Origin of the sequence: Aurantibacter sp. (genome assembly GCF_039941195.1) — a bacterium.
Taxonomy (GTDB): domain Bacteria; phylum Bacteroidota; class Bacteroidia; order Flavobacteriales; family Flavobacteriaceae; genus Aurantibacter_A.
The window spans coordinates 1-57,671 of sequence record NZ_JBDVFA010000093.1 but is presented as its reverse complement, the minus strand read 5'-3'; the positions used below and the strand labels follow the sequence as shown (position 1 = coordinate 57,671).

The 57,671-nt window shown below is 35.0% G+C and carries 56 protein-coding genes (1 of these 56 running past the window's edge); 28 read left to right on the top strand and 28 right to left on the bottom strand.

Translation table 11 applies throughout. From position 1 onward, the window contains the following. From ABJF52_RS15665 to nhaC, 9 genes are all read right to left on the bottom strand, one after another. Positions 1-486 carry the 5' portion of an outer membrane lipoprotein carrier protein LolA gene (locus tag ABJF52_RS15665; protein ID WP_348152318.1) on the bottom strand. 156 nt of this gene lie to the left of the window's left edge, so 486 of the gene's 642 nt are visible here — the first part of the coding sequence; it begins with the start codon at positions 484-486; its stop codon lies off the left edge, out of view. Between the two features lie 10 nt (positions 487-496). Continuing rightward, positions 497-2,881: a DNA translocase FtsK gene (locus ABJF52_RS15660; RefSeq protein WP_348152315.1), complete on the bottom strand. Its 2,385-nt coding sequence runs from the start codon at positions 2,879-2,881 to the stop codon at positions 497-499. Positions 2,882-2,993: 112 nt separating this feature from the next. Further along, entirely contained in the window at positions 2,994-4,916 is a 1,923-nt protein-coding gene (locus ABJF52_RS15655; RefSeq protein ID WP_348152312.1) for a sulfatase-like hydrolase/transferase, read from the bottom strand. Between the two features lie 37 nt (positions 4,917-4,953). Next, on the bottom strand, positions 4,954-5,319 hold the full coding sequence (locus tag ABJF52_RS15650) for a diacylglycerol kinase family protein (RefSeq protein WP_348152309.1): 366 nt from the start codon (positions 5,317-5,319) through the stop codon (positions 4,954-4,956). After that, positions 5,312-5,818 (bottom strand): thiol peroxidase, encoded by a 507-nt coding sequence (tpx, locus tag ABJF52_RS15645; protein WP_348152306.1) that lies wholly within the window; start codon positions 5,816-5,818, stop codon positions 5,312-5,314. Before tpx ends, ABJF52_RS15650 begins: the two co-directional genes overlap by 8 nt. A gap of 118 nt (positions 5,819-5,936) precedes the next feature. Then, complete coding sequence (locus ABJF52_RS15640; protein ID WP_348152304.1) at positions 5,937-6,194, bottom strand: hypothetical protein; 258 nt, start codon at positions 6,192-6,194, stop codon at positions 5,937-5,939. Next, positions 6,175-6,489: a thioredoxin family protein gene (locus ABJF52_RS15635; protein WP_348152406.1), complete on the bottom strand. Its 315-nt coding sequence runs from the start codon at positions 6,487-6,489 to the stop codon at positions 6,175-6,177. Before ABJF52_RS15635 ends, ABJF52_RS15640 begins: the two co-directional genes overlap by 20 nt. A gap of 60 nt (positions 6,490-6,549) precedes the next feature. After that, positions 6,550-7,194 (bottom strand): peroxiredoxin, encoded by a 645-nt coding sequence (locus ABJF52_RS15630; protein WP_348152301.1) that lies wholly within the window; start codon positions 7,192-7,194, stop codon positions 6,550-6,552. Positions 7,195-7,431: 237 nt separating this feature from the next. Beyond that, positions 7,432-8,895: a Na+/H+ antiporter NhaC gene (nhaC, locus tag ABJF52_RS15625; RefSeq protein WP_348152298.1), complete on the bottom strand. Its 1,464-nt coding sequence runs from the start codon at positions 8,893-8,895 to the stop codon at positions 7,432-7,434. 131 nt (positions 8,896-9,026) lie between these two features. Here nhaC and lpdA point away from each other — a divergent pair, with 131 nt between their 5' ends. Further along, entirely contained in the window at positions 9,027-10,427 is a 1,401-nt protein-coding gene (lpdA, locus tag ABJF52_RS15620) for a dihydrolipoyl dehydrogenase (protein ID WP_348152295.1), read from the top strand. Positions 10,428-10,478: 51 nt separating this feature from the next. Here the strand turns inward: lpdA and ABJF52_RS15615 are convergent, their stop codons facing one another. Together ABJF52_RS15615 and ABJF52_RS15610 are read right to left on the bottom strand one after the other, a co-directional pair. Next, positions 10,479-10,709, bottom strand: a complete 231-nt coding sequence (locus ABJF52_RS15615; RefSeq protein ID WP_348152292.1) for a CDGSH iron-sulfur domain-containing protein — start codon at positions 10,707-10,709, stop codon at positions 10,479-10,481. Between the two features lie 98 nt (positions 10,710-10,807). Beyond that, positions 10,808-11,764, bottom strand: a complete 957-nt coding sequence (locus tag ABJF52_RS15610; RefSeq protein WP_348152289.1) for a YHYH protein — start codon at positions 11,762-11,764, stop codon at positions 10,808-10,810. Between the two features lie 224 nt (positions 11,765-11,988). Here ABJF52_RS15610 and ABJF52_RS15605 point away from each other — a divergent pair, with 224 nt between their 5' ends. Then, positions 11,989-12,702, top strand: coding sequence for a helix-hairpin-helix domain-containing protein (locus ABJF52_RS15605; protein ID WP_348152287.1), 714 nt, complete (start codon positions 11,989-11,991; stop codon positions 12,700-12,702). Positions 12,703-12,746: 44 nt separating this feature from the next. Here ABJF52_RS15605 and ABJF52_RS15600 read toward each other — a convergent pair whose 3' ends face one another. The 11 genes from ABJF52_RS15600 to ABJF52_RS15550 all read right to left on the bottom strand — a co-directional run bounded on the left by ABJF52_RS15600 (position 12,747) and on the right by ABJF52_RS15550 (position 20,367). Beyond that, positions 12,747-13,091, bottom strand: coding sequence for a hypothetical protein (locus tag ABJF52_RS15600; protein ID WP_348152285.1), 345 nt, complete (start codon positions 13,089-13,091; stop codon positions 12,747-12,749). Positions 13,092-13,128: 37 nt separating this feature from the next. Further along, the gene (locus tag ABJF52_RS15595) at positions 13,129-13,644 is read right to left on the bottom strand and encodes a GNAT family N-acetyltransferase (RefSeq protein WP_348152282.1); all 516 of its coding nucleotides are present in this window, start codon (positions 13,642-13,644) and stop codon (positions 13,129-13,131) included. Between the two features lie 74 nt (positions 13,645-13,718). Then, positions 13,719-14,243, bottom strand: coding sequence for a DinB family protein (locus ABJF52_RS15590; protein WP_348152279.1), 525 nt, complete (start codon positions 14,241-14,243; stop codon positions 13,719-13,721). A gap of 143 nt (positions 14,244-14,386) precedes the next feature. After that, positions 14,387-15,058 carry a hypothetical protein gene (locus ABJF52_RS15585; RefSeq protein ID WP_348152276.1) on the bottom strand — a complete coding sequence of 224 codons (672 nt, stop codon included), beginning with the start codon at positions 15,056-15,058 and terminating at the stop codon, positions 14,387-14,389. 61 nt (positions 15,059-15,119) lie between these two features. After that, on the bottom strand, positions 15,120-15,980 hold the full coding sequence (locus ABJF52_RS15580; protein ID WP_348152273.1) for a polysaccharide deacetylase family protein: 861 nt from the start codon (positions 15,978-15,980) through the stop codon (positions 15,120-15,122). A gap of 35 nt (positions 15,981-16,015) precedes the next feature. Next, on the bottom strand, positions 16,016-16,195 hold the full coding sequence (locus ABJF52_RS15575; RefSeq protein ID WP_348152271.1) for a hypothetical protein: 180 nt from the start codon (positions 16,193-16,195) through the stop codon (positions 16,016-16,018). Positions 16,196-16,205: 10 nt separating this feature from the next. Further along, positions 16,206-16,778, bottom strand: a complete 573-nt coding sequence (locus ABJF52_RS15570) for a DinB family protein (protein ID WP_348152268.1) — start codon at positions 16,776-16,778, stop codon at positions 16,206-16,208. Between the two features lie 53 nt (positions 16,779-16,831). Further along, entirely contained in the window at positions 16,832-17,368 is a 537-nt protein-coding gene (locus tag ABJF52_RS15565) for a Crp/Fnr family transcriptional regulator (RefSeq protein ID WP_348152265.1), read from the bottom strand. A 114-nt stretch (positions 17,369-17,482) separates the two neighbouring features. Then, on the bottom strand, positions 17,483-17,914 hold the full coding sequence (locus ABJF52_RS15560; protein ID WP_348152262.1) for a DUF4274 domain-containing protein: 432 nt from the start codon (positions 17,912-17,914) through the stop codon (positions 17,483-17,485). 153 nt (positions 17,915-18,067) lie between these two features. Then, entirely contained in the window at positions 18,068-18,682 is a 615-nt protein-coding gene (locus ABJF52_RS15555) for an abortive infection family protein (RefSeq protein WP_348152261.1), read from the bottom strand. Positions 18,683-19,182: 500 nt separating this feature from the next. Next, a complete protein-coding gene (locus ABJF52_RS15550) occupies positions 19,183-20,367 on the bottom strand; it encodes an acyltransferase family protein (protein WP_348152259.1) in 1,185 nt (394 codons plus the stop codon). A gap of 159 nt (positions 20,368-20,526) precedes the next feature. On the opposite strand from ABJF52_RS15550, the gene ABJF52_RS15545 reads away from it, so the two are divergent. From ABJF52_RS15545 to ABJF52_RS15520, 6 genes are all read left to right on the top strand, one after another. Continuing rightward, a complete protein-coding gene (locus tag ABJF52_RS15545) occupies positions 20,527-21,060 on the top strand; it encodes an NAD(P)H-dependent oxidoreductase (protein WP_348152257.1) in 534 nt (177 codons plus the stop codon). Positions 21,061-21,099: 39 nt separating this feature from the next. Continuing rightward, entirely contained in the window at positions 21,100-22,407 is a 1,308-nt protein-coding gene (tilS, locus tag ABJF52_RS15540) for a tRNA lysidine(34) synthetase TilS (protein WP_348152255.1), read from the top strand. Continuing rightward, positions 22,407-24,377: a cytochrome c biogenesis protein CcdA gene (locus tag ABJF52_RS15535; RefSeq protein ID WP_348152254.1), complete on the top strand. Its 1,971-nt coding sequence runs from the start codon at positions 22,407-22,409 to the stop codon at positions 24,375-24,377. The genes tilS and ABJF52_RS15535 overlap by 1 nt, the downstream gene beginning before the upstream one ends. Before the next feature lie 69 nt (positions 24,378-24,446). Then, positions 24,447-26,840 (top strand): penicillin acylase family protein, encoded by a 2,394-nt coding sequence (locus tag ABJF52_RS15530; protein ID WP_348152252.1) that lies wholly within the window; start codon positions 24,447-24,449, stop codon positions 26,838-26,840. 8 nt (positions 26,841-26,848) lie between these two features. Beyond that, a complete protein-coding gene (locus ABJF52_RS15525; RefSeq protein ID WP_348152251.1) occupies positions 26,849-28,384 on the top strand; it encodes a YifB family Mg chelatase-like AAA ATPase in 1,536 nt (511 codons plus the stop codon). Between the two features lie 186 nt (positions 28,385-28,570). Further along, positions 28,571-29,002, top strand: a complete 432-nt coding sequence (locus ABJF52_RS15520; protein ID WP_348152249.1) for a hypothetical protein — start codon at positions 28,571-28,573, stop codon at positions 29,000-29,002. Between the two features lie 75 nt (positions 29,003-29,077). Here ABJF52_RS15520 and ABJF52_RS15515 read toward each other — a convergent pair whose 3' ends face one another. Further along, complete coding sequence (locus ABJF52_RS15515; protein WP_348152246.1) at positions 29,078-30,046, bottom strand: nucleoside hydrolase; 969 nt, start codon at positions 30,044-30,046, stop codon at positions 29,078-29,080. Positions 30,047-30,237: 191 nt separating this feature from the next. On the opposite strand from ABJF52_RS15515, the gene ABJF52_RS15510 reads away from it, so the two are divergent. From ABJF52_RS15510 to ABJF52_RS15500, 3 genes are read left to right on the top strand one after another with little or no spacing between them, the layout of a single operon-like run. Further along, complete coding sequence (locus ABJF52_RS15510; protein ID WP_348152244.1) at positions 30,238-32,019, top strand: TIR domain-containing protein; 1,782 nt, start codon at positions 30,238-30,240, stop codon at positions 32,017-32,019. Positions 32,020-32,069: 50 nt separating this feature from the next. Beyond that, entirely contained in the window at positions 32,070-33,215 is a 1,146-nt protein-coding gene (locus ABJF52_RS15505; RefSeq protein ID WP_348152241.1) for a lactonase family protein, read from the top strand. 34 nt (positions 33,216-33,249) lie between these two features. After that, entirely contained in the window at positions 33,250-33,702 is a 453-nt protein-coding gene (locus tag ABJF52_RS15500) for a GNAT family N-acetyltransferase (protein WP_348152238.1), read from the top strand. Positions 33,703-33,706: 4 nt separating this feature from the next. Here ABJF52_RS15500 and araD1 read toward each other — a convergent pair whose 3' ends face one another. From araD1 to ABJF52_RS15475, 5 genes are all read right to left on the bottom strand, one after another. Further along, complete coding sequence (gene araD1 / locus ABJF52_RS15495) at positions 33,707-34,711, bottom strand: AraD1 family protein (RefSeq protein WP_348152236.1); 1,005 nt, start codon at positions 34,709-34,711, stop codon at positions 33,707-33,709. A gap of 26 nt (positions 34,712-34,737) precedes the next feature. Next, positions 34,738-35,826 carry a Gfo/Idh/MocA family oxidoreductase gene (locus ABJF52_RS15490; protein WP_348152234.1) on the bottom strand — a complete coding sequence of 363 codons (1,089 nt, stop codon included), beginning with the start codon at positions 35,824-35,826 and terminating at the stop codon, positions 34,738-34,740. A gap of 84 nt (positions 35,827-35,910) precedes the next feature. Beyond that, positions 35,911-36,732: a hypothetical protein gene (locus ABJF52_RS15485; protein ID WP_348152231.1), complete on the bottom strand. Its 822-nt coding sequence runs from the start codon at positions 36,730-36,732 to the stop codon at positions 35,911-35,913. Positions 36,733-37,635: 903 nt separating this feature from the next. Continuing rightward, positions 37,636-38,199 (bottom strand): hypothetical protein, encoded by a 564-nt coding sequence (locus ABJF52_RS15480; protein WP_348152228.1) that lies wholly within the window; start codon positions 38,197-38,199, stop codon positions 37,636-37,638. A gap of 11 nt (positions 38,200-38,210) precedes the next feature. Next, complete coding sequence (locus tag ABJF52_RS15475; protein WP_348152226.1) at positions 38,211-38,654, bottom strand: hypothetical protein; 444 nt, start codon at positions 38,652-38,654, stop codon at positions 38,211-38,213. 373 nt (positions 38,655-39,027) lie between these two features. Here ABJF52_RS15475 and pxpA point away from each other — a divergent pair, with 373 nt between their 5' ends. The 17 genes from pxpA to ABJF52_RS15390 all read left to right on the top strand — a co-directional run. Further along, a complete protein-coding gene (pxpA, locus tag ABJF52_RS15470) occupies positions 39,028-39,774 on the top strand; it encodes a 5-oxoprolinase subunit PxpA (protein WP_348152223.1) in 747 nt (248 codons plus the stop codon). Further along, entirely contained in the window at positions 39,774-40,511 is a 738-nt protein-coding gene (gene pxpB / locus ABJF52_RS15465; RefSeq protein ID WP_348152220.1) for a 5-oxoprolinase subunit PxpB, read from the top strand. Before pxpA ends, pxpB begins: the two co-directional genes overlap by 1 nt. After that, positions 40,504-41,343 carry a biotin-dependent carboxyltransferase family protein gene (locus tag ABJF52_RS15460; protein ID WP_348152217.1) on the top strand — a complete coding sequence of 280 codons (840 nt, stop codon included), beginning with the start codon at positions 40,504-40,506 and terminating at the stop codon, positions 41,341-41,343. The genes pxpB and ABJF52_RS15460 overlap by 8 nt, the downstream gene beginning before the upstream one ends. A gap of 356 nt (positions 41,344-41,699) precedes the next feature. Beyond that, positions 41,700-43,376: a dihydroxy-acid dehydratase gene (gene ilvD, locus ABJF52_RS15455; RefSeq protein ID WP_348152215.1), complete on the top strand. Its 1,677-nt coding sequence runs from the start codon at positions 41,700-41,702 to the stop codon at positions 43,374-43,376. Between the two features lie 82 nt (positions 43,377-43,458). Next, entirely contained in the window at positions 43,459-45,192 is a 1,734-nt protein-coding gene (ilvB, locus tag ABJF52_RS15450) for a biosynthetic-type acetolactate synthase large subunit (protein ID WP_348152212.1), read from the top strand. 18 nt (positions 45,193-45,210) lie between these two features. Further along, the gene (locus tag ABJF52_RS15445; protein ID WP_348152209.1) at positions 45,211-45,792 is read left to right on the top strand and encodes a class I SAM-dependent methyltransferase; all 582 of its coding nucleotides are present in this window, start codon (positions 45,211-45,213) and stop codon (positions 45,790-45,792) included. A 51-nt stretch (positions 45,793-45,843) separates the two neighbouring features. Then, positions 45,844-46,377, top strand: coding sequence for an acetolactate synthase small subunit (ilvN, locus tag ABJF52_RS15440; RefSeq protein ID WP_348152207.1), 534 nt, complete (start codon positions 45,844-45,846; stop codon positions 46,375-46,377). A gap of 56 nt (positions 46,378-46,433) precedes the next feature. After that, entirely contained in the window at positions 46,434-47,909 is a 1,476-nt protein-coding gene (gene ilvC, locus ABJF52_RS15435; protein WP_348152205.1) for a ketol-acid reductoisomerase, read from the top strand. Positions 47,910-47,952: 43 nt separating this feature from the next. After that, positions 47,953-49,203, top strand: a complete 1,251-nt coding sequence (ilvA, locus tag ABJF52_RS15430; RefSeq protein WP_348152202.1) for a threonine ammonia-lyase IlvA — start codon at positions 47,953-47,955, stop codon at positions 49,201-49,203. A 52-nt stretch (positions 49,204-49,255) separates the two neighbouring features. After that, a complete protein-coding gene (locus ABJF52_RS15425; RefSeq protein WP_348152199.1) occupies positions 49,256-50,839 on the top strand; it encodes an NADP-dependent glyceraldehyde-3-phosphate dehydrogenase in 1,584 nt (527 codons plus the stop codon). A gap of 353 nt (positions 50,840-51,192) precedes the next feature. After that, a complete protein-coding gene (locus ABJF52_RS15420; protein ID WP_348152197.1) occupies positions 51,193-52,395 on the top strand; it encodes an MFS transporter in 1,203 nt (400 codons plus the stop codon). A gap of 144 nt (positions 52,396-52,539) precedes the next feature. Then, positions 52,540-52,848, top strand: coding sequence for a hypothetical protein (locus tag ABJF52_RS15415; protein WP_348152194.1), 309 nt, complete (start codon positions 52,540-52,542; stop codon positions 52,846-52,848). A gap of 281 nt (positions 52,849-53,129) precedes the next feature. Further along, positions 53,130-54,329, top strand: coding sequence for a GTP-binding protein (locus ABJF52_RS15410; protein ID WP_348152192.1), 1,200 nt, complete (start codon positions 53,130-53,132; stop codon positions 54,327-54,329). A 23-nt stretch (positions 54,330-54,352) separates the two neighbouring features. Continuing rightward, a complete protein-coding gene (locus ABJF52_RS15405) occupies positions 54,353-54,982 on the top strand; it encodes an ATP-binding cassette domain-containing protein (protein ID WP_348152189.1) in 630 nt (209 codons plus the stop codon). Then, entirely contained in the window at positions 54,979-56,316 is a 1,338-nt protein-coding gene (locus ABJF52_RS15400; protein WP_348152187.1) for an ABC transporter permease, read from the top strand. The genes ABJF52_RS15405 and ABJF52_RS15400 overlap by 4 nt, the downstream gene beginning before the upstream one ends. Then, on the top strand, positions 56,306-56,743 hold the full coding sequence (locus ABJF52_RS15395; protein WP_348152184.1) for a hypothetical protein: 438 nt from the start codon (positions 56,306-56,308) through the stop codon (positions 56,741-56,743). The genes ABJF52_RS15400 and ABJF52_RS15395 overlap by 11 nt, the downstream gene beginning before the upstream one ends. 30 nt (positions 56,744-56,773) lie before the next feature. Next, on the top strand, positions 56,774-57,671 hold an 898-nt coding region (locus ABJF52_RS15390), incomplete at its 3' end, for an alkaline phosphatase (RefSeq protein ID WP_348152181.1).

The following is a 57,671-nucleotide window of genomic DNA, read 5'->3' as shown; positions in this document are numbered from 1 at the left end:
TGTTTCTATATCTATTCCTAATAACTGCGATGCAATTTCAGAATCCGTATCAATTGGGGTAAGTTTAACAAATTGAATTTTTCTTCCCTGAACATTTTGCTCTATATCCCAAGAATACGTCTGTCCCTGCTTATAAAATGTTAGTAACTCGGAAGGGGAGAAGGCGTTTGGATCATCTGATTTATCTTCAATGGAAACTTCTTCATTTTCTGGAGTTATGGTATATACTTTCTTACCATCATACATTTGAGTTGCTCCAAAGAAATTAGCAATATATTTATCACCTTTCATCGTAACATCGCCTCTTGTCTCCTGATTTATATCAGCTTCTGCATTGTGCAGACTATATTTGAAATCTACAGCAATATTGTCATAACTCTTAACTTTGTTATACACTTCATCAAGCAGATTTTTAGCCTTATCAGCGCTTTGTGCTGAAGCTACAGTGGTAATTGTTACTAGTATTAAAAATAAAAACTTTTTCATTTTTATTGATTTATTCGTTTTTTAATAATTCATCTAAAGCAATTAAATCGGGTACATACACCTGTCTTGCTTTGCTTCCTTCAAAGGGACCTACGATTCCCGCAGCTTCCAATTGGTCGATAATTCTACCTGCTCGGTTATAGCCTAGTTTTAGTTTACGCTGTATTAAAGATGCTGAACCTTGTTGCGCCGTTACAATTACAACTGCCGCATCCTTAAACATTGCATCGCGATCGGCTTTATCTAACTCAAGAGTTGTGCCAGAGTCTTCACCAACATACTCTGGAAGTTCATGCGCATTAGGATAGGCTCTCTGAGCCCCTATAAATTCAGTGATTTTGGCAACTTCTGGTGTGTCTACAAAAGCACATTGTAAACGCGTAACATCATTCCCTTGCGTGAATAACATATCTCCTCTACCAATTAATTGATCCGCACCTTGTGCATCTAAAATGGTTCTCGAATCTATTTTTGAAGCCACTCTAAAAGCAATACGAGCAGGAAAGTTTGCTTTGATAATACCAGTAATTACGTTTACGGAAGGCCTTTGGGTAGCAATAATCAGGTGAATACCAATGGCTCTTGCCAATTGTGCTAAACGGGCTACCGGTGTTTCCACCTCTTTACCAGCGGTCATAATTAAATCGGCAAACTCATCGATTACCACAACAATGTAGGGTAGGAATTTGTGCCCATCATTCGGATTCAACTTCCTAGACTTGAACTTTACGTTATATTCTTTAATGTTACGCACCATTGCTGCTTTCAACAATTCGTAGCGATTGTCCATTTCAATACAAAGTGAATTTAAGGTATGTATAACCTTAGTATTATCTGTAATTATCGCTTCGTCAGAATCAGGTAATTTTGCCAAAAAATGGCGTTCAATTTTGTTGTACAGTGTTAATTCAACCTTTTTAGGATCTACAAGAATAAATTTAACCTCCGCAGGGTGCTTTTTGTATAATAAAGATGTTAATACAGCATTTAAGCCAACAGATTTACCTTGCCCTGTTGCACCTGCCATAAGCATGTGTGGCATTTTCGCTAAATCAACAACAAAAGTTTCGTTACTTATGGTCTTACCAAAAGCAATTGGTAATTCCATTTCAGCCTTTTGAAATTTGCTTGCAGCAATAACCGAACGCATAGAAACTACGGTTGCATTTTTATTCGGTACTTCAATACCAATAGTGCCTTTTCCTGGAATAGGAGCAATAATTCTAATACCTAAGGCTGCTAAAGAAAGCGCAATATCGTCTTCTAAATTTTTAATTTTTGAAATACGGACTCCAGCTTCTGGTACAATTTCATAGAGGGTAACGGTTGGACCGATGGTTGCTTTTATCTGGGCAATTCCAATTTTATAGTTTCGAAGCGTTTCAACAATCTTCGTCTTGTTTTCCTCTAATTCTTCCTGATTTATGGTTATGCTTCCCGTAACACCATGTTGTTCTAATAAGTCTATGGTTGGGAATTTGTAATTGCCTAATTCTAAGGTTGGGTCAAATTCTCCAAAATCTTCAACAAGTTTATCTGCAATGTTGTCAGTTTCTTCCGGTTCAACTGTTACTTGTGCAACTTCCATATCTAGTACTTCTTCTTCAACGGGTGCTACAACTGGCATTTCTAAGTCAACGTCTTTTTCAATTTTTGGAATATCCTTTTTATGAGTATAGGTATCCACTATAATCGGTTCTTCTTTTTCAGGAGAAAGTAATATTTCTTCGTTCTTTTCGGCTGTTTCTGAATCAGATTCGGCTTTAGGAACTTTCTTAAATTCGGAGGCTATTGATTTACTTTTACTGTTTACAAAATTACCAATGCCTTCTGGAGAGAATTTAAAAAGGCGAACCATAATAAACACCAATCCGAAAAGCAATAATAGAATGACACCAATTTTACCAGTGTAATCTTGGAGGAAATCATTCATTTCATAACCTACCATGCCACCTAATAGTGGACGTTCGATAGCAAAGAAACCTAAGGCGATGGAAATCCAAATCATAAAAATTAGACCCCAAATCCACTTTTTCCAAAGACCTTTCTTTTCTAGACTTAAAAAAAGATACAGTCCTGTAATGCACAATAATCCGATTAGAATAAACGAGGCTAAACCAAAACCGCGGTACATAACTATATGACTTATGCTAGCACCAAATTTTCGAAGTAAATTCTCCGCTTCAGCATTCCGGTCGCTGAACTGATTCAGTAGGCTTTGGTCGAACTGCCAAGTGAAATAAAAAGATGCGAAACTAAAAAACAAGGCAATGCTAAGTAATATTAATAAACTACCTAGAATTATCTTATTCTGTTTCGAAGGCTTAAATGAAACGCTTTTTTTAGGTGCAGGAGTTTTCTTAGTTTTTCTTCTGACCGTTTTCTTTTTTGCCATTAACTTGGGTTGTATTCGGCACAAAAATACAAATAACCTTTGTTTTAAAAAGTTTTATATGCTGTGCTTCTTTTGCAATTTTTAAAAGCGCAATTTATTACACATTCAATTATTACTGAGCGCTTAATTCTCCATCAATAATTCGGTTCATGTAATCTTGTTCAAATCCGCGTGCCTTTTGTTGTATTTCTGACATCGCTTTTGTTTGTTCAGATTTTAAGTTTTTCGTTAAACCTTTATCAGCAATGTTATAAAAACCTAAGGTGTCATCTTTAGAAAATACACCAATAAGACTGTCTTGCATGAACATCATATTAGAACCATTGTGCGCAATAGCATATGGTTCTTGAATGCTGTCGCTTACCAAACTTCTTCCCCAACTCCTAAATGGTTTATTGTAGCCTGTTAAATCCATTAAGGTGGGATAAATATCTATTTGCATGGTTAGGTTTTTGTCAACGCCAAGTAAACTTTCATTGGGAGAATAAAACAAAATAGGCACGGCAAAGCGATTAACCATTTTTAAATATTCATCATAATATATCTGATTGGTATGATCTGCAGTCATCACAAATATTGTGTTTTCGAACCAAGGTTCCTTTGCAGCGGCTTCAAAAAAAGTTTTTAGTGCATAGTCCGTATAACCAACACATTTATGCATCGCAAGATCACCTTCAGGAAATTTACCTTCATATTTCTCTGGAATAATATACGGAGTATGAGAAGTTACAGTGAAAATCGTTCCCATAAACGGTTCTTGTTTTTTTGATAATTCTTCATTCACATAACCGAGAAAAGGCTCATCCCAAATCCCCCAAATACCATCATAATCTTCATCGTTATTATATTCTGTTTTGCCGTAATAATGATCAAATCCTAGAATATTTGCATAGCCAGAAAATCCCATAGAGCCATTTGGCGCTCCGTGAAAAAACGAGGTGTCATAGCCCATTTCATTTAATCCTGAAATTAAGGATTGTGTTTTTTGTGTAGCGAACGGGGAGGAGGTATAGGCGGTTTTAAATGATGGGATACCAGCTAAAATCGAGGACATAGCATGAATCGATTTTCTACCATTGGTATACGCATTCGGAAATATTAAACTATGAGCTGCTAAAGAATCAATAAATGGAGTGTAACCTACATAATCCTTAATACCCATATCCGTATTGAAACTCCCAATATATTCTCGGCTAAGACTTTCTAATATGATTAATACGATATTTGGTTTTTTGTCAACCTCGCGCTTATATTCCTTTATAGGATGGAAAGCTTGTTCGATTACGGCTTCAGGAATTCCGCTTTTTTTCTCAAAATTGTTATTGCCATAGGTTCTTATAATGCTAAAAGGTGTGTTGAGCACAATGTTGGCGTACTCTGGCATATCTACATGTCTACTGGCATCAATTAGCGTAATAGGGCGGGTACTGTGTTTAAAGTCACCTCGAATTCCACCTACAATTAATACACCAATTACTATAAAGGCAACTATTGAAAAAGAAAAATATTTTATAAAATTATAACCCTGAATGGGAGCCAAACTCTTTCGCTTATATAATTTAATCCAGAAATAGGCGCAAATTGCAAACAGTAGAAATATATGCCAATAATCCCCTACAAAGGAAAATAATAAGCCCGATTTATTAGGTTCATTATTTATGGATTCCAATGATGCCATAGAAGCTCTAGCAAAAGTAAACCGATAGTACGCAAAGTCAATAAAGTTAGTGGCAAAAGCAATAAGGTTTGGAATTATATAAATCCAAAAAAGGACTTTTTGATAACTTCTAGAAGTGTTGATTAACAACGGTATTACACTAAGAAATATAAATAGAAGGTTGGTATACAGTATAGCTGTTGTGTCGAAAGTTAAACCCAAAAAGCACAGTTTTAAAAAACCACCAATCGAATCGATTGCTATTAAATCTTGATTGTATATGTAAAAAATTACACGTGCAACAAAATAGAAGAAATAGGCCAATAATAGGCGATAGGCTAAAATCTTATATTCCTGTATACGGAAGGATTTATCCATAATTGTTTACAATCAATAGGGATTATTAAAAATAGTCTTACACTATCTTTGGAAGGTAAATAATGAAACCAATAATAGTTGCACCAATAGATACTAGCATAACTGCACCTGCAGAAACATCTTTAATGAATCCAATTTTAGAGTTAAAATCGGGGTGAATAAAATCACAGATTTTTTCAATTGCTGTATTTGCGCCTTCAACACCCATAACTAACGAAATAGCCAAGATTTGAAGTATCCATTCCGTATTTGAGATTTCAAAATAGAAACCAAGTCCAGTCATTACAATCGCAATAAACAATTGAATTTTAATACTTGCTTCAGTTCGAATCAAAAGTATAGCGCCCTTCATTGCGAAACCTACACTTTTGATTCGGTTTACTAAAAAAGATTCTTTAGGCATTCTTCAATGCGTTGATTGCTGCCTCATAATTCGGTTCATCAACAATTTCACCCACTTGTTCCGAATAAATAACTTTTCCTTCAGCATCAAGTGCTACAACTGCTCTTGAGTGCAAAGGTGTTAAAGGTCCAGAATCAAAAGATACATTGTATGCTTCACCAAAATTACCATCTCTAAAATCAGAAAGCATTTCAACATTTTCTATGCCTTCAGCACCACAAAAACGCGCTTGCGCAAAAGGTAAATCTTTAGATATACAAAGTACAACGGTATTATCTAAACCAGAGGCTTCTTTGTTAAATTGACGAACAGATTGAGCACAAGTACCCGTGTCAACACTTGGAAAAATATTTAATACAACTTTTTTTCCTTTAAAGTCAGCTAATGTAGCTGCAGATAAATCGCCTTTCGTTAAATTAAATTCTGGGGCAGTACTGCCAACTGCTGGCAATGTACCAATAGAAGTTATCGCATTGCCATGTAAAGTTAATGATGCCATATTGAGGTTTTAATTTTTTGTGAAATTAAAAAATAATAATAGATTTTAAGAACTTCTTAAAATAAAATGCCTACCATAAAATGGTAGGCATGATTATTTGTAAAATTATTGGATTGCTTTAATTATCAATAGCACCCATTACACGTTGCATAAACTCGTTTAAAGCTTCCTTTTTAGGTTTGCCTTCTTTTATCGACTTGTTTACTTCAAGTGCGCCATACATATTAGAGATAAGTTCTCCAATTACATCAAGCTCTTCATCTTTTAAAGAACTCAATTCTGTAAGATCTTCTAAGGTCTCTATTGTTTCAACCAAATAATCTTCATCGTTATTTTCGATGAAATTAGTTAAATGCTTAATTACTGGTAACTTCATGTATCAGTTCTTTTAAAACGTCGTATTTATTAGTTTGTACCTGATTCTTAAACGTTCCTTTCGTAAAAGAAGCAAAAGTAGGCAGGTTATCAACATTCGCCATTTTTCTAGATTCTGGAAATTTTTCAGCGTCCACAAGAACAAAAGTTACAGCTTCGTTTAACGTTGCTTCCTTTTTAAACTTTGGTTTCATGATGCGACAATTGCCACACCAACCAGCTGAATATTGAACAACTACATTGTCATTCTTAGCTACGATTTCTTGTAAATTATCTTGTTCTAATTCTAGTACCATAATTTTGCTATTTAAAATAGGGTCACCAGCAGAAATTACTGGTGACCTAATCAATTAAACTTAATTTTGTTGAACAGCTAAATAAGAAGCTACTCCATTTCGGTCAGCAGTCATTGCCTCTTTACCTTCTTCCCAGTTTGCAGGACATACTTCACCTTTTTCTTGAACATGAGTATACGCATCAACCAAACGAATAAATTCATTTACGTTTCTACCTAATGGCATGTGGTTTACACCTTCATGAAAAACAGTACCTTCTTCGTCAATTAAGTACGTAGCTCTGTATGTAACATTATCTCCTTCAACTTCAACTACACCAGTTTCCTCATTGTATTGTTCATCAGCAATATCTAAAATGCCTAAAGTATTGGCAAGGTTTCTATTGCTATCTGCTAAAATTGGATACGTAACACCTTCGATACCACCGTTATCTTTAGCTGTATTCAACCATGCAAAGTGTACTTCTGCAGTGTCACATGATGCACCGATAACCACGGTATTTCTTTTTTCGAATTCGCCTAAAGCTGCTTGAAAAGCATGTAACTCAGTTGGACATACAAATGTGAAATCTTTTGGGTACCAAAAAAGCAATACTTTTTTATTGTTTTTTTGAGCTTCTTCTAAAACATTTAATTTAAATGTGTCGCCCAAATCGTTCATTGCGTTTACTGCTAAATTTGGAAATTTTTTACCTACAATACTCATATGATATATTTTAATTGTTGTTATTTTCTAGTAACAAAATTATTAGATTACAGACTTTAAAAACAGTAATAGTATTCAAAAAATCGATGGGTCAATAAGGTTTATATATGCTGTTAAAAAGAAAGATGAAAAGTGTTAAATCGACAAAATTTAACCTTCAAATATAGCATATAGACAAAAAAACCTCTGAAATTTTTGGAGGTTGAAAATTGAGATTTTTAAGGGGGAAAATTATTTTCAAACTTTTGTGGCCAGCATGCGAATTTTAATGCTAAAAGCGGCAAAAAGAAGGGTTGTAATCGGACTTAACCAATTAAAAATAGCATAGACAAAGTATTCGCCAACTCCAACACCAAGAACACCTGATTGATATGCTCCACAAGTATTCCATGGAATTAATACCGAGGTAACCGTACCCGAATCTTCTAATGTTCTACTTAAATTCTCTGGAGCCAGGCCTTTGTCTTCATAAGCCTTTTTAAACATTTTACCCGGAATCACTAATGCTAAATATTGGTCACTGGCGATAATATTTAATCCCAAACAGCTGATTACTGTACTAGCAAAAAGTCCGAATATGGTCGTAGCTACAGAAAGTAGGGCGTTGGTAATTCTTGATAATGCTCCAATACCATCCATAACGCCACCAAAAACCATGGCACAACAGATTAAATATATAGTCCATAGCATTCCTTGCATACCGCCGGCACTAAAGAGCTCGTTTAATTTCTCGTTTTCAGTAACGATTTGTGTATCGGTAAAAATAGCTTGAAATAAAGAAGTTGTTTCAAATTCAGAAATCTGTAATAATATGTCTGTTTGAAATATCATTGCAAAAATTGCCGCTGCACCAACACCTACACCTAAAGCAATTAAAGGCTTCGTTTTAAATAAAATTAAAATAATCACCAATACTGGTACTATAAATAGATAGGGTGTTATATTAAAAGTAGTAGCTATGGTCGTAAGTAGGTTGTCAACATTTGCCGAACCAGTCGTTGCAATATTCATACTTAAGATACTAAAAACGGCTAGCGTAACTACAATTGAAGGAACTGTAGTAAACGACATATAGCGAATATGTGTAAACAAATCGGTGCCAGCCATCGCAGGTGCTAAATTGGTAGTGTCACTTAAGGGAGACATTTTATCACCAAAATAGGCGCCAGAAATTACCGCTCCAGCAATCATTCCAGTGGGAATACCCAATGCGGTTCCAATACCCACTAAAGCAATACCTACTGTAGCCGATGTCGTCCAAGAACTACCTGTTGCAATAGATATCAATGCTGCAATTATGACAGATGCTGGTAAAAATATTTCGGGACTCAATACCTTTAAACCGTAATAGACCATTGCTGGAATAATTCCACTTACAAGCCATGTACCTGCTAATGCCCCAACCAAAAACAAAATCATAATAGGAACAAAAACACTTCTTAGGTTTTCCCAAATTTCAGCAAGCATCGATTTGATAGATACTTTGTTGAATAAACCTACTATCGCAGCGATACCGCCTCCAATTAAAAGTATAAATTGATTTGAATATGCACCTAAAGCTTCACCATCAGCAAAAAAGATATTGTAGGCTAGCATTAACATTAATAGAATAACAGGAATAAAGGCTTCCCAAATGCTTAGTTCTTTGTTTTCAACGATATGTTCATCTTCTCGATGTTCTGCAAATTCTTTTTCACTCATACTTAGAAATGGTCTCTTGCTGTAATATTACGATTTTGGCTTGTGGCGTGCAAACTTGCAATAGAATTGCGTTAAACTTTAATACTATAGTAAATAGTAGTAATTTTGAAATATAATTAAAACACCAAATTATGAGTCAATACGATGTGGCCATTATCGGTTCAGGCCCCGGAGGTTATGTAGCAGCAATACGTTGTGCGCAATTAGGAATGAAAACAGCAATTATAGAAAAATATTCCACATTAGGTGGCACTTGCCTTAATGTAGGTTGTATTCCTTCAAAAGCAATGCTCGATTCATCGCATCATTACGAGTCAGCTATAAAACATTTTGATGATCACGGAATTGAAATACCTGGCGATATAAAGATAAATTTAGAGAAAATGATTAGCCGCAAGCAGGCAGTTGTTGATCAAACTTGTGCGGGTGTAAAATTCTTGATGGATAAAAACAAGATTGATATCTATGAGGGTGTTGGTAGTTTTAAAAATGCTACGCATATTGAAATAAAAGGAGAGAAGACGGAAACTATTGAAGCTAAAAATACCATTATAGCTACAGGTAGTAAGCCTTCAACTTTGCCATTTATCAAATTGGATAAAGAACGTATCATAACTTCTACGGAAGCTTTGGAGCTTAAAGAGATACCAGAACATATGATTGTTATTGGTGGTGGAGTTATTGGTTTAGAATTGGGTCAGGTTTATAAAAGACTTGGTGCAGAAGTTACCGTTGTGGAATATATGGATCGCATTATTCCAACTATGGACGCTTCACTTTCTAAGGAATTGATGAAAGTATTGAAAAAGCAAAAAGTAAAATTTGCACTTTCACACAAGGTAAAATCTGTTGAAAGAAAAGGCAACGAGGTTATCGTTAAGGCCGATGATAAAAAAGGTCAAGAAGTGGAATTTAAAGGAGACTACTGTTTGGTTTCTGTTGGAAGAAAACCATACACTGATGGATTGAATGCTGAAGCTGCCGGTGTAAAACTTGATGAAAGAGGTAAAATAGAAGTGAATGAATATTTGCAAACTTCTGCTTCAAATATATATGCTATTGGCGATGTAATTAAAGGTGCCATGTTAGCACACAAAGCTGAAGAAGAAGGAACTTTTGTTGCAGAAACATTAGCGGGACAAAAACCACATATCGATTATAATTTAATTCCAGGTGTTGTGTACACATGGCCAGAAGTTGCCGCTGTTGGTAAAACAGAAGAGCAATTGAAAGAGGCTGGGGTCGCATATAAAACGGGACAGTTTCCAATGCGTGCTTTGGGTCGTTCTCGTGCTAGCATGGATTTAGATGGATTTGTAAAAATATTGGCTGATAAAAATACCGATGAAATTTTAGGCTTTCATATGGTAGGGGCAAGAGCTGCAGATTTAGTTGCAGAGGCTGTAGTAGCGATGGAATATCGTGCTAGTGCTGAAGATATCTCTCGTATGTCTCATGCGCATCCAACATTTGCAGAAGCTATTAAGGAAGCAGCGTTAGCAGCAACTGACGATAGAGCGTTACACGTATAATATTACACTATTTAATTTATAAAAATAGGCTGTCAGTGAAGACAGCCTTTTTTAGTTTTTATGTGTTCCGTCGCAATAGGGGGGATTGCTGGTAAGTTTGCAAGTACACAAATGTGCTTTTTTGTCTTCAACGATTTCAAATTTTAAAGGCGGTGTTGCTTTTGCTTCGCGATGTGCACCATTACAAAAAGGTTGTGTTTCACTATGGCCACAAGTGCACCAAGCATATTTTTTTCCTGCTTCTAATTCGCAAGCTATGGGAGTAAATTTAATTTCGCTCATTTTTCAATTTCTAGTTTAAAAACTAAAAATAGTGCAATCTAATTCAGAAAATGGTCACTCGGATTAATTTGAATTGAGTTTAAATAATTATTGTAGCGTTATTCTTGTATGCTTGTCTCTCCTGGTATGCCGTGTAGACATTTTATTATTTGATTGCCGCCTGGAGCACCTGCATGGTAATGATATCCACGTTGATTGTCTGAATGTCCACCACAATCATCCAAATCGGAAGACATGTGATTTTCTTTATCTGCCAAACCATAAATTCCAAAGCCATCAATAGCATAACCGATTATTGGAGAATGCACATCGGGTTGTTCAACTTCTTTGGTAGATCCAGTTACAGCATGATAGTGATAACCACCATGCGGATTTACATGACCACCATGGTCGTCTAAAGGTGCAATGGTATGTGCAGCCAATATGGCATGTGTTGGTGCTGGTGGGTCAAATTTCACCCCATTAAAAGCGACTCCAATACCACCACGTCCAAAACGTTGCGAAGCTTCTTGGTAGGTAGGTGTTACTGGTATCTTATAGGTTGTTATTTGATTTTTAAAATATTCTGGTAAACATTCTACACAATGGTTTCGGTACGCTTCTTCAACATCCGGTTTTGCAGCTCCCTCACATTCTTCTTGGGTTTCAGTAACTTTTATGGAACCATCATCACGAAATAACTCCCATGCTTCATCTTCATAAAACTCATCGAGGTTGGCAATAAAATGTCCGGTGACATCATACACTTTTCCGTCCTTAAACCAAATGCCTGCTTTCTCTTTACCATCATCAATATGTCGTGGACACCAAGGTCCCATTTGGTGTTCTGTAGCTTGTGAGTTCGTCTGAAATACATAACACAGTGTTTCGACTCCATTTAGGTTTACCATTTCTTCTTTTATCTCCCCAATAATATTTTCCGTAATAAAATAATCTTTGTTTACAGTAACCGTTTTAATTTCATTTTCGGTAGCTGTTTCATCCTTCTTTTTTTGATTCGATTTACAGGAAAAAAATAGGGTTATGCTTAGCAATAAAAGTGCGGAATTTTTCATTTTTAGGGGTTTAGAATTTCTTGCAACAAAAGTGCCTAATTTATAAGCACTTATCAATGCGAGATTATAAATATACTCAAACATTCGATGCTAAATTCTGATAATAAAAGCGATTATATTAAGAACTTCACTATAATGCGAAAAATGGTCATTTTGTTTTGGTAAGGTATTGACATCGAAGGTTTTCTATATTAATTTTGTGGCGTACATAAACAATAATTAAAATGGCATTAGTTAAAAAATCAAAAAGTAAAGGTTCAAAATCTTTAGTGACTTTTACAGTTGCTGAAAATGAAGCTCCAAGTTCAGCTAACGTTTTATTGTTAGGGGATTTTAATAATTGGCAAACAAATGACAGTTCTTGCCAAATGGAAAAAAAAGGTTCTTCTTACGTTAAAAGTATCGAACTAGAGAATGGTAAAAGTTACGAGTTTCGTTATTTAAGTGAAGATAAAGGTTGGTTTAATGACCATGCTGCTGATGCTTATGTACCATCTCCTTATGAAGGTATTGACAATAGCGTTGTTGATTTAAGCGCATTGCCAGAAAAAAAGACGCCAGCAAAAAAAGTTGCTAAAAAGCCAGCTGCAAAAAAACCGGCAGCTAAGAAACCAGCAGCTAAAAAAGTAGTTGCAAAAAAGCCAGCTGCTAAGAAACCTGCTGCTAAGAAAGTGGTTGCTAAAGCTAAAAAAGACGACTTAAAAAAGATAGAAGGTATTGGTCCAAAAATTGCTTCAATTTTAACTGAAAAAGGTATTGGAACTTTTGCTCTTTTAAGTAAGGCTTCTGTAAAATCTTTGGAAGCTATTCTTAAAGAAGCTGGTCCACGTTATACTATGCATAAGCCAGGTTCTTGGCCAAAACAAGCGAAGCTTGCCAATGCTGGTAAATGGGACGAATTAAAAAAATTACAAGATAAACTTGACGGTGGTAAGTAATTCCCTCAAATAATTAGTGTAAAAAAAGTCCTAGGATTTTCATCTTAGGACTTCTTTGTATTTTGTAATTTGTACGCCACTTTTTTTGCTTTTTCGAAGTCAGCTTTATACAACCAGATTTTTAGTTGTCGATTTTCAAGCGCTATATATAAGTTCGCTTTATCCTTATATTTTCCACTATTTCCACTGCTAGTAAATAAGTCAATCAGGACGGTTAAAGCAGAAAACCACCAGTTTGTTTTTTCTGAATTTAAGACTACCGAGTTAACTTGTTGATACAAATAGCTTCCATTATTCGTTGGTTCTGCTGCATCAACAATTTCAAATGCCTTTTCATTTAAATTTATTTTTAAATATGGCTTAGCTCGTAATTCGAAGGTTTCTGTCATAGTTTTTGTTATAATTTAAGAAGGTTTCTAGCCATTTCTATTTCTCAATGGTATACAGTAATAATTCTGTATTATCATTTGGGAGTGTAATAGTTCCCGATAATTCAAGCCCTAATTTTTTCAATAGTTTATGAGAACCACTATTCCCTTTTTTTGTAATCGCCAAAATACGTTCAATGTCAAATTCCGTGAATGCTGCATTCTTTAATCTATTTGCTGCTTCAAATGCAAATCCTTTGTTTTCATATTCCGGTAAAAAAGCAAAGCCAATATCAATTCCATCTAATCCATTTCTGTTATACAAACCACAGGTGCCTATTTTTTGCTGGTCCTTTTTACGTATAATCGTATAGCTTGAGTATCCTAGTTTTTGAAGTTGAGGCATCATATTATCATTTATATATTGTTTTGCGTTTTCGACAGATTTAATATTTCTATCCCCAATATATTTGAGCCACTTCGGAGAGTTGAAAAGTTGAAATATAAATTCCGAATCCTTTGTTGAAGTGGGTTGTAAAATGAGTCTCTCCGTTTCAAAGCTTTTATATTTCATTTGTTAATTGAATTGACTTGCATTTATTTATGTAGTAATGATATTTCTAAAAGTTCAGTTTTTCCCATATTACTTTAGGTTTTTTTCATTTCAAATTTGTAGGTATATCCTAAGGTTCTTTTTATCGTAGCTAATTGTCCGCAGTGCCACATGGTATGCTTTATATTCCAATCGATGGCTTCAAACTTATTCTTAGCAACAGGGTGTTCAACTTTTCCGGGAATTAATTCTTTATCTAGCTCTTCTGGGGTTAACGAATTTATAATTTCAATTGATTTTTTTTCCATCAATATTAGGTGTTCTCTCAAGGTTGCAGCAGCCATTTTTCCAGCAGATTTTTTTGGTGAAGAATTGAACGAAAACAATTCAGCGTATTCTTTTAGCGGAACTTTTTCTAAAATATCTTTTTGATGTCCCCGAATAACTAGAATAGAATGATAATACATACTAAGTACTACATGCCCAATTTGCCACGATACATTCGATGCTAAAATTTCAGGTGTATCATTCCACTTTTCATCAGGAATCGAATCCATCAATTTATAAATCCACGCATAAGCATCTTTAGTTTGCTTGCTTAAAATTTCGATTGCTGTCATTTTGCTTCCTTTAACGTTATCAATTTGTATTCTAAAAGTAGCAAACGATATAGATTCCCAACATCTAAAAGCGTAACACCATTCTTTTCCGCGATGTCTATAAAATCTTGTATTGCTATTTTTATTTGATGCTAAGCGCAGTTTTAATCTTTAAATGTTATCGACCCACTTGGTACAAACTTATCCTTCTGGGAATTTAAACCCTCTAACTTATAAAAAAGATCTTGTCCATCTAAAAAAAGTCCTGTTCGTATTACGCCTCTATCTGTTGGCGCTAAATGACTCAGTAAAATAACATAGAACATGGCATCTTCATTCGGTTTAATGGTTTTTTGTAAATAACTCGGTTTATAGAAGTTTTCAGCTACAAAATCTTCAATATAATCTAGTCCAAAACCAAATGTGCTTACTTTGTCGGGGGTCATTTTATCGGGTGGAACCAAAAGTTTAAAGTACGTATGGGTTGCGGGATCAATCACAATAGAATCAGCAGGAAAATGTAAGTTCAATGCTATAGGTGTATCGGCTTTGTTGATAACACGCGACCAGAATAACGCATGGCCATATTTTCCATCAGGTGTATTAATAGGTCCACCTCTTGGATAGCTGTTTTGAATAATAATTCCTTTTCCAGTTGTATCCAAATAAGAGGCTTCGGTATGCAAATAGCTGTCTCTGCTAAACCCCTCGGTTTTAATTTCACTTTTGTATTTCGTTTTGCTGGCTGCTGTTTTTGCGGTGGCGTTATTAGTACCTTGCCCACAAGCATAAAATGAAGGTATCGCTAATAAGAGTAGGAGTATATATTTTTTCATTTTTTATTGACGCTTTTGCTCTTTAAAAGTAGTCTTAAAACGGCAAGTTTTCCAACTACACTTAAATCCTGTTATTTATATCCTTCCAGGTAATTAATTCAATATTATTTTCTTCAAGAATTAATTGGTTCTCTTTATTCGTAAAAAAGTCAAAATCGATTTGCCTCCACGCAGCACCAAAATTGGGATGATTTACAGTAACGCCTTGCATCTCGTTATCATCGAATGCCGGATGGATTAAAAGTAGGTTTAAACCGCTTTGCAAATCGTTTAATACTGCACTGTAGAAATCACTTAACTTACCAGCTTCAAAATATTTAAACTCGCCCACATAGGTTTTGTCAATGATAAAATCTTCGGCATCAATATTCTCTGCAGGAGGTAAGCCTACCAATTCCATTAATTGCTTGTTTAGTAATACTGGTAAATCGTATTCTTTGCCCAATTCTTTATAGATTTTAAAAAATTGAGTGTCCGAACCCACACTATACATATGCGAATCGATGTGTGTTGGTTTTAGTCCGAATTGTAAGGCTTTATCAATTTGTGCTTTCAACTCTTTTTGTACATGTTCTGGGGAAGCGTTTTCGCGCAACTGCTCTCTTTTCTTATAAAAATGTCCATTACTGTCCACCAAACTTGGGACTTCAGAAATTGGTAAAACGGGTCCGAATTTATAATTCTCCCATTCGCAGGTGAGTGTTAAGTGAATGCCGCAATCGTGGCGGGGATTATTTTTGGCATATTGCGCCATTTCATAAAACCACGGACAGGGAACCATAATACTATAGGAATTTACAAATCCATTCTCTAGCACTTGCATGGTAGCCCTATTTTCGGAATGGGAAAGTCCGGCATCGTCAGCATGTATAATTAATAATTTGCTGTTTGCTGAAAAGCCTAATTTTTGTGCTGCGTTCATATTTTTCTGAGGTGTACTGCCCAAGGTAGTTGTTTCTAATCAGTTTGATTTTCCTTTTTATTGCCCTTATAAAAGATTGCAAATGCTAGTGGTATTCCAATAACTGTTCCCCAACTAATGTCTTTAAAAGTAAAGGCATCATTAAAAATAAAAGAGATGCATTCCAAAATAAAAATTACAATAACACCTGATAAAAAATACTGGACTTTTTTCATGATTTTGACTTTAGTTTAATTGTTTGGGCGCAGGCATTTTACTATTCAATACATTGTTCGCTTGTAATATATGGCGTTCGTTATGATATACTACTACTCGAAATGTATCTCCGATTCTTAATTTAATTAATTTTGAAATACTTATTGCTGTTTTAATTTTGTTTAAATCTACGGCTCTCGATTTGTCCAAAAGATTCAGGATTTTTTCTTGCTGAGCAATAAAGCGGTTCATGGTAGTTTTGTCTAAAGTGCTGCCTATTGGGTTTTTATCTTTAAAGGTTTTCATCTTGTTCAACTTTTCTTTGGGGAGCATACTTTTTGCAAAATAGTTCCCTAAAACACCGGATTTAAAATTTTCTTTGGGTTGCGTTTTTGAACTTTCCATGCGCTTCTTGAGTTCAGGAATATAGAAATCTCCGTATAAGTTTAAATGCTCAAAACATTCTAAAATGCTCCAACTGTCATTGGCAACTCGCCAATTCAATGTTTCGGTAGGGAGTGATTTAAATTTTTCGGCTTCATTAATATGTTTGCGCGTGCGCTCAATTAAATCTTGTAGTAATGTTTCTGCATGTAGTACCATTATTTTTTTAGCTCAAAATTCGATGTTCTGTTGTTCAAAAACATTGATTTAAATTAAGACTTTTTAATTCGTGATAAGGTTTCTGGTGTCATTCGTAAGTAAGAGGCAATATATTTATTGGGAATTTCTTGAAACAATTGCGGACTTCTGGCTAAAACTCTTTTGTAGCGTTCTAAAGGTGAGGAAGTCAAAATATCGCGTTCTCTTTCCATTTGCTGGAAAATTAAATTCTCCAGCAATGTATTCCATATTTTGGTGTTTGCGGGTGAGCTTTCAACAAATGCAATAAAAGTGGTTTTATTAATGACTCTTACTACTGTTTTTTTGATGGCCTGAATGTATAAATCAGATGGTTTTTCACTGATAAAAGAGTCCAACGCAGCAATAAAATTATTTTTATATCCAAAGCGAATTATACTTTCTTCATAGTCATCTAACGCATAGATTCGTAAACTTCCGCTAACCACAAAATAAAGGTTGGTATCAACACTACCCTTAACTTTTAGGAATTCTTTTCGGTTGACTACAAGTTGTTTTTCCCATAAATTTTGCTGGTCAATTTTTGCTATGAAGTTGGTGATTGGGTTCATTGTTTGTATTTCAAAGGTCTCAGACCTGTATTTAAGTCTTAGTTTGTTAATAGCATTTTAAAAATACCCTAATGGCTTTTTACCATGTACTCCATTTTTCAATTCAGCAGGAATTTACCAAATATCCAGTTTAGTATTCCAATCCGTTTTATAACCTTCCTCTTTTGGTATAAACTTAAATCGACTTTTTGCAAAATCATCTGCCCTATACCTCTTTAAGATGCTTTGCAGTAAATTCCATATATCTTTTTCATATTCGTTTATTGTTTCGGCTGTAAAATCGAAATAATAGTCTGGTTCTGAATTCCAAAAAATTTTACAAGCTGTTCCTTTGTCACATTTTGGACTATCGATTATCCATTGTAAAACAATTGGACCGTCATCCCAATTACATATGTCTGCTAAATAATATTGCTCAGCTGAATTTAATGATTTAAACTTCTGGTAATCAGGAATGTAATCCTCATTATTTTCAATATCATCATTGGATGTAAATTGGAAAAAGTTTCTTTTAATCAATACTATTTTATGTGGACGAACAATCATTTAGATTTATCTTATTTTATAGTTATTGTTCTTTTCTTATGTTTAGAAGAAAATAATCCTAGTTATAGTTAATAGCGGTAATAATGTTTTTTTTTAAACGCGCAGAACGTGTTTTTAATTTTATAATTATGCTTGCATAGGTTCTTAAAAATTTTAAAACGGTAGATCTTGCCAATCAGCCGTTTCTACTTCGATTTTTATGTTTTCTTGTTCAATTGTTTTTTCAATAGTCTCAATAAATTTTATCGAGTTTGTGATATTATTGAAAATAAGAACACTTTCAGAATAATTTAAAATTTTATTATCGTGAGCGAAACTTCTATTGTTTCTAATATCATTAAATGCTTCTATGACGTGGATAGAATATTTTAAAATCCTTTCAGTCATTTTAGATTCTATTTTTTCATTAGCTACAATGTACTTTACATATTTACCAAATATTGCATTAAGAGATTCATCTTTTTTAATTTCAATATTATGATTCTCACATAGTTGCCTGATAAATTTCATAACGTATGTATGTAACCTGTCTAAAGCAACTTCAGGCTCATTTTTATCTATGCTTTCTCGTATAGATTTTGCAAGCAGATTGAAATCTCTATCATCTTCAATTTCATTTATTACATCAATTTCCTCAACAATTGTTTCTTCTTTTAATCTACTTGCAATTTTTAAACACTCGTTATAAATGTTTTTATCTTTCTCAAAATCGAATCCGTCTTCTTTTGCAATTGCCTTAGTGTACCAATAATCTATAAGTGCGGTCAAAAGTTCTCCTACTTTATAGCTCGGTTCTTCACTAAAAAATCCTCTAAGTCTATTTGCCTTAGAACCACTCGCATAAAAGTATTTGTCGTCATAAATATTGATACGGATACTATCGTAAATAAATTCCTAAAAGGTTCTATTGGAGAAATCCAGTACGTAACCCGATGGCATATTAAATAATTTTTCAATTAAAAATTTCTCTTTATATTGTAATTCAGCCAATTTTAGGTTCTTTTTTTAATTCTACTTAGCGTACAGATAAACAAACATGTTTATTTATCCCCAGTCTCTAAATTTCTTACAAATCGGCAACTAAACCAACTACATTTTAAGTAAACGATTACAAAGTTTTTAACATAAGGTGTTGAAATGTAGTCGCATAGCAATCGTGTCGGAGGACTACAAAAAATTTAAAATGTGAATTCTGAAGTCACTTCGAGTGTCTGCTTTTTTCAGTGGAGGTATGGAGAAGGAGTACTAGTTAAAAAAAGAAGAGAATCTTAATTCTTAGCAAAACCCAACACTTGCAGTGTTTTGGTAACTACTGCTTTTAAAACACGTTGCACGTGTATTGCAACAGTTTCTACAAAACGCCACAATTGCTTTTGTACCACCGCTAATTTCGATTTTAGGGCAACTTCATGTTTATCGTAAAGCAATGCCATATAGGAACAAGTAATCATGAAGGCTATAGCGCCTACAATCACCACCACCGGATTCAACGCATGATTGAAAAAGCGATACAAGCCTAAACCGGTAAAACTTCCGTAAAGAATAATAAAATGAATGACATAAATGGATAAGGTGTTCTGCCCAATGCGCAAAAAAGTTGCATTTAATACATACTTCCGCGCCAACATAAATAAGGCAAAGGCTACCAAAACATCACCCAAACGAATAAACAGATAATTATTAAGCGCTATGGCATTAAACAATTGAATGTCTGTTGCAACATACAACCAATCCAATAATGGCGACGAGGTGAATATAAGTAGCAGACCTGCAACTGCTGCAATGGGAATGGCATAGGTATACAACTTTGCACTTTCGCGATACCGATAAAAAAGCACCGATAAAAAAGCGCCAAAACTGGCATAGCCAAACCATGGAATAATGGTAAATACCGACCCATTGGCTTTGCTAAAATAGTTGGCAATAGCATTGGGTAAGGCAGCGAAATTGGCTGATTTATACAGTGGTTCAAATGCAAAAAGCAATAGCGTAGTGGCTAGCAAAACAATCGATAAAAGCCATTTTTTACTTTTTGAAGTTAGTAGGTAGATTGCAATAATCCCCAGAATAGAAAGGCCGATACAATGCAAAACATCTACCAATAAAAACCCATGGTAAATTTTGCCTTGCAGCAGTCCAAAAATATTAGAACGCAGTAAATAGCCAATAAAAATAAGTTGTACGCCGCGGCGTATTCCTTTTTTAATCCGTGGGTTATCGAATCCTTTTTGTGGTACTTTTATTAACAGGTAGGTGAAAATAAATCCAGATACTGTAAAGAATATAGGAGCGGTAATGCCTCTAAAGTATTTCCAAATGCTGTAAACGATATTGGAATTATCCCGAAAAGCATCTGCCAGAAGTCCGTCTATAAAATGACCTTGCAGCATCATCAGAATAGCCCATGCGCGCATGGCATCAATAAAATACAGTCTGTTTTTATTCCTTTCCACAGAATAGTTTTACTTGCTCAGCATCTGTTTTTTAAACGCTGGTCTGTTTTTAGTACGCAGTCCACTGGTTTAAAGCAGATTTGCGCCGCAAAATTATACAAAATTTGCTCATAATACTTTGTAATGCGCTATTTTTGTAACAACCTTTAAAACGAGATTATGTCAACTATATTGGCCTTCGCAGGCAGTAATTCAAGTACTTCAGTAAATTTTAAATTAGTAAAATACACGGCTTCGCTATTAGCAGGGCATAAAGTGGAATTGTTGAACTTAGCGAATTACCCTTTTCCAATGTATAGCGAAGATGTTGAAAAGGAAAGTGGATTTTCAAATTCTCTGGTTGAATTTAGAGGATATATTTCCAATGCAGATGGCGTAATCATTTCTGTTAACGAGCATAATGGCAATGTTTCGGCATATTTTAAAAATCTTACCGATTGGTTATCGCGACTAGATTTAAATTTCTTAAAAGATAAAAAGGTATTATTAATGAGCGCCTCACCAGGCAAAAGAGGTGCTATTGGTGCATTAAAAGCTACCGAGCAAATTTTACCACGTTTTGGTGCGGCCTCGGTTACTACTTTTTCACTGCCTTCTTTTTTTCAAAATTTTGATGAAGCAAAGGGTATTGTTGATGCTGATTTAGCCGAAGCTCATGCAGCTGTTGTAAAACAATTTGTGGAGAGCCTTTAAGAATAGGATCACTAAACTACATTGTGTAACTTTGGGCTTATGTTGGCCGAATTTAAAACCCATTTTCAAAATAATTTTGAAAGTTTAAAAGACGACACTTTTTTACTTGCCATTAGTGGTGGTATCGATAGTGTGGTTTTGGCGCATTTATTATTTAAGTGCAATATTAAATTTGCCTTGGCGCACTGCAATTTTCAATTGCGGGGCGAAGAAAGTGATAAAGACGAGTTGCTGATTCATGATTTATCGGAACAATATAATTGTAAATTACATGTAACTACTTTTAATACAGATGGTTATGCTGATGCGCATAAAGTTTCCATACAAATGGCAGCGCGGGAATTACGCTACCCTTGGTTTGCTGAAATAGTACGTGATTTTGGGTATAAAACGGTACTTACAGCGCATCATGCTGATGATAACTTAGAGACTTTTTTAATTAATTTATCGCGTGGTACGGGTATTGAAGGATTAACAGGAATGCCCGAAAAAACAGAAGCTTTAGCACGCCCATTACTTATATTTTCCAGAGCTCAAATTGCAGCATATGCAGAGGCTGAAAACCTTACTTGGCGCGAAGATGCTAGTAATGCAGATACCAAATACCTTCGGAATAAGATTCGACATGATATTTTACCTACCTTAAAAACGTTGCATCCTACTTTTGAGGCAAATTTCGAGCATACCTTAGCACACTTACAGGGCAGTGCGGCCTTACTAAAAAATTATATTGGTGAAGTAAAAAAGAGATTGTTTGTGGCCAAAGAAGGGGTGGATTACATTTCAATTCAAGAATTACAGCAATTAGAACCCTTGGATGCCTATTTGTATGAACTTTTTAATCCATACGGATTTACATCCTATACTGATATTCGAAATTTACTGACTGCTTTGAGCGGAAAAGAAGTGTTTTCGAAAACCCATCGTTTATTAAAAGATCGTGAGCATTTGCTATTACAAGAAATTGAAACTAGTGATGATCAGAATTATTTTTTGGAAGATGGAGTCACCGAAATTAATCATCCTATAAAATTATCGGTGTCAGCAGCTGAAAACATTGTATTTAGTGATGATGCCAACATACTTTTTGTAGATAAAAAAACGTTAAAGTATCCGTTGGTAGTAAGAAAGCGACAAGAAGGCGACTACTTTTATCCTTTGGGAATGAAAGGGAAGAAAAAAGTATCTAAATTTTTCAAGGATGAGAAAATGGATATGATTGCCAAAGAGCAACAATGGCTGCTTTTTTCGGACAACAAATTAGTATGGATTATAGGAAAACGAGCGGATGAACGCTTTAAAGTTACCGATAGTTCAACCAGCATATTAAAATTTACTTTGCACTAATGCGACACAAATTATTTTACGTATTATTTTTTCTCATCGGATTTAGTTCGTTTGCTCAAGACGATGAAAATCCTGTTTTGTGGTCACAAGAATTGAATAAAATATCGGATACGGAATATGAATTAATTATCTCAGGAAAAATACATGAAGGTTGGCATGTGTATTCACAATTTACTGCCGATGGCGGGTCGATGCCTTCCGAATTTACATTTCATAATGTGGATGAGCATTTTGAATTGGTGGGGAATACTAGCGAAAGTGAAACCCTAACGGAATACAGTGAAATCTTTGAAGTCGACGAAACCTTTTTTAAGAAAGATGCGGTTTTTAAACAGCATATTAAATTATTAAATCCTGATGTGCGCCAAATTGATGTAAACCTTTGGTACCAGGTATGTAAAGAAGTTTGTATTCCAGCTGAAGCCGATTTTAGTTTTGTACTCGACGGTGGGGCTGTTGTAAAAACTGAGAAAACAGTGGATGAAAAAAGTCTGGCTATGGGCGAAAACCTAAAACTCGATTTAAAAAATAAAGAACGTTTGGTGTCCACTGAAGATACTGTGGCAGGAGGGTCTAGCAAATGGATGATTTTTGGTTTGGGCTTTTTAGGCGGATTAATTGCTTTATTGACCCCGTGCGTATTTCCAATGATTCCGTTAACCGTTTCGTTTTTTACAAAGCATTCAGGCAACAAGAAAAAGGGCATTGCCAATGCTATTTTATATGGCTTTTTTATTGTGGTGATATACTTTTTACTAAGTCTGCCTTTTCATTTATTCGATTCGGTAGATTCTCAAATATTAAATACCATAGCGACTAACATTTGGCTAAACTTGGCCTTCTTTTTAATCTTTGTATTCTTTGCTTTTTCATTTTTTGGTTATTACGAATTAACCTTACCAAGTTCTTGGGCGAATAAAATGGATTCCGCCTCTTCTAAAGTAGGTGGCGTTTTAGGCATATTTTTTATGGCAGTTACCTTAGCCATTGTTTCGTTCTCTTGTACAGGTCCTATTTTAGGTGGATTGTTAGGCGGAACAGTATTGGGCGAGGGTGATGTTGCTGCTAATCTTTCTGCCGGGATGACAGGCTTTGGCGTTGCCTTGGCATTTCCATTTGCGTTGTTTGCTTTGTTTCCGGCATGGTTAAATTCATTGCCGAAATCTGGTGGTTGGATGACTACTGTAAAAGTTGTACTAGGATTTTTAGAATTGGCGCTGGCATTTAAGTTCTTATCCAATGCTGATTTAGTAGGTGGATGGGACTTTTTAAAGCGTGAAGTTTTTATTGCTATTTGGATTGTTCTTTTCGTGTTACTTGCTTTATATCTTTTCGGAATATTTCGTTTTCCTCATGATGGTCCAAAACAAAAATTATCTACGCCACGTAAAGCTACTGGGGTATTAAGCGTACTTTTTGTCTTGTATTTATCACTCGGTTTAATGAATACCGTACAGCTAAAGTTATTCGGATTTTTACCTCCTGATTTTTATACGCTCGCAGAAAAAGAAACGGATTGTCCGTTAGGATTAAATTGCTTTAAAGATTTTGAGGAAGGAGTTGCTTTTGCTAAAAAAGAGAACAAACCAATTTTATTAGATTTTACAGGCTGGGCATGTGTCAATTGCCGTAAAATGGAAGAAAATGTTTGGAGTGAACCTGATATTTTTTCGATTATAAACGAAGATTATGTTTTAATATCGCTCTATGTAGATGACCGAAAAGAACTCAACGAAGCCCAGAAATTCAATTTTCAATACGATTCAGGTAGAGTGAAATCTATTGAAACAATAGGGCAGAAGTGGGGTACTTTTCAAACCATTAATTTTAATGCAGCTTCGCAACCTTATTATGTTTTACTTTCTCCTGATTTTGAAGTCTTAAATTCAGCGGTACAATATACCGATGCAGCGGAATATAAATTGTGGCTCGAAAATGGATTGAAAACATTTCTATCTGCTGAGAAATAAGAAATTCTGACACATTTTTCTCTTTTATTTTCATAGAATAGTTTTACCTTAGGGTGTAAACTACCTCCAATGCGAATACTAAAAATAATAGGATGGCTGCTTTTAGCGCTAATCGCCATTCTAGCTGTACTTACAATCTATTTTAAGGTTTCACTTTCCCCTGATTATGAAGGTTCTAAAGATTTAATCGGACTTACTAATGCCGTAAATGTACATTACGACACCTACGGTATCCCTCATATTTATGCTGAAGATGAAGTTGATGCGATGCGTACTTTAGGGTATGTGCATGCTCAAGATCGCCTATGGCAAATGGAATTGTTGCGACGTATAGGCAGTGGTGGCTTATCAGAAGTATTTGGAGCTGATTTAATTCCCACGGATAAAATGTTTCTTTCCTTAGGTATTGATGATAATACCGATGAACTTATTTCTAAGTTAGATATGCATAGTCCGCCAGTGATTATGGCAAACGCATATTTAGATGGAATTAATCAATTTATAGCAGAAGGGCCAACTCCTGTTGAATATTACCTTACGGGTTTAGATAAAACCGAATTCCAGTTAAAAGATGTTTACAATACCATTGGCTATATGGCTTTTAGTTTTGCGATGGCTCAGAAAACGGATCCATTATTGACCAACATTAAGGATAAATTAGGCGTAGCCTATTTACAAGATTTAGCTATCGATGCAGATACCACAACTGTGTTGCTTAAAAACCATCCGGGTACACCGTACACTACTATTTCCAATTCCATAACTGCTATGGCTACAAAGGCCTTGGATAAATTGCCCGTTCCTCAATTGGAAGGCAGTAATAGTTGGGTGATAGGACCAGAGAAAACTAAAAACGGGAAAGTGATTTTTGCGAATGATCCCCATATCGGATTTGCACAGCCTTCGGTATGGTACGAAGTTCATGTGGTGGCTTCAAATTTTGAAATTTACGGATACCATATAGCAGGGATGCCTTTTCCGCTGTTAGGTCATAATCGAGATATCGCTTATGGTTTAACCATGTTCGAAAATGATGATATCGATTTTTATTACGAAGAGCTCAATCCAGAAAAAACCAAATACAAAACTGAAAACGGTTGGGATGACCTTCAGAAAGTATCTAAAATTATAAAAGTAAAAGATGCTGATGATGTGCTTTTTGAATTTCATAAAACGAGACATGGTGCGCTAGTAAATGAGGTCTACAATACAATAGACACTGAACGACCGGTTAGCATGTCATGGGTATATACCCAGGCAGAGGGTAAGGTTTTAGATGCTTTGTATGGTATTTCTCGAGCAACCGATTTAAACACTTTTAAGACCGCTTTGCCCAATATTCATGCACCGGGACTCAATATTATGTATGGAGATGCCAAGGGAAATGTAGGGTGGTTTGCAACAGCGAAATTGTATAATATGCCCGATAGTACAAGTACCAAGTTTATTTTAGATGGTACAACAGGAAAAGATGAACACTTGAACTTTTACGACTTTTCACAGAATCCGCAAGCTGTAAATCCTGAAACTAATTATGTATATTCGGCTAATAATCAACCGGATTCTATAAACGGTAAATATTATCCCGGATATTATCTGCCGGAAAATAGAGCCAAACGAATTACAGAATTATTGGATGCTAAAAGCGATTGGGATATACAAACGGCTAGCGAGATGTTGAACGATGTAACCTCTGCTGTAAATCCGTCTATAATTAAAAACCTAGAAACCGCTGTTGATGCAAAACAATTGAGCGAAGCTGAAACTGTTGTTTTGGATAAACTAAGCAATTGGGATGCAAATTATACTTTAAAAAATACAGATGGGGCATTATTTCATCGTTGGTTGTTCTTAGTTATGAAAAAATCGTTGTTTGATGAATTGGGGGAAGCGCAGTTTTCGCAACTAATTCTAACGCATTTCTTTAAACGTATGATTGCACCGTATATCGCAAATGATACTTCTGTATGGTGGGATGATATTAATACTTCGGATATAAAAGAATCTAGAGAAACGATTGTTACAACAGCTTTTAAGGAAGCTTATGCATCGTTGGTGAAAGATTTTGGTGACGATGCTTCACAGTGGACCTGGGATAAAGTACATACCATAGAACACGGACATCCCTTAGGGCAAGTTGAAGCCTTGCAGGAATATTTTAATGTGGGGCCTTTTCCAATTAATGGAACTAGAGAAGTGATAAATAACCTGGGTTTTAATTATTCCAACGAAGGATTTTTTAAAGTGAAATCCGGACCTTCTACACGGCGACTCATCGATTTTTCTGATGTTGAAAATAGCTTGAGTATCCTTCCTACAGGGCAATCTGGTAATTTGTTAAGTCCTCATTATCAAGACCAAGCGGAGATGTATACCAAGGGAGAATTCAGAAAAATGATGCTGAATAAAGCCGAAATTCAATCAACTTCAAAATCTTTACTTACATTTAAGCCTACAGAATAGTTACGTGTATGCTTACAAAAGTTTACGGAAGTGCCGTCTTTGGGGTTGAGGCTACAACGATTACCGTTGAAGTCAATATCGATATTGGAGTAGGTTACCATCTGGTTGGTCTGCCCGATAATGCTATTAAGGAAAGTAATTATAGAATAGCGGCTGCATTACTAAATAACGGCTATAAAATTCCGGGTAAGAAAATCACGATAAACATGGCTCCGGCCGATATGCGAAAAGAAGGTTCTGCCTATGACCTTACTTTGGCCTTGGGAATTTTAACGGCGTCAAATCAAATTCAGTCTGAAAATTTAGAGCAATATTTAATTATGGGTGAGCTTTCTTTAGATGGAAGTTTGCAACCTATAAAAGGAGCTTTGCCGATTGCGGTAAAAGCAAAGGAAGAAGGATTTAAAGGATTTATTTTACCAAGTGAAAATGCAAAAGAGGCCGCAATAGTTTCCGATTTAAAAGTATATGGTGTAGACAATATAAAACAGGTGATTGACTTTTTTGACACTGGCGCCCCATTAGAACAAACGATTGTTGATACCCGAGCAGAGTTTTATAAAAGTCTAGATTTTCCTGAATTCGATTTCTCTGATGTAAAGGGACAAGAAAGTATAAAACGCTGTATGGAGATTGCCGCAGCGGGTGGTCATAATATCATACTTATTGGCCCACCGGGATCTGGAAAGACCATGTTGGCCAAACGCTTACCTTCTATTTTACCACCGATGACACTACATGAAGCTTTAGAAACAACTAAAATTCATAGCGTTGTGGGTAAGGTGAAGAATACAGGATTAATGAGTCAGCGTCCGTTCAGAAGTCCCCATCATACTATTTCGGATGTTGCCCTCGTCGGCGGCGGTGCCTATCCGCAACCGGGAGAAATTTCGCTTTCACATAATGGAGTTTTGTTCTTAGATGAATTGCCAGAATTTAAAAGAGGCGTATTGGAAGTAATGCGACAACCGCTAGAAGATCGGGAGGTAACGATATCGCGAGCACGTTTTACCGTAACCTATCCGAGTAGCTTTATGTTGGTGGCTAGTATGAATCCGAGTCCCGGTGGTTATTTTAATGACCCCGATGCACCGGTAACCTCATCACCAGCAGAAATGCAACGGTATCTGGGAAAGATATCAGGACCTTTATTGGATCGTATTGATATTCATATTGAAGTAACACCAGTGCCTTTTGAAAAGCTCTCTGAAGAACGAAAAGGAGAGGGGAGTGTAGATATTCGAAAACGAGTAACTGCAGCACGTGAATTACAAACCGTTCGCTTTGCAGTTTTAGAAAATGTGCATTATAACGCCCAGATGAATACCAAACAGATTCGTGAATATTGTAAGTTGGATGAGGCTTCTAAATTGCTATTGAAAAATGCTATGGAACGCTTGAATCTTTCTGCACGCGCCTATGACCGAATTTTAAAAGTTGCCCGAACTATTGCGGATTTAGAAAATAGCAAAGAAGTTTCGGGCAATCATATTGCGGAAGCCATCCAGTATCGTAGTCTAGATAGAGAAGGCTGGTTGGGGTAGAATTATTTTATTTATTTGGTCTCAAACTTCTTTTAGTCAATTCGAATTTTTCGCGAAATTGAATGTTGATTAATTGGGATGGTTTGTTAATAATTTAAAATACCTATTTTTTATTGCTCTAGAATGCCCTTATATATTATAGTCTTTAATTTTTTGTATTTTATAAAGAGCAAAATTTTTTATAGCATGAGTATCAAGTCATATTTCATTTATTTATGGATTGTATTAATTCTTAGCTGTTCTAATTCAGATGAATCTCCTTCAACAGGAACGCATTTCGAACCACCCTCATGGATTATTGGTATTTGGGAAGAAACCATGCCAATATTTTCGAATAATCCTCGAATCTATGAATTTACTTCCAACAATTTTATACATAGATCATGGCCCGGATCCACTGAGGGTTTAGATTATAATAAATCAATAAATAACATGTTTACACATAAAATTGTGGAGCGAAATCACGATACGACATATGAAATTGATTTGTATATAAGCGGAGATGAACCTACAACTTTTTGGAAGTTTATTAAGATTTCAAATTTAGAAATTAATTGCTGGTTAAAAGATGGACTTTTAAATGCTCCACAAGAATTTAATCTAATAAAACTTAATTAAACGATTGTGCAATTATATATCCAAGTAGTTTTACGTTTATCGTAGTCTGGATAGAGAGGGTTGCTTGGGGTAGATTTATTTTATTTCAAGAATTAAATTATCCATAGCTCTTGCAATAGCATCCGGGTTTACACTTTCTTTTATGGACACAATGGTATGCTTTTTGGTTGGCAGTTGTTCGCCAGCATTCCATTTATTGCTACCATCGTCTGCTACAGATACATATCCATTCGAATTGAAGTCAAAATAGTTCGATGAAGTTTCATCATCTAAAAGCATAACTGCCACTTGATCCCAAGCGGGTCTCCCTGCGAAATTATTGTACAATTCATACCCTAAATAAACGGGGTTATTTTTGTTTAATTTGGATTTTAAATAGGCTCCTCCAGTTCGAATTTTATTGCCTACTTCCCAACCGCAAAATACAACTTCTTTTTCCCAATTGGCTATACAATATACTGTAGAAGTAGGGTCAGGTCGATAAAAATTAGCTTCTTTGCCTTCGGGATACGTACCTCCCATACAGAGCCATTTTTTAACCTTTTTTGTGGCTAACTCTTTACCTGATAATGTTGAGATATCATCAGCTTTAGATTGTAATAAATTCTGAAAACTCGTTAAATGACCTACAGTAATAATTACGACGGAGTTATCTTCACTTTCCGCTAAGAGCTTTCGGTATAATCGTGCTGATTCTGTTGTCTGGCTCAATGCATGTATATCCTTTGGAAAAGAATTGCTTACTTGTTTGGTGTATTTTGAAAAATTTTCAAGGTTCTTCTGTTCTTTTAAAAATCCTATAGGAATATCTGGTTGATTGTAGAAAGTATTTATAGCATCAACACCTTGATACGAATAGGAATCGTTACTTGTGACAACAACACCCAGTAATTCTATTTTTCCTAATTGTTGATAGGCATGTAGCATGGCTAAAGCTTGTACATCGTCTACATCAGAATCAATGTCGGTATCGAAGATGACCTTGGTTTGAGCCGAACAAGTTATTGTGAGAAATAGTAATAGGGCTGGGAAAATAAATTTCATTAAAATAATAGCTTAAAATAGAAAAATATAAATTTTTGTTGGCTCTGAATGATATGCTAAATAGTGCATGGTTAAAGTTATAAAGGTCGACTGTTGAAAACAATGTTTTTCAAACAATTGTAAAGCGCAAAGCATGCTTATATTTGTTTAACAAGTAATCTGTTGAATTCTACTACAAATTTGTTTGAGAAATGAGTCGGAAGACCAATATTTTTGCGATTTACGCTTGGGAAGATAAAAATGCTTTATTGCAAATAAGACAATCTTTGAGTGCATTAGAAGCGAATGAAACCATAAATATATGGGCCGATGACCCTATTTTACCGGGGCAAGAATGGAAGCCTAAGGTAGCTTCTCATATGGATTTTGCTGATGTTTTTCTGCTTTTTGTGAGTACAGATTTTATGAAATCGAAGTTTGTTCAGCAATTAGAATTTAAAAATGTAATTGATAAATATAAAGCGAATGATGCGGTAGTGATACCCATATTAGTAGATGATTGTCAATGGCAAATAGATTTTAAATCAGACGAATATGATTTTAATCTGAATGAATTACAAGTTTTGCCGAATCCAAAAAAGCCCATTGAAAACTGGACCTTACCGGAAGATGCTTTTAATGCTATTGAGACAGATTTAAAAAAGGTAATTGCTTCGGTTCGTGGTGAAAGTGTTGAAGAGGCACCTGAAGTAGAAGAAGTAGTTTCTGAAGTAGCAGAAATAATTCCTACTAAAATAGTTGAGGATCAATTAGAACTTAGTTTTTTTGATGAAGTTGATACAAATGAAGATAGTATAGCTGCTCAAAATCGCGATGCTGAGGCTGAACGATTACTTGAAGAGGCAGCAGCTAAAAAGCGAGCAGCAGCTGAACAAGAAAAGGCAGCAGCAATAGCAGCTGAAAAGCAGACTATTGCTCTTGAGCAACAACGAATAGCAGCTGAGAAAGAAGTACAGCGAAAGGCCGAAGAAGAAAAGAGAATTTTAGCGGAACAAGAAGCACAAAAAAAACTTGAACGCGAGCAGCAAGTGCAAGCTGAAGCTGAAAAGGCAGCACAATTAAAAGCTGAGCAAGATAAATTAAAACAAGAAGAACAAGAAGCGCAACAAAAAGCGGCTGCAGAAAAGCAAAAGGCTGAGGAAGCTGAGAGAATTGCTACAATAAAGGCAGCTGAAGAAGAGCGTCTATTTTTAGAAGAAGAAGCGCAAAGAGAAGCAGAGGAGGAGCGAAGGATTATTGAACAGGCTGAAGCAAATGCTGCTTATCAGGAGCATGAAGAGGACAATGAAGAAAGTATTGAGGAGTACGAACAAGAAGAAGATTCGACTTCGAGTAAAAAAAGTCTCTTAGTATTGGCAGGCGTGCTACTATTGGGAGTAGCGTTTTATGTTTTTTATGATTCCGATGGCGATACGAAAGAAACAGCGCCAGTACCACCAGAAACTAATACAGAGGTGGTAGAAGATGCCATGAGCACAGAAGATGCAGAAGTTAGTGCTGAAGCTGATGAAGAAACGAATGATGAAACTATTCAAGAAGAATCGGTAGCTGAAACGCCTGATGAAACAAATGTTACAGTAGACAATTCAAATTTTATGGATTTAGAAGTTGGCGATTCTTATGCAGGTGGAATTGTTTTTGAAATTGATAAGTCCAATAAAACAGCTTTAGTTGCACAAGCCAAAGATGCTGGTCCAATGTCATGGAAAAGTGCCATGAAAATTAATGAGCAATTGGGTGAGGATTGGCGATTACCCACGCAAGATGAATTAAAAACTATGTATAACACTATTGGTAAAGGAGGCGATAATAGTGGTGGTTTTACTGAAGAATTGTACTGGAGTTCAACCTTATACCAGAAAATACAATCCCGCATGGTTCGCTTTAGTGATGGTAATATGTCGTTTCATTATAGCAATGTGCGCGAATCGCGAAAATTTCTTGTTCGAGCAATCAAAAAAATTAGTGCATAATTTTAGAATTTAAAGTAACTTGACATTCTCATTTATAAAAAGCTCAATTTATGAAAATGAATATTCAAAGGATTCTAAAAAGCCTTCTACTCATTTCTGTTATTATGATTTCACAAGTTAATTTAGCTCAGGATACTAAAACATTACTATTTGCTGGTTCATATACCGGTAACGTTCCCGGTGAAGCGATTCATGTATTTGAATTTGATGCTACTAATGGCAGCTTAACAGAAATAAATAAAGTTACAGATGTTGTTAATGCTTCTTATTTAGCCGTTTCGCACAGTGGTGATTATTTATATGCTGTTACAGAGTCTAAATTAGAAACGAGCGGTAATGTCTCAGCTTTTACTATTGATAGCAATACGGGAGCGCTTAAGTTCATAAATAAGCAAACTACGGATGGTAGAAACCCTGCACATTTAAATATTTATAAAGACGATAATTATATCGTAAGTGCCAATTATACCGATGCGGTTGTTAATCTCTATGAAATTAATGCAGATGGGAGTTTAAAACCATCGGATCAGTTTATTAAATTGACAGGTAGTAGCACCGTATTACCGAATCAGGAAATGGCTCATGCGCATTCCAGTAATTTCTCACCAGATAGTAAGTTTTTATATGTAATGGATTTAGGGGCGGATAAGATAATAGCCTATAAATTTGATGCTGCCAAAACTCCGAAACTTGAAGAGCTTAAAGACAAAACATTTTCGGCTATCCCTGGTAGTGGTCCTAGACACTATACTTTTCACCCAAATGGCAAGTTTGGCTATTGTATAAACGAGTTAAGTGGCATGGTTTCTTCTTTTTCTTATAAAGATGGGAAATTAACACCATTAGAAAGTTATTCATCGGTAGTAGAGAAGCATGAAAAATATGCGGGTGCCGATATTCATATTTCTAAGGATGGTAAATTTCTATACGCCTCAAACCGAAGAGAAAATAGTATTTCTATCTTTAAAATTGATACTACAGACGGTAGTTTGAGTATAGTGGGACATGAATCTACTTACGGAGATCATCCAAGAAGTTTTGTTATTGATGCTACGAATAACTATTTGTTGGTAGCGAACCAGAATTCTGGCAACATTGTAACCTACAAAAGAGATACTGAAACTGGTAAACTGACAAAACTTGAAAAAGAAACTCAGTTGAAAGCACCAGCTAGCTTGAAGATGAAGGTGTATTAAAAGACATTAGTTTTATATCCAAATAGTTTTAATAGTGATTACACTTAAAAGAACCGACTCCGATAATAAAGATTTTATACAATTAGTTAAGGCTTTGGATGCGGATTTAGCTGCATATTATAAAGAAGAAATTTTATTCTACGATGCATTAAATAATATAGATTTTATAAAATCAGCTGTAGTTGTATATAATGAAAATGATGACCCAATTGGTTGCGGTGGAATTAAAAAATATTCCCAAACTGAAGTGGAAATAAAAAGAATGTATGTACAATCCGAATATCGCGGTAAAGGGATTTCTTCCATTCTATTACAAGAATTAGAGAACTGGGCAAAAGAACAACATTATAAAAAATGTGTACTAGAAACATTAAAAGAGAAACCTTATGCGATAAAATTTTATGAAAAGAACGATTATAAGGAAACTTCTAATTTTGGAGAGTACATAAATGCCGAGAATAGTATCTGTTTTGAAAAGAATTTGTAAAAGGCTATTGTAATTTATTAACCGAAATCATCACCTCTTTATCTGATTTTATTGTTAGTGGATTTATTAATGCTCTTCCCATCCCATACCATTGTACCAGCATTTCATCATCTTGTTGTAATGCAATGCCTTCGCCAAAACTGAAGGCGTCTGCACCAAAAAAGTGAATATGTGCTTGATTGGGTAAACAATGGTTTTCATATTTAAAATGATGGTATTCTAAATTCTCAAGGCTATGCGACATGTTTGATTCCCCTGTTTTAATAGACTTTTCCCAAAGTGCTTTTCCGTTTCTGAATACTTGAACTTTTCCCGAAATATTATTAAAATCTTCAGTAATATTTAATTCTGGACCAATGGAACAATTTCGAATTTTAGAGGGAGCCAAATACAGATAGTTTTTACGTTCCATTACATGGTCAGAAAACTCATTGGCAGTTGCGAATCCAATACGCCATGGTGTACCGTTTTTATCATTGATGTAAATACCTGCAATTTCAGGTTCTTCGCCACCATCATTACCGTAATTAGGAATTTTTAATGGTTGGCCGTGCGCTTTTAAAACTGAACCATTGCCTTTATAAAACCATTCGGGCTGAATTCCAATTTCCCCTTTTTCAGGTTTGCCACCTTCAACACCCATAAAATAAATCTTCATGCTATCAGTTACATCACTTTCAGCTGCTGCCTCGTGCATTTTTTGTCGGTTTTCAGCACTTGCCTTATGGGTGAGTCCTGTACCGGCTAACATCAGGTTATTTACATTGGTCGGATGATCAAATGCTGGTAACAACTGCCATTCCGAAGTTCCATGATAAATAGTATCATATTCTAAAAGCTTATCCGATAGATAATCATTAATCAACTTACTTAGTAATCTTCCGCTTTCAATAACAAATGCCGCTAACTCATAGACGGATGTAAATTTGTCGATTAACCGCAAATTGGGTTCTTCCACAAAAGCAATTTTTCTACCTTCTTCAGGGTGATATATTTGAACTAATCGCATCTTTTTAGTAACCTACTTTAAACTTCTTATAATTTGACTTGACAATTTTGCGCTGCGGACTTATACACTGCTTCAACAACAGTAATGTCTCGCAAGCCTTCTTCACCAGGTACGATTAAATCGGTGCCATTTATTAAAGCCAGGGCATCGTCATCCATTTGCTTAGCTTGTTGATTTTCAATAGGAAAATTAATAATCGTGCCATCGGACATACTGCCATTGTTACCGCGATACGAAGAATGTGGTTCCATTTGTAAGGAGCCTTTTTCGTAAATAACTTTTAAGTAATTCATTGATATTCCATAGCTCGTATGACAAGAAGCTCTAGCACCACTTGGAAATTCCAATTGAAACATAGCAGATTCCTCTACTTCGTGATATATTTCTGGGCGTGTTGTAAATGTATTGGCTAAAACTGCTATTGGTTCTTCTCCGGTTGCTAAACGAGCGCCTTGTATTGCATAAACACCCATATCGCCCATAACTCCACCACCCATTTCTTTTTGTTGTTTCCAATGGTTTGTTCTTCCATCGAAATAACCTGCTGCGGAATTTATCATTTTAACTTTGCCAAAGGGTTGTTCTTTGCCAACTTTCATATACGCTTGAATATTTGGATCGTGCTGACAACGATAGCCGATGGATAATTTCACATTGTTGTCTTTACAAGCTTTTATCATAGCCTCACAATCAGCAACTGTTGGTGCCATAGGTTTTTCACACCACACATGTTTGCCGGCTTTTGCCGCTCTAATGGTATATTCGGCGTGCATAGATGGCGGTAAAACTACATAGACCACATCGATATCATCATTGTTTGCAATTTTATCGAAATCATCATATGTATAAATATTTTTGTCATTCAGATTATATTTCTCTTTCCAAACAGGAATTTTTTCAGGACTGCCGGTGACAATACCTTTTAATTCGCAGTGTTTAGTTAGCTGTAGGGCAGGAGCGAGTAAATCGGTACTGTAATAACCTAGGCCCACTAAGGCTACACCTAATTTTTTCTGTTGAGGTAGAATACTACCGAAGGCGAAATTTGGTAGAATTGTTGTTGAAGCTGCAATGATTCCAGCTTTTTTGATAAAATTTCTTCGTGGTTTTTCCATTGTGTGTTGAATTGATGGTAGAAATTACAACAATGGTTTCAAAAAACAATGGGAAAATTTGAGGATATAATTGAAGAATAGATATTATTCTTTCACATTGATTAAAACTGCTTCACAACTTTTTAAATCGGAGTTTAAAACGATATTTTCAGAAGTTTTTCCATCCGTTATTTCAATAGAAACGGTGTTTGGAGGAAATTTACCTAAGTTATGTGCATATAAGAAAAGATCATTCGCTTTATTTGGGTCTAAAGTTAATTCAACCTTTTTCTTATAATATTCAAGTGAATATTTGGATATCACTGCTTCCCCGTTTAAATATATCGAGACGATATCTCCATCTTTTCTACTATGATCCCAGATATAGATATTTATTTTGTCACTTGCGACCGACATTTCATTAACGTACGTAAGTTTTCGGCCATCGAAGGTATCACGAACAGCTGGCTCTTTGACTACTTCTTCAGTAACAATTTTCTTAGGTCGTGGTAATTTTTTAATCGTAAAAAAAGGCGTAGCATATTTAGCGATGCTTTTTTTGTTATCAGGAAATAGTTCAATGCCGATAACTCTATAATTATCTCCATTTTGTAAACCACGGTCCACGGTAATTTTATTTACAAAACCATTGTTTTCAAAAATTCCTAATTCCTGAACAACCATGTCATCTTTAGAAAGATAGAATTTTATAGTTTTATTCGGAGGAATATTTTTTGTGTCCCATTTTAACTCAACAGTACTAGGAGCTTCCCATACGGTACCCGTTGTAGGGTAGTTAATTTTTATGGAAGTTTTAGGCAACACTATATCCTGAAAGCTCGTTTGTACTACATTAAAACTATTTGCCTGTAATATTGAGCTTCCGGAAAGTAGAAGTACTAAAAAAGTAAAAAAACGCTGCATCATTTTAAATAGTGCTGTTTTACACAATACTAGTAAAACGTAAAATTCACACTCATATTGCCAATAAAACCCGAAGGTTTTTACATTAGATAAGGTGTTGTGGCCGAGAAGAATTAAGTTCTCGACCTACCCAACAACCTTTTTATTGTATGCATTTTATTATGCTAGCTAAACTTTCTTTAAAAGAAAAGAATGTATAGCGACCAGCAAAAACAAAATCCGCAGTATGAATAGACTAAGTAATCGTTTATTGTAGTTTTATTTTCCATAATAATGGGTTTTATTTATATATAGAAAACTTGGAAAAGGAGCTTTTGTAGTTTCTCAATCTATGAAATGGTAGAATACTCGTTTTGGGGTGCGGAGTCCCGTTAAACGGTTTTTATGATCTATAAAGGGAAAAAGTGAAATCACGCCAAAACCTTGCAATACGGCACTTAATCGATGAATGGATGTTGCTAAAACTGCTAATTTTCTCTGAAATTGTATCTTTTTGAATTTATAGAATACAGTTTATCCAGAGGTTTTTACATTTGATAGATGTTCGAAAATTCTTGTAATTACCGCTTATGTAGTTTTGCAAGCGTGCCTAAATAACAGCAATTAATGCTTTTAGTGTATTATATATTAATTGCGATCCCATTTGGTTCAATAAAAGTAAATTAAACTGCATAAATACCTTAAAGATTAGAATCTAATGAAATCGATAGTAATAAAGCTCTTATAAAGGATTACATACGAATTCAGCTTATTCTATATGGGAATTATAAATAGGGGATAAAATAGCGCTAAAAGGACAGGAAAATGCACTTTAAATGGAAATTTAATAAGCCATTAGCTTAGAATATATAAGATAAAAAAAAAGCTTTGCATTATGCAAAGCTTTAGTACGTATTAAGATTTTAACTAAAGTTGAAATTCTCCGTTATTGTTTTCTTCTTTATCATATTTTGAGGCTACAAAAGCATCTTTTAGAATATATGCAGCCACAATCAAAATTCCCAATATTAGTAGGGGTATCGCAAATTGCCATTGAAGGATGTTCAGTAAGGTACCGGCAATTATAGCTAAAGTTCCTACAACCATTGCAAAATTCCATAAGATTTGAGTCATACTATTTCGTGCTCTTCTATCTTCGTCTAGAAAATATGCAGTGCCCTCTAAAAAGAACCATGTTAAAAAAGAAATGGCTATAACCACTTGAAAAACAACGGTATATTCGAATTCCATAATTTGAAGTATTCCATTCCCAATCCAAAATACTACCAATACTAATTTGACATAATCAACAAAGTGTTTGTCGATTTTTTTCCAAAAGCGAATACTATATAGAATTCCAATTCCTGAAAAGGCTACAAGTAAAATTTCGCTAGCAAATTGCCAATGTAATACCTGCATCAAAATACCGACGAGAAATAGTGCTATTAAAATGCGTAGTGGTGTGCGTAAAATTTTCTTTGCGAATGCCATAATGTAATGAATTAGATAACTTTTATATTTGCTCGAAGCCCCTCCATAATTCCTATAATATTATCAACAGTTTCTTTTAGATAGTAGGTAACAAGGTCATGTGGTATACGTATGGTGGTGAAACCATTTTTGAAGGAGTGCATTGCTTCTTCAAGATCATTAATTGCTTGCTCATGCGTGAGCATATTATACTCCGTATCAATTTCAATATTCAATTTCACTCGAGATATTGCTAAATCGATTGATTTTTTACCATCCCACCATTCTAACATTGCAGTTACGCCGGCTTCTTTTAAGCCATAGTACAATTGTATTGCTTCGACGGGGGTATCATGTTTTTCTTGAAGCTGCAGCATTAGATCGGTGTGACGTGCGCACAATTCAACTCCAAATATGTCCATGGAGTTTTTATGATCTAAATAGCTCAGCTCTTTTTTACATTCCAAGCATTTCATTAATTAGGGTATTAAGATTTGGGACTATTATAACCTCATATCTTTTGGGATATTATGTTAACTCGTTTGAAAACACCCCTATTTTAGACGAACGGTAAATTATTAGATGAAATGCATCGAAAAGTGTTAAAACTGTGGTGAAAATATCTACGGAAGCGTGTCGTTATCGATGATAGCCAATTTTCTATTTGGCATTCATTTTTTTGTAAATACTTCAAAATCTTGGCTATTTGATTTGCTTACAGTGGTTTATGCACGATTTTACTAATTTATTCAATTCTTTTGTTTAAAGATGGTGTTCTGTCAATAACTTTTTCTTCTTAGATTAGTGTCGATTAAAGCTGTTTTGAGTTTTTTGGTGAATTGAAATTTAATGCAAAGAGATATTTTTATTGATATTAATTGTGATGTTGGTGAAGGTTTAGATAATGAAGCGACCCTAATGCCATTAATTAGTTCATGTAATATAGCTTGCGGTGCGCATGCTGGGGATAAGGAGACCATAATTAGAATTGCAAAGCTTGCCAAAAAAAATGCTGTAAAAGTTGGCGCACATCCATCGTATCCTGATCGTAAAAATTTTGGGCGCATATCCATGGATTTGCCCAAAGCTGATTTTATTGCTAGTATACAGCAGCAGGTGAATTTATTTTCTGCGCTATTGAATATTGAAAATATTAAACTCCATCATATAAAAGCTCATGGGGCTCTTTATAATGATATGGGGCATAATCATATTCTCGCTAAAAGTTTTTTGAAAGCAATTGCGAACTATAAAGATGAAATACTTTTATATGCACCATATGGTTCAGCACTTGCAATTGAAGGACAAAAACAAAAATTTTCGATTGTATTTGAAGCTTTTGCTGATAGAAATTATGATGAAGATGGCAATTTAGTATCACGTAAGGATGTGAATGCAATAATTAGTAATCCGGATAAAGTGTTTACACATATGCTTAGAATGGTTAAGGAGCAATACGTTTTAACAAGTAAAGGTTTTCGAATTCCTATAAAAGCAGAAACCTTTTGTATTCATAGCGATACGCCATCAGCATTAGAAATATTACGTTACCTTACTGCTCAATTGCCGAAAATGAAAATTAATATTAAAAAATAATGCCATACCCGATTTCCATAAGACCCTTCGGAATTCATGCTGTTTTAGTCGAATGGCCAAATGAAGTTGAAGAAGGTATATTAAATGACATCCTCCATTTTAAACACTATTTGGTTAACGAATGCTTGCCAAAAGGGCAATGGGAGTTGGTACCTGCTTATAATTCTTTAACCCTTATACAATTAAGTGAGACTATCGATTTTAAGAAGTTTTCAAATAAGCTGAATACATGGTACAATGATATTAAAGAACTTAATATTCGTGTACAAAGGTATTTGTGCAAATTACCTGTATGTTACGACTTAGATTTTGGTATTGATTTAAATGAAGTGTCCGAGAAACTAGGATTGAGTGTCGATGAAATAATTAAACAACATACCGAGCATATTTACCGTGTGTATGGCATTGGCTTTTTACCAGGGTTCATGTATTTGGGCGGACTACCAAAATCATTAGAAATTCCAAGAAGGGCAGAACCTCGTTTAAATGTTGTGGCGGGAGCTGTCGGATTAGCGAGTAAACAAACTGGTGTTTATCCCCAAGATTCTCCTGGTGGATGGAATATAATTGGTAATTGCGCAGTGCCTATTTTCAGTCCGAAACGCGAAGTACCGTGTTTAGTTAATGTTGGTGATCAAGTGCAATTCCATGCAATATCTCGAGCAGAACACGATTTGCATGTTATTGAAGGACAAGTGGGTATTTATAAAATTGAAAAAACTCCTATTAATGCTTAAGATATTAAAATCTGGATTTTATACTACCGTACAGGATAAAGGTAGGTTTGGTTTTCGAGATAAAGGAGTTCCTGTTGCCGGTGCTATGGATAATATTGCATTAGAAAGAGCTAATAGACTTCTCGAGAACGAGGACGAAGCAGCTGTTCTTGAAATTACAATGACCGGACCAACAATTGTATTTGAAGAAAGTACCTATATCGTATTATCTGGTGCAACTATGTCTGCTACACTAAACAACAAACCGGTATTGAACTATAAAATTTATAAAATAGAAAGTGGCGATATTTTATCCTATGGAAGGTTAGAGCATGGAATTCGAAGTTATTTGGCCATTAAGTATGGATTTGAGACTAATGTAGTTTTAAATAGTCGTTCTTTCTCTAAGGCAATCACTAAAATAGTTTGTTTAAAAAATAATTATGAGGTTCCATATACGTCTTGTGAATCCTTCGACCCTAAAATATCAGAATTAAAAGTAGATGACTATTACAATGAAGAGGTTTTAGGAGTGGCAAAAGGACCTGAATTCGAAATGCTAACCGACAAACAATTAGAGAAAGTTTTTGGTTCGGACTTTACTGTATCTAAAGATAATAATCGAATGGCTTATCAATTAAATGAGAAAATTGATGGTCATAATAAATCCATGTTGACTTCAGCCACCTTACCCGGTACCGTGCAATTTACTCCAAATGGTAAGTTGATTATTCTTATGAAGGATGGACAAACGACTGGAGGATACCCCCGAATTCTTCAATTAACAGATAAGGCTATTTCAATTTTAGCTCAAAAAAGAGCAGGGGAAAATGTGTCGTTTAAATTACTTTAGAATCAATTTTATTTAAAGTTTAAATTGTCAAATAAAATATTTAATTTTACTACGTGATAAAAAATAACAACATACTAGCAGAGGTCATCGTCATTCGAAATTTCGAATGATATTGCTTTATAATGTTGTAAGAAAGCCTGTATCAGAAAAAAATTTGATACAGGCTTTTTTCTTTTAGCACTATTGAATATGATAAAAAAATACACTTAAACTATTGACAGTAAGCGTGTTATGTAAATATTATCAAAATTGACTTTAGACAGGGTGCAAACGTTAAAAATGACTGTTTTTGTAAACTTCTATATTTGATTAAGGAAACCTTAATAGAATCCGAAAGAATACTTATAAATAGACAAATGGAATTGAATAAATACAGCAAAGCCGTAACACAAGATCCAACTCAACCGGCAGCTCAAGCAATGTTATATGCAATTGGTTTTAAAGATGAAGATTTTGAAAAACCGTTAATTGGAATTGCCAGTACTGGGTACGAAGGTAATCCATGTAATATGCACTTGAATGACTTGGCGAAATTGGTGAAAGAAGGTGTCAATTCTAAAGAAACTGTCGGACTTATTTTTAATACAATCGGCATTAGTGATGGTATTTCTATGGGTACTCCAGGAATGCGTTTTTCGCTTCCTTCGAGAGATATAATTGCTGATTCTATGGAAGCAGTGGTACAGGGTATGTCGTATGACGGACTTGTAACTGTAGTTGGTTGCGATAAAAATATGCCGGGAGCTTTAATGGCTATGTTGCGATTAAATAGACCTTCAATTTTGGTGTATGGAGGCACTATTGCTTCTGGATGTCATAATGAAAGAAAACTAGACATAGTATCAGCATTTGAAGCTTGGGGTGAAAAAGTGGCTGGAACAATGGAGGAGTCTGAATTTAAAAGTATAATTAAGAAATCTATTCCAGGTGCAGGAGCTTGTGGAGGTATGTATACGGCTAATACTATGGCATCGGCTATAGAAGCTTTAGGAATGTCTTTGCCTTACAATTCATCTAATCCAGCGGTTAGTGATGATAAAGAAGCAGAAAGTATTGCTGCTGGTAAGCAAATGAGAATGCTTATTGAAAAAGATATAAAACCGTTGGATATTGTTACGCGTAAGTCGTTAGAAAATGCGATTCGTTTGGTAACCATCACTGGTGGTTCTACTAATGCTGTATTGCATTTTTTAGCTATAGCTAGAGCTGCGGATATTGAATTTACCTTACAAGATTTTCAACATATTAGTGATACGACACCTTTTATAGCTGATTTAAAGCCTAGTGGTAAATATTTAATGGAAGATGTTCACCGAATAGGTGGTATTCCGGCACTTTTAAAATATCTGTTGAAGAACGGTTTATTGCATGGTGATTGTATGACTGTTACTGGTAAAACACTTGCTGAGAATTTAGAAAATGTTCCTGATTTGGAAGAAGGACAAGATGTAATAAGACCTTTAGATAAGCCAATTAAGGCTACTGGACATTTACGTATGCTTTATGGAAACCTTGCTGAAAATGGTTCTGTGGCTAAAATTACAGGTAAAGAAGGATTGTTGTTTAAAGGAACGGCAAAAGTTTTTAATAGTGAGTACGACGCAAATGATGGTATCAGAAATGGCTTAGTGAAAAAGGGCGATGTAGTAGTTATTCGTTATGAAGGACCAAAAGGAGGACCAGGAATGCCTGAAATGCTTAAGCCTACTGCAGCCATAATGGGTGCTGGTTTAGGAAAAGATGTGGCTTTGATTACTGATGGTCGTTTCTCTGGAGGTACGCATGGCTTTGTCGTAGGACACATTTCTCCTGAAGCACAAGAAGGTGGTACCATAGCCTTAGTAGAAGATGGTGATATAATTACCATTGATGCAGAAACCAATTCTATTGATGTTGCAGTTTCAGAAGATGAAATCGCAAAAAGAAAAGCAGCTTGGGTACAACCAGAATTGAAATTTAAAAAAGGAGTCTTATACAAGTATGCTCGTTCAGTGTCATCTGCAGCGCAAGGTTGTGTAACTGATGAGTTTTAAAATATAGAGTAGAGTACAAGTTAATACGAATGAATTGTCAGTTTTGAATACTTAAAATTGACATTTGAATTTGAGTTTTAGTATGGAGACAATAAAAGAGAAAAAAGTAAAAGTAGACAAAAAAGCTACCATCAAAATTTCTGGTGCAGAGGCAATAATCCACTGTTTGTTAGCTGAAGGTGTCGATTTATTATACGGTTATCCAGGTGGTGCTATAATGCCTGTGTATGACGAATTATATAAATTTCAAGATAAATTAACGCACATACTTACACGTCATGAGCAAGGCGCAACGCATGCAGCACAAGGGTATGCGCGTGTTTCAGGTAAAGTTGGAGTAGCCATGGCAACTTCTGGTCCAGGAGCAACTAACTTAGTAACAGGTTTAGCCGATGCCCAAATAGATAGTACGCCAATGGTATGTATTACGGGTCAGGTACCAAGACATTTGTTAGGTTCTGATGCCTTTCAAGAGACGGATATTATCGGAATATCTACTCCAGTAACTAAATGGAATTATCAAATTACTAATGCTTCAGAAATTCCTGAAATAATGGCAAAAGCATTTTATATTGCTAAATCAGGAAGACCAGGTCCCGTTTTAGTTGATATTACAAAAAATGCTCAATTTGATGAATTCGAATTTTCTTATGAAAAATGTAAAGGGGTTCGTAGTTATAATCCGACTCCGAAACCAAACACAGGTTCTCTAGAAGCTGCTGCAGAATTGATTAATAATGCTAAGAAACCATTTATTGTTTGGGGACAAGGAGTTATTTTAGGACAAGCTGAAGAAGAGTTAAAAGCTGTAATTGAAAAAGCTGGAATACCAGCTGCTTGGACAATTATGGGCGAATCTGCAATACCAACGAGTCACCCACTTAATGTTGGAATGGTAGGTATGCATGGCAATTACGGTCCAAATGTACTTACTAATGAATGCGATTTGTTAATTGCAATTGGTATGCGTTTTGATGATCGAGTAACCGGTAATTTAGAGACCTATGCGAAACAAGCGCAAGTGATTCATTTTGAAATTGACCCTGCAGAAATTAACAAAAATGTTACGGCTGATGTCGCTGTTTTAGGTAATTCCAAAGAAACATTAGATTTATTATTGCCTTTATTAAATGAGAATAAGCATGAAGATTGGCATAATGAATTCAAGAAAAAACATCAAGTTGAATTTGATACAGTAATTAATAACGATATTCATCCTACCAAACCTGGTTTAACAATGGGTGAGGTAATTGAAGAAATAAATATAGCCTCTGGAAACAAGGCGGTAATTGTTACCGATGTTGGTCAACACCAAATGATTGCATGCCGCTACGCAAAATTTGAGCAATCTAAAAGTAATATAACCTCTGGTGGTTTAGGAACTATGGGCTTTGCACTTCCGGCAGCGATTGGTGCTAAGATGGGTGCTATGGATCGTGAAGTCGTAGCTATTATTGGCGATGGTGGATACCAAATGACTATTCAAGAATTGGGTGTAATTTTCCAACATAACGTACCTGTTAAAATAGTTGTTTTAAATAATGAGCATTTAGGAATGGTCCGTCAATGGCAAGAATTGTTTTTTGACAGACGCTACGCTTCAACTGTGATGACCAATCCCGATTTTGTAAAAATTGCAGAAGGCTACAGTATAGAAGCAAAAAGAATAAGTGAACGTAAAGATTTAAAAAGCACAATTGCTGAAATGATTGCGTCTGATAAACCCTATTTCTTAGAAGTAAAAGTTGAGCAAGAAGATAATGTTTTTCCAATGATTCCTTCTGGAGCTTCGGTTTCTGATGTTCGATTGAAATAACAGTTTTTCAAAGTAATAATGAACGATTCGAACATTAACGACATTCCTGTTATTCATAATGCAATAACACGTAAATCTAAACAGATAGGTTTTACAATGCCCTCTGATTTGTATATCGGAACGTTGCTGAAAACATTGATTAGTTCGAAACCAGGTGCACATATATTAGAATTGGGAACCGGTATTGGGTTATCACTATCATGGATGATTGATGGCATGGATGCGAATTCAAGTCTTATTACAGTTGACAATGATTCAGAATTAATTGTCATTGCTAACCAATATTTTGGGAATGATGGCCGAGTACAAATCGTATGTGAAGATGGTAGCAAATGGATTAAAAATTACAATGCAGATAAGTTCGACCTCGTCTTTGCAGATGCATGGCCTGGCAAATATAGTGAGCTAGAAGAGCTGCTAGATTTAATCAAGATTGGTGGATTTTATATTATTGATGATATGAAAGTACAATCCAATTGGCCAGTTGGTCACGAAGATAATGTAGATCGTTTAGTTGCTTATCTCGAAAAAAGAGATGATTTAAATATTACAAAAATGGATTGGTCCACTGGATTAATCATAGCAGTGAAAACAAAATAATTAAGTTTTTGACGTAGCCTAAAGGCTTAGAAAATAATAGAAATAGTAATAATGGAAAAACAGTGGTTCACCATATCAGTATACTCCGAAAATAACGTGGGTTTATTGAATAGAATATCTGGAATATTCTTAAAAAGACACATTAATATAGAAGGCTTAAACGTTTCTAAATCAGAGATTGATAATGTTTCTAAATTTACAATCGTGGTAAATACTACCGATAAATGGGTTAAAAATATTGTGGGACAAATCGAAAAGCAGATTGAAGTGATAAAAGCTTTTTATCATACAGATGATGAAACTATTTATCAGGAATCAGCTTTGTTTAAAATTGATTCAGCGCTGTTATTTGATGAACGTCAAATCCAGAATATTATTAAAGAAAGTAATTCACAGATTGTTACTGTCGCAAGAGAATTTTTTGTTCTAGCAAAATCTGGTCGTAGAAATGAAATTGACGAAATGCACGAGCAATTAAAACCTTTTGGTATTATGCAATTTGTACGTTCAGGACGTATTTCGGTTTCTAAAGAAGAAATGCAAATTTCAGCAATGCTTAAAGAATTTCAACCTAATCATAATTAATTTATAGAATCATTAAATCCTTCTTTTGAGGGAAAGCACTTAAAAACACTATTTAAATGGCAAATTATTTTAATACACTATCACTAAGAGATAAACTAACACAATTAGGAAAATGTAGATTCATGGAATCTAGTGAATTCTCTGATGGTGTAAATGCATTAAAAGGGAAAAAAATTGTAATTATTGGTTGTGGAGCTCAAGGATTAAACCAAGGATTAAACATGCGTGATTCAGGTTTAGATATTTCTTATACGCTTAGAGCAGCTGCAATTCAAGAAAAAAGACAATCTTTTTTAAATGCTAGTGAAAACGGTTTTACTGTTGGTACATACGAAGAATTAGTACCAGATGCTGATGTTGTTATCAATCTTACCCCAGATAAGCAGCATACGAATGTTGTAAGTACAGTAATGCCTTTAATGAAGCAAGGCGCTACATTATCGTATTCTCATGGATTCAATATTGTTGAGGAAGGGATGCAGATTCGTGAAGATTTAACGGTAATTATGGTGGCTCCTAAATGTCCTGGTTCTGAAGTACGTGAGGAATATAAAAGAGGTTTCGGTGTGCCAACTTTAATTGCGGTACACCCAGATAATGACCCGCAAGGAAAAGGATTGGAACAGGCTAAAGCCTATGCTGCTGGTACAGGTGGTCATAGAGCTGGTGTTTTAATGTCTTCATTTGTTGCTGAAGTAAAATCAGATTTAATGGGTGAGCAAACGATATTATGTGGTTTACTACAAACCGGAAGTATTCTTTGTTTTGATAAAATGGTTGAAAAAGGTATCGATGCTGGCTATGCTTCTAAATTGATTCAGTATGGTTGGGAGACTATTACAGAAGGTATGAAATATGGCGGTATCACTAATATGATGGATCGTTTATCAAACCCAGCAAAAATTAAAGCTTTTGAATTGTCAGAAGAATTAAAAGATATTATGCGTCCACTTTTTCAAAAGCATATGGATGATATAATGACAGGGCATTTCTCAAAAACTATGATGGAAGATTGGGCTAATGATGATAAAAACCTTTTAGGATGGCGTGCTGCTACCGGTGAAACTGCATTTGAAAAGACACCTGCTGCAGATGTTGAAATTTCAGAGCAAGAATATTATGACCATGGTGTATTAATGGTTGCAATGGTGCGTGCAGGAGTAGAATTAGCGTATGAAAGTATGACAGAATCTGGTATTATTGGAGAATCTGCTTATTACGAATCATTACATGAAACTCCTTTAATTGCAAATACAATCGCAAGAAAGAAATTGTTTGAAATGAACAGAGTTATTTCTGATACTGCGGAGTATGGTTGTTATTTATTTGATCATGCGTGTAAACCATTATTGGCTGATTTTATGACTAAGATTGAGACTGATGTAATTGGTACGGCATATAGCGAAGGAAAAGATACGGGTGTTGACAATGCTAAATTGATTGCAGTAAACAAAGCTTTACGAATTCATGATGTAGAAGTTGTAGGTACTCGTTTAAGAGAATCTATGACAGCTATGAAACCCATAGTTTAATACTTTATATTTGGGTTTAATAACTAATTGAGGCATTGTTTCTATGAGCTATTTTCCCAAAATAGACGATATAAAAAAAGCGGCGTTGAAGATTCAGCAAATAGCTGAACCAACGCCGCTTTTGCATTCCATTCGATTATCTACAAAGTACGATGCAAACATTCTCTTAAAAAGAGAAGATTTACATCGGGTTAGGTCCTATAAAATTAGAGGAGCTTACAACAAGATTAGTTCACTAACTGCTGAAGAATGTAAAAATGGAATTGTCTGTGCTAGTGCTGGTAATCATGCACAAGGAGTAGCTTTCGCATGTAAGTATTTAGGAATTAAGGCAACAATATATATGCCATCAGTTACGCCTAAACAAAAAGTGGAGCAAACTAATATGTTTGGTGAAGACTGGGTAACTATTGTATTAGAAGGCGATACATTTGATGACTCTTTTAAAGCTGCTAAAGACTTTTGTCAAGCAAATGATAAAGTTTTTATTCACCCTTTCGATGACCCTAAAATTATAGAGGGTCAGGCTACAGTTGGAATCGAAATTTTAGAAAATGCTAAGACTCCCATCGATTATGTTTTTGTTGCTGTAGGCGGTGGTGGATTAGCTTCAGGGCTCATAGGAGCATTTAAGGTATTATCACCCGATACAAAAATTATTGGGGTAGAGCCGAATGGAGCGCCATCCATGAGTACTTCTATTGCAAATAATAAAAATACAGCACTGACTCATATTGATAAATTTGTTGATGGGGCAGCTGTTAAACGCGTTGGTGATTTAACTTTTAATATCTGTAAAGATAATTTGAGTGAAATGGTTACTGTACCAGAAGGCAAGGTTTGTGAATCTATACTGGAATTATATAATAGGGATGCTATTGTTGTAGAACCTGCAGGTGCATTAACTATTGCTGTTCTAGATAAGTTTTCTGAAAAAATTAAAGGTAAAAATGTTGTTTGCATAATTAGTGGAAGCAACAACGATATTACCAGAACTCCAGAGATTAAAGAAAGAGCTTTATTATATGCTAAATTAAAACACTATTTCATTATTAGATTTCCGCAAAGACCAGGCGCTTTAAAAGAATTTGTTGCTGAAATATTGGGTGAGAATGATGATATAACCCACTTCGAGTATTCCAAAAAATCGAGTAAAGAAACTGCTCCGGCAATTGTCGGTATCGAATTAAAAAGTCCTAATGATTTGGCTCCTTTAGTTCAAAGAATGAAAGAAAATAACTTTTATGGCGACTACCTAAATGACAAACCCGATTTGTTTCAATATTTAGTCTAGTGAGTTCATTTTTATAGTAGAAAAAACTATTTTTAATTAGAAAATAAACCAAATGAGTAATACAATACCCGCAGAATTTCAAATTAAAGAGCAAATACATCAACAACGTTACCTATTAAATGGTGAATTGAGAGCTTGGGCAGGTGATTCAACAACGGTTTATTCAACAATATCTTCAACAGAAGAATATGCAACAACAGCCTTAGGTAGCATTCCAGATATGGGAGAAAAAGAAGCTTTAGAAGCTCTTGATGCAGCACAGAAAGCTTATAATAAAGGGCAGGGAGTTTGGCCAACTATGCATGTGAAAGACCGCATTGAGTGTATGGAGAAGTTTGTAAAACAAATGGAAACCAAACGCGAAGAAATTGTGAAGCTTTTAATGTGGGAAATTGGGAAGTCATTACCAGATTCTCAAAAAGAATTCGATCGAACTGTAGAGTATGTTTATGACACTATTGAAGATTACAAGCAGTTAGACCGCGATGCAGCTAAATTTCACAAGCACGATGGTGTTTATGCACACATTAAACGTGGCCCATTAGGTGTGGTATTATGTTTAGGACCTTATAACTATCCATTAAACGAAACTTTTGCTTTATTGATTCCTGCAATTATTATGGGGAATACGGCGATTTTTAAACCAGCTAAACACGGTGTATTATTAATTACACCTTTGTTAGAAGCTTTTCAAAATAGTTTTCCAAAAGGAGTGATTAATATTTTATTCGGTAGAGGTAGGGCAGTAGCTGCTCCGATAATGCAAACAGGAAAGGTTGATATTTTAGCACTTATCGGTAATAGTAAATCTGCTAATGCATTGCAAAATCAGCATCCTAAGAGCAATAGGTTGCGTTTAGTTTTAGGTTTAGAAGCTAAAAATCCAGCAATAGTGCTACCAGATGCAGATATGAAGCTTACAATTAATGAAGTTGTAGCTGGTACCACTTCATTTAATGGACAGCGTTGTACAGCATTAAAAATAGTATATGTTCATAATGATGTTAGTGAAACCTTTTTAAAACAATTAGCAACTTCTGTTGATGGATTAAAATTTGGTAACCCTTGGGAAGATGGTGTTAAATTAACACCACTACCTGAGCCCCAAAAACCTGAATATATTCAAGAGCTGATTGATGATGCAATTGCCAAAGGAGCTAAAATCATAAATAAAAAAGGAGGAAAACGTTTCGATAATTATATTTGGCCTGCAATACTTTATCCTGTGACTAAGGATATGCGCGTATATCAAGAAGAACAATTCGGACCCGTTATACCAGTAGTTTCATTTCAAGATATAGAAGAACCATTGGATGATATGGCAGATAGTAATTACGGCCAGCAAGTAAGTTTGTTTGGCAAAGATGTTTATGCGCTTTCTCCATTAATTGATGCCTTGGTTAATCTTGTTTGTCGTGTTAATTTAAATAGCTCATGTCAACGTGGACCTGATGTATATCCTTTTACTGGTAGAAAAGATTCTGCACAAGCTACATTAAGTGTACATGATGCACTGCGCTCGTTTTCAATTCGAACATTTGTGGCTTTTAAAGACAATGACTTAAATAATGAGACAATAGAAAATTTACTAGGTGCTAAACTATCTAACTTTGTAAGTACAGATTATATTTTATAAAATAGAATATGTAATTGAATTTATTGGCCTGTTACATTAATAAAAATGAGCAGGCCTATTTTTATTCTTATTACCAAGATTGAATCTTCATAACTTAAAATATACTCTTAAAATCATACAGCATTCTTTAGTTTGAAGCGAAGAAACTACTGAAAACAAGCAATATGTGCTTAATTACCCCAATTATGTTTAATAATAAAATAGGGTGTCAATTTAGCATACATATTGGATAATTGCACATATGATCAAACTAAATGTCCACCATAACTTTGTACCGACAAATATAATTGTTTTACAAATTTTAAAAAGAACACTGCTTTTTTGAAAATGTACAACCATTAAAAATGTTAGCTATGAAATTAAAAACATCAAACAAAAAAGCCTTAATCGCCTTAGCATTGGGTGGTTTTGGAATCGGATTAACAGAATTTGTTATCATGGGTATATTACCTGATGTGGCAGCGGGATTAAACATTACAATACCACAGGCTGGGCATTTTATTGCTGCATATGCCTTAGGAGTTGTGGTTGGAGCCCCTTTATTTACAAAGTTTGCCTCCAAAATAGATGCAGAAAAAGTATTACTATATTTAATGCTTTGGTTTACTGTATTTAATACCATATCTGCTTTTGCTGATAATTATAGTACATTACTTATTTATCGATTCTTGTCAGGTTTACCTCATGGTGCTTTTTTTGGAATTGGAGCCGTTGTTGCAGGAAAACTTGCAAAACCTGGAAAAGCGGCACAGGCTATTGCCACCATGTTTGCAGGCTTAACGATTGCTAATGTAATTGGAGTGCCACTGGGAACTTATTTAGGGCATGAATTTGGATGGAGTATTTCATTTTTAATGGTCGGTGTAGTAGGTATTGCTACAATGGCAAGTATTTACTTCTGGATGCCACATTTTGAGCCTGAACCAGAAACATCTAAAGCCGAAGGAAATCAAGGTTTAAAGAATACAGAATTATGGATTCTTATTTTGCTTACAACAATTGGTACCGGAGGATTTTTTGCATGGTATAGCTATATCGCTCCTTTAATTACTAAAGTAGCGGGACATCCAGAAAGTGTAGTAGGCTACGCAATGATAATTGCAGGTTTAGGAATGGTTGTTGGTAATTTTCTCGGAGCTAAAATGGCAGAATTGTTTTATCCTTTGAAAGCGGTTGCCATTAGTTTAAGTATGATGATTGTTGTACTATTAATTAATGCTTTTATTGCAACTAACCCGTATTTAATATTGTGTTTAACCTTTATAATCGGTGTTGTTTCATTTAGTGTTGCTACGCCAATTCAAATGGCAATTATAAACTCTGCTAAAGGTTCAGAAATGCTGGCCTCATCAATGAATCAGAGTGCATTTAATATGGGGAATGCTTCTGGTGCTTATTTAGCTGGCCTTCCTATTGCATTAGGATATGGTTATACTTCAGCTGGACTTGTTGGTTGTGTTTTAGCGGGCATGGGCGTGGCAATGGCTGTTTCCATTATATTGGTTAGGAAGAAGAAAACTGCAAAAAGAAGAAGTATGGCCTACGGTGGGCAATAGTATAAAAGAAAATTGAAAAAGGGAAAAACCCCAGAAGTAGTGAGAACTATTCTGGGGTTTTATAGTTCTAGAATGTTTTATTTCACATTTGTTTAACAAGCATTCATATTCATTTGTAATGGGCTTTTTATAATTTCACATCCAATGAAAATTAACTGGATTAGATATAGTATTTCCATTCTCTTCCTCGCCATTTATATATTAACAAAAATGGGAGGACTTCATGTTTTTACACATGAAAGTGAAGAGGATCATGGAGATGATTGTAATGTATGTATACATGTTAATACCACAAATTTCACACCAGCTATTGTCCCTAATTCACAGGATGTTGAAATAAAAAATATTGAATTCCTTCATAAAGATGAGCTATCGAAAACATATAGCTTTGTGGTTTCTAATACCATTAACTCCGACCAGCTCTTTTCACGCCCTCCTCCTTATTTTCTATAATTACCCCAATACATTATTGTTATTTATGAATTCTTCTATCATCGGTTGTGTTAAATAGCATGGTATAAAGTCATTAATTTTCGGGTCCAGAATACAGAAAACAACTTAATTCTGTTCAAGATTAAATTTGATTTATAACATAAGCTTTGAAGTTAAAACTGTTGATGGAGACAGGAATGGTCTCAAATACTTGAATGTAGAGCATAAAATTGAGTTTAGATTTAATGGTTGCTTTGAGTAGTTCCTATAAAACTAATAGCTAGATTAAAAATAGAAAAAAGATGAAGAAACTTCCCGTAACTGTATTAAGTGGTTTTCTAGGTGCAGGAAAAACTACCTTGCTCAATCATATATTGCATAATAAAGAAGGTTTAAAAGTTGCTGTAATTGTTAATGATATGAGCGAAGTCAATATCGATGCCCAATTCATTGAAAATGAAAACACCCTTTCGAGAACCGAGGAAAAACTAGTGGAAATGTCGAACGGTTGTATTTGCTGCACCTTAAGAGAAGATCTTATGGTAGAAGTTGAAAAACTGGCTGCCCAAAATAGATTTGACTACCTTCTTATTGAAAGTACAGGTATAAGCGAACCAATACCTGTAGCACAAACCTTTACGTTTGAAAGCGAAGATGGTAACATAGACTTAAGTCGTTTCAGTTATATTGATACCATGGTAACTGTAGTTGATGCTTTTAATTTTCTGAAAGATTTTTCTAGCTCTGATTATCTTGCAACAAGAGATTTGACTAATATTGACGGTGACGATAGAACAATAGTAAATTTATTAACTGATCAAATAGAATTTGCCAATGTTATTATTATTAATAAAATTGATTTGGTAACCGCAGACCAGTTAGAAGAACTACGTGCAATTATTCATAAGTTAAATCCAGAAGCTGATATTATTTTAGCTAACGAATCAAAAGTTCAAATAAAACAAGTTATTGATACAGGTTTGTTTGATTATGAAAAAGCTGAGGCCTCTGCCGGTTGGATTAAGGAATTAGAAAACGAGCATACCCCTGAAACTGAAGAATATGGCATAAGTTCCTTTGTGTTTAAGAGTAAAAAGCCATTTCATCCAGAGCGCTTTCTTTGTTATTTAAATGAGCGTTTTCCTCAAAATATTATCAGAAGTAAAGGTTTGTTTTGGATGGCTTCTAGGTCTAATCAAGCACTTTTATGGAGTTCAGCAGGAGGTTCGTGTAAAGCGGATACGGCAGGTGTTTGGTGGACATCGATGCCTTTTTCAGAACGAATTAATTATGCTTCATTTACCGAGAACCAAAATCAAATTGAATCGGATTGGGATGTTATCTTTGGAGATAGAAAAATTGAATTGGTTTTTATAGGACAACATATTAACAAAGAAAAAATGATCACTGAATTGGAAGATTGTATACTTACAGAATCTGAAATTCAGAAATGGAAAGGAGAATTATTTCCGCAACAGGATCAATGGCCTATAGCGTATTAATTAATTGCATACTATAATTTTAAATGGTACAAACAGATAATCTTACTTTTCAATATACTAAAAAGGAACATGCTTTCAACTTTCCAAACATCACATTAGGGGAACAAGAAAATTTGCTCATACTAGGAAAATCTGGAGTAGGTAAAACAACTTTTTTACACCTTTTAGCGGGACTTTTACACCCCAATAATGGATCAGTGATTATTGATGAAGTGCCTATAAATGGAATGTCACATTCAAAATTAGATAAATTTAGAGGGCAAAACATTGGACTCGTTTTTCAAAAGAATCATGCCGTAAAATCGTTAAACGTTTTGGACAATTTAAAGGCTCGTCTTTTTTTTAGTAAAAAATCTATTGATTATGCAGCAATTGACACATTATTAGAACAATTGGACTTAAAAGAAACTAAAAAGAGTAAAGTTAATGAGCTTAGTGAAGGTCAATTGCAACGACTAGGTATTGCCATGGCGGTAGTACATAAACCTAAAGTTATTCTGGCTGACGAGCCAACGTCGAATTTGGATGATGAAAATTGTAGTACCGTGTTACAGTTGTTACAACAACAGGCCGAGGAAAACAAAGCGAATTTGGTGGTAATTACACATGACACTCGTATTAAGTCTGGTTTTAAAAATATCATCACATTATGAATAATTGGAAGATTAGTCTTAAGAATTTTCTGCATAAGCCACTTTATGCATTCCTTAGTATATTTTCACTATCCATTAGCATTGGTTTATTACTTGGTATACAACAATTAGATACGTCCATTCAAAACCAATTTGAAAATGGTTTGGGTAAAGTAGAAATGGTGGTCGGTGCTAAGGGAAGTCCTTTACAGTTAGTACTTTCTTCAGTTTTGCACATTGATAATCCTACGGGTAATATTGCTTTTAGCGAAGTGGAAAAAATGGCGAAGAATCCATTGGTAAAGTCTGCTGTGCCTATTTCTTATGGAGATAATTACAAAGGCTATCGAATTGTAGGATCCACATTAGATTTTGATAAGCTTTATGATGCTGAAATTTTGGAAGGAAGAGCGGTTGAGACTTCTATGGAGACCGTAATAGGTAATGATGTGGCACAACAATTAGGTATGAATGTGGGAGATACTTTTTTAAGCTCTCATGGATTAACTGAAAATTCAATTGAGGAGCATAACCAATCGTTTACCGTTGTTGGAATTTATAAACCAGCGTATAAAGTTATCGACAGATTAATCGTAACAACTTTAGAAAGTATTTGGGATGTGCATAATCATGAAGATGAAAATCACGAAGAGCATAAACCACTTGAAGATGAAGAACATGAAGATGAAGAACATGAACACAAAGATGATTCGGACCATGCTCATAAAGAAGAAGAACACGTACAAGATCACAATCATGATGAAGAACACGAGCACGATGAAGAACATGATTTAGTTCATGTTGATGATAGAAAAGTCACCTCAATATTGGTTTCGTTTAGAAATCCTATGGGGTTAATGACAATGCCAAGAACTATAAATGCGAATTCGAATATGCAAGCTGCCTTGCCCAAATATGAACTGGAAAGATTATTTCGTTTTACCGGAGTGGGGGTAAAAGCAATTTCCTGGATTGCATATATCATATTACTCATTTCTTGCATTACCATTTTTATAGGCTTTTATAAAATGGTTAGAGAGCGTGCTTTTGATTTAGCCTTAATGCGAACCTATGGGGCAAGTAACTTTCAATTGTTTCGTATTGTAGCAATTGAAGGCATTTTAGTACTATTAATATCTTTATTTTTTGGTTTTGTGTTTTCGAAGATTGGTTTACATTTTATAGTTAATATCTTTAAATCACAATTTCAACAAGATATTATTTTGACATTTTCAGCGCATCAAACAGTACAAACAATTTTTATAGTAATGTTTATAGCTATGGTTTCAATATTATTGGCGATACTTCCGCTGTTTAAAATGAATATCTCAAATATAATTAGTAATGAAAAATAAATTTTTAAGCATTCTTCTACTATTCATTACAATGAGTGCTACAGCTCAGGTAAATCTCACATGGGAAGATCTTGCTAATATTGAATACACTGAAAAATATTTTGAAGCTTATGATTCTAATTTTCTATATCCAGACTTCAGTAATAAAATGACAAATCTTGAGGGTAAAGAAGTTTCACTTACAGGGTATTTTTTGGATGTAGATCCAAATGGAGAACTGCTTATTTTATCAAAAAATCCGTTGGCATCCTGTTTCTTTTGCGGTAATGGAGGTCCAGAAACGGCAGTAGAAATACAATTTGAATCGAAACCAGATTTTGAAACTGATGATGTAGTGCTGATAACTGGTAAATTGAAACTTAATAAAGACGACGTAGAACACTTTAATTACATACTTACTGATTGTGAAGGGTTTATCCCAAAATAAACGACCATTTAATTCCAAAACAACTTAAAGATGAACAGAAGAAAATTTTTTAGAAACGGATCACTACTCACCCTAGGGAGTACTTTACTACACCCTTTCAATGGTATGGCTAATACTAATCCAATTGGTGTTAACAACAAAAAAGCAAAAAACATTATTGTAATTGTTAGTGACGGTATGAGTATTGGTACTTTGAATATGACCGATTTATATTTATCTAGAAAAACAGGTACCGGAACAAATTGGTTGCAATTATATAAGGATAATAAGGTAAGTAGGTCTTTAATGGATATGGCCTCCGCAAATTCCATTGTAACAGATTCTGCGGCGGCGAGTTCCTCTTGGGGTGGCGGTGTTCGAATTGATAACGGCGCTTTAAATGTGAGTAAAGATGGGGAAGAACATTTGCCTATTTGGCAAAAATTTAAAAAAGCAGGAAAAAAAGCTGGTTGTGTTACTACGGTTCCTATTACCCACGCAACTCCAGCAGGATTTTGTGTAAATTCTAAATCTAGAAATGCGCAAGAACAAATTGCTGAAAAGTATTTGGAACAAAAGTTTGATGTGATGATGGGTGGTGGTGATAATTATTTTACACCCGAGAAGCGAAAGGATAAGAAAGATATGTATAAAGCTTTTGCATCTAATGGCTATGAAGTGGTTAAAACTAAATCAGCTATGTTAGCTGCAGCAAATGACAAACCAATTTTAGGTGTTTTTCATGAGGGAGGTCTACCATATTCCATTGATAGAGAAAATAATAAGGAGTTACTTCAAAAAGTTCCTACGCTCGCTGAAATGACTAAAAAGGCAATTGATGCAATGAAAAATAACCCCGAAGGTTTTGTGCTTCAAGTAGAGGCTGGAAAGGTTGATTGGGCGGCACATGCCAATGATATTGCGGGACTTATTTATGATCAAGCAGCCC

Coding starts and splice junctions, on each gene's coding strand:
- ABJF52_RS15660 (WP_348152315.1), bottom strand. CDS start 2,881: ATGGCAAAAAAGAAAACGGTCAGAAGAAAAACTAAGAAAACTCCTGCA.
- ABJF52_RS15655 (WP_348152312.1), bottom strand. CDS start 4,916: ATGGATAAATCCTTCCGTATACAGGAATATAAGATTTTAGCCTATCGC.
- ABJF52_RS15650 (WP_348152309.1), bottom strand. CDS start 5,319: ATGCCTAAAGAATCTTTTTTAGTAAACCGAATCAAAAGTGTAGGTTTC.
- tpx (WP_348152306.1), bottom strand. CDS start 5,818: ATGGCATCATTAACTTTACATGGCAATGCGATAACTTCTATTGGTACA.
- ABJF52_RS15640 (WP_348152304.1), bottom strand. CDS start 6,194: ATGAAGTTACCAGTAATTAAGCATTTAACTAATTTCATCGAAAATAAC.
- ABJF52_RS15635 (WP_348152406.1), bottom strand. CDS start 6,489: ATGGTACTAGAATTAGAACAAGATAATTTACAAGAAATCGTAGCTAAG.
- ABJF52_RS15630 (WP_348152301.1), bottom strand. CDS start 7,194: ATGAGTATTGTAGGTAAAAAATTTCCAAATTTAGCAGTAAACGCAATG.
- nhaC (WP_348152298.1), bottom strand. CDS start 8,895: ATGAGTGAAAAAGAATTTGCAGAACATCGAGAAGATGAACATATCGTT.
- lpdA (WP_348152295.1), top strand. CDS start 9,027: ATGAGTCAATACGATGTGGCCATTATCGGTTCAGGCCCCGGAGGTTAT.
- ABJF52_RS15615 (WP_348152292.1), bottom strand. CDS start 10,709: ATGAGCGAAATTAAATTTACTCCCATAGCTTGCGAATTAGAAGCAGGA.
- ABJF52_RS15610 (WP_348152289.1), bottom strand. CDS start 11,764: ATGAAAAATTCCGCACTTTTATTGCTAAGCATAACCCTATTTTTTTCC.
- ABJF52_RS15605 (WP_348152287.1), top strand. CDS start 11,989: ATGGCATTAGTTAAAAAATCAAAAAGTAAAGGTTCAAAATCTTTAGTG.
- ABJF52_RS15600 (WP_348152285.1), bottom strand. CDS start 13,091: ATGACAGAAACCTTCGAATTACGAGCTAAGCCATATTTAAAAATAAAT.
- ABJF52_RS15595 (WP_348152282.1), bottom strand. CDS start 13,644: ATGAAATATAAAAGCTTTGAAACGGAGAGACTCATTTTACAACCCACT.
- ABJF52_RS15590 (WP_348152279.1), bottom strand. CDS start 14,243: ATGACAGCAATCGAAATTTTAAGCAAGCAAACTAAAGATGCTTATGCG.
- ABJF52_RS15585 (WP_348152276.1), bottom strand. CDS start 15,058: ATGAAAAAATATATACTCCTACTCTTATTAGCGATACCTTCATTTTAT.
- ABJF52_RS15580 (WP_348152273.1), bottom strand. CDS start 15,980: ATGAACGCAGCACAAAAATTAGGCTTTTCAGCAAACAGCAAATTATTA.
- ABJF52_RS15575 (WP_348152271.1), bottom strand. CDS start 16,195: ATGAAAAAAGTCCAGTATTTTTTATCAGGTGTTATTGTAATTTTTATT.
- ABJF52_RS15570 (WP_348152268.1), bottom strand. CDS start 16,778: ATGGTACTACATGCAGAAACATTACTACAAGATTTAATTGAGCGCACG.
- ABJF52_RS15565 (WP_348152265.1), bottom strand. CDS start 17,368: ATGAACCCAATCACCAACTTCATAGCAAAAATTGACCAGCAAAATTTA.
- ABJF52_RS15560 (WP_348152262.1), bottom strand. CDS start 17,914: ATGATTGTTCGTCCACATAAAATAGTATTGATTAAAAGAAACTTTTTC.
- ABJF52_RS15545 (WP_348152257.1), top strand. CDS start 20,527: ATGTCAACTATATTGGCCTTCGCAGGCAGTAATTCAAGTACTTCAGTA.
- tilS (WP_348152255.1), top strand. CDS start 21,100: ATGTTGGCCGAATTTAAAACCCATTTTCAAAATAATTTTGAAAGTTTA.
- ABJF52_RS15535 (WP_348152254.1), top strand. CDS start 22,407: ATGCGACACAAATTATTTTACGTATTATTTTTTCTCATCGGATTTAGT.
- ABJF52_RS15530 (WP_348152252.1), top strand. CDS start 24,447: ATGCGAATACTAAAAATAATAGGATGGCTGCTTTTAGCGCTAATCGCC.
- ABJF52_RS15525 (WP_348152251.1), top strand. CDS start 26,849: ATGCTTACAAAAGTTTACGGAAGTGCCGTCTTTGGGGTTGAGGCTACA.
- ABJF52_RS15520 (WP_348152249.1), top strand. CDS start 28,571: ATGAGTATCAAGTCATATTTCATTTATTTATGGATTGTATTAATTCTT.
- ABJF52_RS15515 (WP_348152246.1), bottom strand. CDS start 30,046: ATGAAATTTATTTTCCCAGCCCTATTACTATTTCTCACAATAACTTGT.
- ABJF52_RS15510 (WP_348152244.1), top strand. CDS start 30,238: ATGAGTCGGAAGACCAATATTTTTGCGATTTACGCTTGGGAAGATAAA.
- ABJF52_RS15505 (WP_348152241.1), top strand. CDS start 32,070: ATGAAAATGAATATTCAAAGGATTCTAAAAAGCCTTCTACTCATTTCT.
- araD1 (WP_348152236.1), bottom strand. CDS start 34,711: ATGCGATTAGTTCAAATATATCACCCTGAAGAAGGTAGAAAAATTGCT.
- ABJF52_RS15490 (WP_348152234.1), bottom strand. CDS start 35,826: ATGGAAAAACCACGAAGAAATTTTATCAAAAAAGCTGGAATCATTGCA.
- ABJF52_RS15485 (WP_348152231.1), bottom strand. CDS start 36,732: ATGATGCAGCGTTTTTTTACTTTTTTAGTACTTCTACTTTCCGGAAGC.
- ABJF52_RS15480 (WP_348152228.1), bottom strand. CDS start 38,199: ATGGCATTCGCAAAGAAAATTTTACGCACACCACTACGCATTTTAATA.
- ABJF52_RS15475 (WP_348152226.1), bottom strand. CDS start 38,654: ATGAAATGCTTGGAATGTAAAAAAGAGCTGAGCTATTTAGATCATAAA.
- pxpA (WP_348152223.1), top strand. CDS start 39,028: ATGCAAAGAGATATTTTTATTGATATTAATTGTGATGTTGGTGAAGGT.
- pxpB (WP_348152220.1), top strand. CDS start 39,774: ATGCCATACCCGATTTCCATAAGACCCTTCGGAATTCATGCTGTTTTA.
- ABJF52_RS15460 (WP_348152217.1), top strand. CDS start 40,504: ATGCTTAAGATATTAAAATCTGGATTTTATACTACCGTACAGGATAAA.
- ilvD (WP_348152215.1), top strand. CDS start 41,700: ATGGAATTGAATAAATACAGCAAAGCCGTAACACAAGATCCAACTCAA.
- ilvB (WP_348152212.1), top strand. CDS start 43,459: ATGGAGACAATAAAAGAGAAAAAAGTAAAAGTAGACAAAAAAGCTACC.
- ABJF52_RS15445 (WP_348152209.1), top strand. CDS start 45,211: ATGAACGATTCGAACATTAACGACATTCCTGTTATTCATAATGCAATA.
- ilvN (WP_348152207.1), top strand. CDS start 45,844: ATGGAAAAACAGTGGTTCACCATATCAGTATACTCCGAAAATAACGTG.
- ilvC (WP_348152205.1), top strand. CDS start 46,434: ATGGCAAATTATTTTAATACACTATCACTAAGAGATAAACTAACACAA.
- ilvA (WP_348152202.1), top strand. CDS start 47,953: ATGAGCTATTTTCCCAAAATAGACGATATAAAAAAAGCGGCGTTGAAG.
- ABJF52_RS15425 (WP_348152199.1), top strand. CDS start 49,256: ATGAGTAATACAATACCCGCAGAATTTCAAATTAAAGAGCAAATACAT.
- ABJF52_RS15420 (WP_348152197.1), top strand. CDS start 51,193: ATGAAATTAAAAACATCAAACAAAAAAGCCTTAATCGCCTTAGCATTG.
- ABJF52_RS15415 (WP_348152194.1), top strand. CDS start 52,540: ATGAAAATTAACTGGATTAGATATAGTATTTCCATTCTCTTCCTCGCC.
- ABJF52_RS15410 (WP_348152192.1), top strand. CDS start 53,130: ATGAAGAAACTTCCCGTAACTGTATTAAGTGGTTTTCTAGGTGCAGGA.
- ABJF52_RS15405 (WP_348152189.1), top strand. CDS start 54,353: ATGGTACAAACAGATAATCTTACTTTTCAATATACTAAAAAGGAACAT.
- ABJF52_RS15400 (WP_348152187.1), top strand. CDS start 54,979: ATGAATAATTGGAAGATTAGTCTTAAGAATTTTCTGCATAAGCCACTT.
- ABJF52_RS15395 (WP_348152184.1), top strand. CDS start 56,306: ATGAAAAATAAATTTTTAAGCATTCTTCTACTATTCATTACAATGAGT.